The sequence below is a fragment of the Caulobacter sp. D5 genome (assembly GCF_003185805.1).
GTDB lineage: Bacteria > Pseudomonadota > Alphaproteobacteria > Caulobacterales > Caulobacteraceae > Caulobacter.
Map to the genome: position 1 here is coordinate 1 of NZ_QHJY01000101.1, position 47,062 is coordinate 47,062.

At 69.1% G+C, this 47,062-nt stretch carries 51 protein-coding genes, 1 tRNA gene and 1 other RNA gene; 25 read left to right on the forward strand and 28 right to left on the reverse strand.

Features of this window, described 5'->3' with window-relative positions; genetic code table 11:
- The 5 genes from DMC18_RS07470 to DMC18_RS07490 form a co-directional block, all read left to right on the forward strand.
- The coding region (locus tag DMC18_RS07470; protein WP_146218004.1) for a TonB-dependent receptor domain-containing protein at nt 1-675 on the forward strand (675 nt) is incomplete at its 5' end.
- Nucleotides 676-818: 143 nt separating this feature from the next.
- Nucleotides 819-2,342 carry a response regulator gene (locus tag DMC18_RS07475; protein WP_110132814.1) on the forward strand — a complete coding sequence of 508 codons (1,524 nt, stop codon included), beginning with the start codon at nt 819-821 and terminating at the stop codon, nt 2,340-2,342.
- 169 nt (nt 2,343-2,511) lie between these two features.
- On the forward strand, nt 2,512-3,240 hold the full coding sequence (locus DMC18_RS07480; RefSeq protein ID WP_110119503.1) for a LuxR family transcriptional regulator: 729 nt from the start codon (nt 2,512-2,514) through the stop codon (nt 3,238-3,240).
- 264 nt (nt 3,241-3,504) lie between these two features.
- Nucleotides 3,505-4,326, forward strand: a complete 822-nt coding sequence (locus DMC18_RS07485; RefSeq protein ID WP_110119504.1) for an acyl-homoserine-lactone synthase — start codon at nt 3,505-3,507, stop codon at nt 4,324-4,326.
- 111 nt (nt 4,327-4,437) lie between these two features.
- Complete coding sequence (locus tag DMC18_RS07490; protein WP_110119520.1) at nt 4,438-4,869, forward strand: helix-turn-helix domain-containing protein; 432 nt, start codon at nt 4,438-4,440, stop codon at nt 4,867-4,869.
- A gap of 89 nt (nt 4,870-4,958) precedes the next feature.
- Here the strand turns inward: DMC18_RS07490 and DMC18_RS07495 are convergent, their stop codons facing one another.
- The 4 genes from DMC18_RS07495 to DMC18_RS07510 all read right to left on the reverse strand — a co-directional run bounded on the left by DMC18_RS07495 (nt 4,959) and on the right by DMC18_RS07510 (nt 7,835).
- Nucleotides 4,959-5,312 carry a PilZ domain-containing protein gene (locus DMC18_RS07495; protein WP_110119505.1) on the reverse strand — a complete coding sequence of 118 codons (354 nt, stop codon included), beginning with the start codon at nt 5,310-5,312 and terminating at the stop codon, nt 4,959-4,961.
- Between the two features lie 83 nt (nt 5,313-5,395).
- Complete coding sequence (locus DMC18_RS07500; protein WP_199228411.1) at nt 5,396-5,719, reverse strand: hypothetical protein; 324 nt, start codon at nt 5,717-5,719, stop codon at nt 5,396-5,398.
- Nucleotides 5,720-5,759: 40 nt separating this feature from the next.
- Complete coding sequence (locus tag DMC18_RS07505; protein WP_233245227.1) at nt 5,760-7,409, reverse strand: pilus assembly protein TadG-related protein; 1,650 nt, start codon at nt 7,407-7,409, stop codon at nt 5,760-5,762.
- A complete protein-coding gene (locus DMC18_RS07510; RefSeq protein WP_110119506.1) occupies nt 7,410-7,835 on the reverse strand; it encodes a TadE/TadG family type IV pilus assembly protein in 426 nt (141 codons plus the stop codon).
- Nucleotides 7,836-8,110: 275 nt separating this feature from the next.
- Here DMC18_RS07510 and DMC18_RS07515 point away from each other — a divergent pair, with 275 nt between their 5' ends.
- The 3 genes from DMC18_RS07515 (at nt 8,111) to DMC18_RS07525 (ending at nt 12,158) form a co-directional block, all read left to right on the forward strand.
- Nucleotides 8,111-9,013, forward strand: coding sequence for a PAS domain-containing protein (locus DMC18_RS07515; RefSeq protein WP_110119507.1), 903 nt, complete (start codon nt 8,111-8,113; stop codon nt 9,011-9,013).
- A 121-nt stretch (nt 9,014-9,134) separates the two neighbouring features.
- On the forward strand, nt 9,135-9,521 hold the full coding sequence (locus tag DMC18_RS07520) for a helix-turn-helix domain-containing protein (RefSeq protein ID WP_110119508.1): 387 nt from the start codon (nt 9,135-9,137) through the stop codon (nt 9,519-9,521).
- Nucleotides 9,522-9,608: 87 nt separating this feature from the next.
- A complete protein-coding gene (locus tag DMC18_RS07525) occupies nt 9,609-12,158 on the forward strand; it encodes a hypothetical protein (protein ID WP_110119509.1) in 2,550 nt (849 codons plus the stop codon).
- Nucleotides 12,159-12,226: 68 nt separating this feature from the next.
- Here DMC18_RS07525 and DMC18_RS07530 read toward each other — a convergent pair.
- Both DMC18_RS07530 and DMC18_RS07535 read right to left on the reverse strand, forming a co-directional pair.
- Nucleotides 12,227-12,303: transfer RNA gene (locus DMC18_RS07530), tRNA-Met, on the reverse strand.
- Between the two features lie 42 nt (nt 12,304-12,345).
- On the reverse strand, nt 12,346-13,395 hold the full coding sequence (locus tag DMC18_RS07535) for a glycosyltransferase (protein ID WP_110119510.1): 1,050 nt from the start codon (nt 13,393-13,395) through the stop codon (nt 12,346-12,348).
- 166 nt (nt 13,396-13,561) lie between these two features.
- Here DMC18_RS07535 and DMC18_RS07540 point away from each other — a divergent pair, with 166 nt between their 5' ends.
- Together DMC18_RS07540 and DMC18_RS07545 are read left to right on the forward strand one after the other, a co-directional pair.
- The gene (locus DMC18_RS07540) at nt 13,562-14,806 is read left to right on the forward strand and encodes a PQQ-dependent sugar dehydrogenase (RefSeq protein ID WP_110119511.1); all 1,245 of its coding nucleotides are present in this window, start codon (nt 13,562-13,564) and stop codon (nt 14,804-14,806) included.
- A 75-nt stretch (nt 14,807-14,881) separates the two neighbouring features.
- Nucleotides 14,882-16,045: an aspartyl protease family protein gene (locus tag DMC18_RS07545; RefSeq protein ID WP_110119512.1), complete on the forward strand. Its 1,164-nt coding sequence runs from the start codon at nt 14,882-14,884 to the stop codon at nt 16,043-16,045.
- On the opposite strand, the gene DMC18_RS07550 is transcribed toward DMC18_RS07545, so the two are convergent.
- The 4 genes from DMC18_RS07550 to DMC18_RS07565 all read right to left on the reverse strand — a co-directional run bounded on the left by DMC18_RS07550 (nt 16,046) and on the right by DMC18_RS07565 (nt 18,215).
- A complete protein-coding gene (locus DMC18_RS07550) occupies nt 16,046-16,414 on the reverse strand; it encodes a hypothetical protein (RefSeq protein WP_110119513.1) in 369 nt (122 codons plus the stop codon).
- Between the two features lie 117 nt (nt 16,415-16,531).
- A complete protein-coding gene (locus DMC18_RS07555; protein WP_110119514.1) occupies nt 16,532-17,641 on the reverse strand; it encodes an NAD(P)/FAD-dependent oxidoreductase in 1,110 nt (369 codons plus the stop codon).
- Nucleotides 17,638-17,913 carry a type II toxin-antitoxin system RelE/ParE family toxin gene (locus DMC18_RS07560; protein ID WP_199228412.1) on the reverse strand — a complete coding sequence of 92 codons (276 nt, stop codon included), beginning with the start codon at nt 17,911-17,913 and terminating at the stop codon, nt 17,638-17,640. The genes DMC18_RS07555 and DMC18_RS07560 overlap by 4 nt, the downstream gene beginning before the upstream one ends.
- A complete protein-coding gene (locus tag DMC18_RS07565) occupies nt 17,910-18,215 on the reverse strand; it encodes a hypothetical protein (protein WP_110119515.1) in 306 nt (101 codons plus the stop codon). The genes DMC18_RS07560 and DMC18_RS07565 overlap by 4 nt, the downstream gene beginning before the upstream one ends.
- A 115-nt stretch (nt 18,216-18,330) precedes the next feature.
- Between DMC18_RS07565 and DMC18_RS07570 the strand changes: the two genes are divergently transcribed.
- Nucleotides 18,331-19,143 carry an energy transducer TonB gene (locus tag DMC18_RS07570; protein WP_158285877.1) on the forward strand — a complete coding sequence of 271 codons (813 nt, stop codon included), beginning with the start codon at nt 18,331-18,333 and terminating at the stop codon, nt 19,141-19,143.
- Between the two features lie 7 nt (nt 19,144-19,150).
- On the opposite strand, the gene DMC18_RS07575 is transcribed toward DMC18_RS07570, so the two are convergent.
- Nucleotides 19,151-22,591 carry an indolepyruvate ferredoxin oxidoreductase family protein gene (locus DMC18_RS07575; RefSeq protein ID WP_110119517.1) on the reverse strand — a complete coding sequence of 1,147 codons (3,441 nt, stop codon included), beginning with the start codon at nt 22,589-22,591 and terminating at the stop codon, nt 19,151-19,153.
- Between the two features lie 142 nt (nt 22,592-22,733).
- On the opposite strand from DMC18_RS07575, the gene DMC18_RS07580 reads away from it, so the two are divergent.
- The 5 genes from DMC18_RS07580 (at nt 22,734) to DMC18_RS07600 (ending at nt 25,395) form a co-directional block, all read left to right on the forward strand.
- Nucleotides 22,734-23,231: an Lrp/AsnC family transcriptional regulator gene (locus DMC18_RS07580; protein ID WP_058348122.1), complete on the forward strand. Its 498-nt coding sequence runs from the start codon at nt 22,734-22,736 to the stop codon at nt 23,229-23,231.
- A 115-nt stretch (nt 23,232-23,346) separates the two neighbouring features.
- Nucleotides 23,347-23,676 (forward strand): Mpo1-like protein, encoded by a 330-nt coding sequence (locus DMC18_RS07585; protein WP_110119518.1) that lies wholly within the window; start codon nt 23,347-23,349, stop codon nt 23,674-23,676.
- 96 nt (nt 23,677-23,772) lie between these two features.
- Nucleotides 23,773-24,276 (forward strand): polymer-forming cytoskeletal protein, encoded by a 504-nt coding sequence (locus DMC18_RS07590; RefSeq protein WP_110119519.1) that lies wholly within the window; start codon nt 23,773-23,775, stop codon nt 24,274-24,276.
- Between the two features lie 83 nt (nt 24,277-24,359).
- Entirely contained in the window at nt 24,360-24,893 is a 534-nt protein-coding gene (locus DMC18_RS07595) for a DUF3617 family protein (protein WP_233248092.1), read from the forward strand.
- Between the two features lie 184 nt (nt 24,894-25,077).
- Complete coding sequence (locus tag DMC18_RS07600; RefSeq protein WP_370444013.1) at nt 25,078-25,395, forward strand: hypothetical protein; 318 nt, start codon at nt 25,078-25,080, stop codon at nt 25,393-25,395.
- A 72-nt stretch (nt 25,396-25,467) separates the two neighbouring features.
- On the opposite strand, the gene DMC18_RS07605 is transcribed toward DMC18_RS07600, so the two are convergent.
- The 5 genes from DMC18_RS07605 to DMC18_RS07620 form a co-directional block, all read right to left on the reverse strand.
- Nucleotides 25,468-26,037, reverse strand: a complete 570-nt coding sequence (locus DMC18_RS07605; RefSeq protein ID WP_110119524.1) for a DUF3035 domain-containing protein — start codon at nt 26,035-26,037, stop codon at nt 25,468-25,470.
- Nucleotides 26,038-26,165: 128 nt separating this feature from the next.
- On the reverse strand, nt 26,166-26,666 hold the full coding sequence (gene lspA / locus DMC18_RS07610; protein WP_110119525.1) for a signal peptidase II: 501 nt from the start codon (nt 26,664-26,666) through the stop codon (nt 26,166-26,168).
- A 126-nt stretch (nt 26,667-26,792) separates the two neighbouring features.
- Nucleotides 26,793-29,705, reverse strand: a complete 2,913-nt coding sequence (ileS, locus tag DMC18_RS07615) for an isoleucine--tRNA ligase (RefSeq protein ID WP_110132815.1) — start codon at nt 29,703-29,705, stop codon at nt 26,793-26,795.
- Between the two features lie 78 nt (nt 29,706-29,783).
- Nucleotides 29,784-29,828: a hypothetical protein gene (locus DMC18_RS26530; RefSeq protein ID WP_199228414.1), complete on the reverse strand. Its 45-nt coding sequence runs from the start codon at nt 29,826-29,828 to the stop codon at nt 29,784-29,786.
- Nucleotides 29,829-29,935: 107 nt separating this feature from the next.
- Nucleotides 29,936-30,688: a YebC/PmpR family DNA-binding transcriptional regulator gene (locus tag DMC18_RS07620; RefSeq protein ID WP_110119527.1), complete on the reverse strand. Its 753-nt coding sequence runs from the start codon at nt 30,686-30,688 to the stop codon at nt 29,936-29,938.
- 173 nt (nt 30,689-30,861) lie between these two features.
- On the opposite strand from DMC18_RS07620, the gene DMC18_RS26535 reads away from it, so the two are divergent.
- Nucleotides 30,862-31,251: a BA14K family protein gene (locus DMC18_RS26535; RefSeq protein ID WP_199228413.1), complete on the forward strand. Its 390-nt coding sequence runs from the start codon at nt 30,862-30,864 to the stop codon at nt 31,249-31,251.
- A gap of 43 nt (nt 31,252-31,294) precedes the next feature.
- Here the strand turns inward: DMC18_RS26535 and DMC18_RS07630 are convergent, their stop codons facing one another.
- Entirely contained in the window at nt 31,295-31,711 is a 417-nt protein-coding gene (locus tag DMC18_RS07630) for an organic hydroperoxide resistance protein (RefSeq protein ID WP_110119528.1), read from the reverse strand.
- A 143-nt stretch (nt 31,712-31,854) separates the two neighbouring features.
- On the opposite strand from DMC18_RS07630, the gene DMC18_RS07635 reads away from it, so the two are divergent.
- Together DMC18_RS07635 and DMC18_RS07640 are read left to right on the forward strand one after the other, a co-directional pair.
- On the forward strand, nt 31,855-32,526 hold the full coding sequence (locus tag DMC18_RS07635) for a DUF2059 domain-containing protein (protein WP_110132816.1): 672 nt from the start codon (nt 31,855-31,857) through the stop codon (nt 32,524-32,526).
- 5 nt (nt 32,527-32,531) lie between these two features.
- A complete protein-coding gene (locus DMC18_RS07640) occupies nt 32,532-33,164 on the forward strand; it encodes a hypothetical protein (RefSeq protein ID WP_110119531.1) in 633 nt (210 codons plus the stop codon).
- Here DMC18_RS07640 and DMC18_RS07645 read toward each other — a convergent pair.
- From DMC18_RS07645 to DMC18_RS07670, 6 genes are all read right to left on the reverse strand, one after another.
- Complete coding sequence (locus tag DMC18_RS07645; RefSeq protein WP_110119532.1) at nt 33,161-33,982, reverse strand: YmdB family metallophosphoesterase; 822 nt, start codon at nt 33,980-33,982, stop codon at nt 33,161-33,163. The two genes, DMC18_RS07640 and DMC18_RS07645, sit on opposite strands and share 4 nt — an antisense overlap.
- Nucleotides 33,983-33,988: 6 nt before the next feature.
- Nucleotides 33,989-34,603, reverse strand: a complete 615-nt coding sequence (locus DMC18_RS07650; protein ID WP_110119533.1) for a 5-formyltetrahydrofolate cyclo-ligase — start codon at nt 34,601-34,603, stop codon at nt 33,989-33,991.
- 41 nt (nt 34,604-34,644) lie between these two features.
- Nucleotides 34,645-34,807: non-coding RNA, 6S RNA (gene ssrS / locus DMC18_RS07655), on the reverse strand.
- Between the two features lie 46 nt (nt 34,808-34,853).
- Nucleotides 34,854-36,224 (reverse strand): DUF805 domain-containing protein, encoded by a 1,371-nt coding sequence (locus DMC18_RS07660; protein WP_110119534.1) that lies wholly within the window; start codon nt 36,222-36,224, stop codon nt 34,854-34,856.
- A 239-nt stretch (nt 36,225-36,463) separates the two neighbouring features.
- Nucleotides 36,464-36,790, reverse strand: a complete 327-nt coding sequence (locus tag DMC18_RS07665) for a cell division protein ZapA (RefSeq protein WP_110119535.1) — start codon at nt 36,788-36,790, stop codon at nt 36,464-36,466.
- Nucleotides 36,791-36,794: 4 nt separating this feature from the next.
- On the reverse strand, nt 36,795-37,232 hold the full coding sequence (locus tag DMC18_RS07670; RefSeq protein ID WP_110132817.1) for a hypothetical protein: 438 nt from the start codon (nt 37,230-37,232) through the stop codon (nt 36,795-36,797).
- A gap of 217 nt (nt 37,233-37,449) precedes the next feature.
- On the opposite strand from DMC18_RS07670, the gene gap reads away from it, so the two are divergent.
- From gap to fba, 4 genes are all read left to right on the forward strand, one after another.
- Nucleotides 37,450-38,457 carry a type I glyceraldehyde-3-phosphate dehydrogenase gene (gene gap, locus DMC18_RS07675; RefSeq protein WP_110119536.1) on the forward strand — a complete coding sequence of 336 codons (1,008 nt, stop codon included), beginning with the start codon at nt 37,450-37,452 and terminating at the stop codon, nt 38,455-38,457.
- Between the two features lie 67 nt (nt 38,458-38,524).
- Nucleotides 38,525-38,905: a hypothetical protein gene (locus DMC18_RS07680; RefSeq protein WP_110119537.1), complete on the forward strand. Its 381-nt coding sequence runs from the start codon at nt 38,525-38,527 to the stop codon at nt 38,903-38,905.
- 13 nt (nt 38,906-38,918) lie between these two features.
- Nucleotides 38,919-40,109 (forward strand): phosphoglycerate kinase, encoded by a 1,191-nt coding sequence (pgk, locus tag DMC18_RS07685; RefSeq protein WP_110119538.1) that lies wholly within the window; start codon nt 38,919-38,921, stop codon nt 40,107-40,109.
- A 208-nt stretch (nt 40,110-40,317) separates the two neighbouring features.
- Complete coding sequence (fba, locus tag DMC18_RS07690; protein WP_110119539.1) at nt 40,318-41,409, forward strand: class II fructose-bisphosphate aldolase; 1,092 nt, start codon at nt 40,318-40,320, stop codon at nt 41,407-41,409.
- 77 nt (nt 41,410-41,486) lie between these two features.
- Here the strand turns inward: fba and DMC18_RS07695 are convergent, their stop codons facing one another.
- The 3 genes from DMC18_RS07695 to DMC18_RS07705 all read right to left on the reverse strand — a co-directional run bounded on the left by DMC18_RS07695 (nt 41,487) and on the right by DMC18_RS07705 (nt 43,360).
- Nucleotides 41,487-42,155: an NrsF family protein gene (locus tag DMC18_RS07695; RefSeq protein ID WP_158285878.1), complete on the reverse strand. Its 669-nt coding sequence runs from the start codon at nt 42,153-42,155 to the stop codon at nt 41,487-41,489.
- 191 nt (nt 42,156-42,346) lie between these two features.
- Nucleotides 42,347-42,742, reverse strand: coding sequence for a DUF2809 domain-containing protein (locus DMC18_RS07700; protein ID WP_110119540.1), 396 nt, complete (start codon nt 42,740-42,742; stop codon nt 42,347-42,349).
- A 45-nt stretch (nt 42,743-42,787) separates the two neighbouring features.
- A complete protein-coding gene (locus DMC18_RS07705; RefSeq protein ID WP_110132819.1) occupies nt 42,788-43,360 on the reverse strand; it encodes a TspO/MBR family protein in 573 nt (190 codons plus the stop codon).
- 57 nt (nt 43,361-43,417) lie between these two features.
- Here DMC18_RS07705 and DMC18_RS07710 point away from each other — a divergent pair, with 57 nt between their 5' ends.
- Nucleotides 43,418-43,924, forward strand: a complete 507-nt coding sequence (locus tag DMC18_RS07710; protein WP_110119542.1) for a GNAT family N-acetyltransferase — start codon at nt 43,418-43,420, stop codon at nt 43,922-43,924.
- A 109-nt stretch (nt 43,925-44,033) separates the two neighbouring features.
- Here DMC18_RS07710 and DMC18_RS07715 read toward each other — a convergent pair whose 3' ends face one another.
- Together DMC18_RS07715 and DMC18_RS07720 are read right to left on the reverse strand one after the other, a co-directional pair.
- Nucleotides 44,034-45,005, reverse strand: a complete 972-nt coding sequence (locus tag DMC18_RS07715) for a glycosyltransferase family 9 protein (protein WP_110119543.1) — start codon at nt 45,003-45,005, stop codon at nt 44,034-44,036.
- Nucleotides 45,002-46,198 carry a glycosyltransferase family 4 protein gene (locus DMC18_RS07720; RefSeq protein WP_110119544.1) on the reverse strand — a complete coding sequence of 399 codons (1,197 nt, stop codon included), beginning with the start codon at nt 46,196-46,198 and terminating at the stop codon, nt 45,002-45,004. The genes DMC18_RS07715 and DMC18_RS07720 overlap by 4 nt, the downstream gene beginning before the upstream one ends.
- Nucleotides 46,199-46,254: 56 nt before the next feature.
- Between DMC18_RS07720 and DMC18_RS07725 the strand changes: the two genes are divergently transcribed.
- A partial coding sequence (locus DMC18_RS07725) for an alpha/beta fold hydrolase (RefSeq protein ID WP_110132820.1) occupies nt 46,255-47,062 on the forward strand: 808 nt, incomplete at its 3' end.

Below are 47,062 nucleotides of genomic sequence, written 5' to 3' on the forward strand. Positions count from 1 at the left end.
TGCGCGGGCCCCGGCACCGGCGCCAGCAGCTACTACAGCAACCTGACCAACACCCTGCTGCCCCTGGCGACGACCAGCGGCGGCGCGGGCCTGACCTCGGCCCAGGCCACGGCCGTCCAGCCCATACTGGCGGCGGCCGGCGGCCCCTCGGCCGGGGCCAGCACCCTGGTCGGCGCCCTGATGGCGAACGGCTTCACCGCCACCCAGGCCACCGGTCTGGTGACGGTGGCGCTGACCGCCAACACGGTCGCCAACGGCACCGGGCTCTACAACTACGCCACCGGGGCCTCGATCGACGGCCGCGCGGCCGACCTGTCGGGCAACGAACTGCCCAACTCCCCGCACTGGACCCTGTCGCTGGGCGCCCAGTACACCTGGGACCTGCCGTCCGGCTGGTCGGCCACCGTGCGCGGCGACTACTATCGCCAGAGCGAGCAGTACGCCCGCATCTACAACACCGAGTACGACCGGCTGAAGTCGTGGGAGAACGTCAACCTGACGCTCAAGATCGAGAAGCCGGAGCTGGGCCTGTCGTTCGACGCCTACGTCAAGAACCTGCTCAACGACACGCCGATCACCGACGCCTACACCACCGACGACACCTCGGGCCTGTTCACCAACGTCTACACGCTGGAACCCAGGCTGTACGGGATCAGCATCACCAAGACCTGGTGATCCGGCTGAACCAGGTTCGTTGAAAAAACGAGGGCGGCGGGTGCAAATCCGCCGCCCTTCCTGCTTTCAGGCCTGTGACTTAACGACTCTGCAAGGCCAAGTCGTCCAAGCTGTGAACTCAACGTCGTCCAGCCCCCGGCCGCATGGAAACGCTCGCCCGCCTCATCGATCGCCGTGAACCGGTCGATCCTCAGACGTCCTGCCGGACGGTGCTGGAGATCTTCGCGAGCGAACCGCGCCTGGCGGCCCTGGCGGTCACGCAAGGCCGCGAGCCGATCGGCCTGATCTATCGCGACGTCTTCGTCGGCCAGATGCTGGTCGCCGCCGAACATCTCAACGAACGCCCCGTCACCGAGGTCATGGACCCCGAGCCGCGCAGCGTGCTCGTGTCGATGGACCCCGGCGTCTTCGTCGACGCCCTGGCCCAGAGCGCCACCCCCGTCTTCCGCACCGCCTTCGTCGCCACCGACGAGCACGGCGGCTATGTCGGCGTCGGGGGCCTGGCCTCTCTGCTGGCCTCGCACCGTCGCAAGCAGCGCGAAGCCCGCGAGGCCATGGGCCTGGTCGAGCGCATGGCGCACGACATCGGCCTGCACCTGGACGGCGTCCAGGCCTTCACCGACCGGCTGGAGCACCAGCGCCTGGCGCCCGACGCCGCCGCCTGCGTGCGCGCCATCAGCGACACCAGCCGCGACATGAGCGACATCCTCGGCCGCGCCATGGACCTGCACCGCGCCGCCACCGGCGGCCTGGCTTTGTCGCCCGAACCGACCCGCCTGCGCGACCTGGCCGACGCCGTCGAGGCCCGCTGGGCGCCGCGCGCGGCCGAAGGCGGCTCGACCCTGCTGTTCTCCTACGACGGCGAGCCCGAGGCCGCCGCCCTGATCGACCCCTCGCGTCTGCTGCAGGTGTTCGACGCCCTGATCGACGGCGCCCTGGCCCACGGGCGCGGCGTGATCGAGGCCAGCCTGCGCGCGCGCCTCGACGGCGACCGCCTGCGCCTGGAAGGCGACGTGCGCGACAACGCCGCCGCCGTCACCGCCGAGGAACGCCTGGCCCGCGTATTCGACCCGCTCGGCGAAGGCCGGATGGACGACCGCGCCGAGATGGCTCTCGGCGTCGGCATGGCCCTGGCCCACCGCGTGCTGCGCGAGATGGGCGGCCAGGTGCGCGCCGAGCCCAACCGCGGCGCCGGCCTGACCCTGCGCTTCGCCCTCTCCGCCCCGGTCGCCGAGGCGCTGTTCGACGACGCCGAGGAAGTGACCGTCTCGGCCCGCCCCGCCCACATCCTGATCGTCGACGACAACGCCACCAACCGCATGGTCGCCGAGGCGCTGTGCGAGATGTTCGACTGCACCTCCGAGCAGGTGACCGACGGCGTCGAGGCGGTCGAGGCCGCCCGCACCGGCCGGTTCGACCTGATCCTGATGGACATCAAGATGCCGCGCATGGACGGGGTGGCCGCCACCCGCGCCATCCGCGAGCTGTCCGGCCCGGCCGGCGCGGCCCCGATCGTGGCCCTGACCGCCAACGCCGGCCCCGAGGACGTCGCCGTCTATCTGGCCGCCGGCATGCAGGACGTGGTCGAAAAGCCGATCAAGCCCGAGCGCCTGGCCGTGGTGCTGAGCGCCCTGCTGGCCGGCGAAGACGAGCAGGAAGCAGCCTGATCCGCCCTGGCTGATCAAGCTCCCCAAGACTCAACCTCTACGAAACTCAAAGACACCGAAAGTTGTCTCAAGATCTGGCTTGAGTAGAGCCCGCGACAGATCGACGCCGCTACTGGCCTGCGCGCCAAAGTAGCTCTAAGTTGTTGTTCGAGCGGGAGACGAGAGCGTCGTGTTGAATTCGGCCGAACAGCAGGCTTGGGATTTCCTGAGCAAGGCGCCGCACTACGGCGCGCCGGCCGAGGTCGAAGAGCATTTCGGCCGCGCCCTGGCGGCCTTCGGCTACGAGCGCTTCGCCGCCACCCTGGTCAACGCCGAGCGCTACGGCAAGGAGCCCCCGGCCCTGTCGCGCCAGGACTTCGAGGCCTGGGACAGCCGCTACTGGGGCGAACGCTACGTCGTCCACGACCCGTGCGTGAAGCTGCTGCTGAAATCGAGCAAGTCGTTCGCCTGGACCGACGCCAAGCCGCTGGGCGACCAGCGCGCCCACGCCATGTGGGGCGAGGCCTCCGAGTTCGGCATGAACGACGGCTATGTGGTGCGGGTGTTCGGCCCGGCCGGCCACGAGGTGCTGATCCGCATGGCCACCAACGCGCCCGACACCGACCCGGCCGCCCGCGCCGTGGTCGAGAGCCTGGCCACGGTGTTCGGCACCATCATGCTCAAGCACTGGGAACTGCAGGACGACAATCCCGACTACGGGGTGATCTCCGAGCGCCAGGCCCAATGCCTCTATTGGGCCAGCCGCGGCAAGACCGACTGGGAGATCGGCGCGATCCTCGAGCTCTCGCCCCGCACCGTCCACCATCACGTCGAGGCGGCCAAGAAGCGGCTGGGCGTGGTCAAGCGGCAGGAAGCGGTGATGAAGGCTGGCGAACTGGGCCTGCTGAAGGCCGAGTGACTCCACACGCGTAACGTCGATACGCGGAATTTCACAACCTTGAATATGGTTCGGCGATCTGTTAGGTCTTCGACGTAGTCGTTTTGCGCCCGCGCGGAACGCTAATTGTGGTCGTGTGTGCGCCAGCGCACAGACCAATTCCCTTTAAAACCTGGAAATGCCTCACGGACTGAGGCGGCGTGCGCATAGGCCGTTTGGCCTATCGGTGATTGGGCGGATCATACTGCCTAATGCGAGCTGTCCAGAACGGGGGACAGCATCGCCATGATCCACATCGTCACCTGCGAAAATCGCCACCTTTATGGTCCCCAGCTTTGGGCCATGCACGAAGAACGTCGCAAGCAGTGCGTCGAGAAGAACGGCTGGGTCGACCTGGTCGTCCTCGACGGCGGCGAAGTCGACGACTACGACGACGCCCGCGCCATCTATCTGCTGGGCTTCGACGACGACATGCAGCTCGAGGTCGGCCTGCGCCTGCGGCCCACCGACGACCGCTGCATGCTGGCCGACAAGTTTCCGCACCTGATCGCCCCGGGCGAAAGCCCCAAGAAGGGTCAGGACGTGTGGGAGGCCAGCCGCCTTTTCACCACCGAGGCCTATCGCGCCAAGAAGGGTCCAGGCCGCGGCACGCGCGTGTTCGAAGCCTGGGCGGCGGCCATGGAGCTGGCGCTGGTCAACAACGTGACCCGCTTCGTCGGCATGATCGACATGGCGCTGTATCCGGGAATCATGAACTCGCCGATCGACACCCGACTGGTCGGTCTGCCCCGCCCCTACGAGTACGGCGTGGTCGCCGGATCGGAAATTCTCCTGTCGCGAGAATTGCTCCAGCGGGTTCGCGAATCGATCGCCATCGAATCGACCGTGGGCTATCACGTCGACGAACTTGACCTGCGGGCCTTCGGTGATCTGGTCGCCGTGCAGCGCCAGGTGCTGCGGGCGATGACGCCTCAGATTCTTCCGGGTTCGGAGCGTGACGAAACCCTTTCCGCAGAAGCGCTTTTCCGCTTGCATGACGCAAGCGGCCAAGCTCGGCGGATCTGGAGCGATCGCGGTCAGAAATCGGAGTTTCAGCTTAACGCTTAGGCGGAGCATAAGCTCCACCTCAGCGACGTAGCGCCGCACCTGACCTAGCTCGACTTTCGCCAACGCCCCGGTCGTGTCATTTTACACAAACAACCGTTGGAGGCGAAAAAGTTGAGTGAAGAAACCGAAGGCCGGCGACCCAACCCGGTCGATCTGCACGTCGGCGGACGAGTCCGGATGCGTCGTAAACTCCTGGGCGTGAGCCAGGAGCAGCTGGCCGATTCCCTGGGCCTGACCTTCCAGCAGGTCCAAAAGTACGAGCGTGGCGCCAACCGCGTCAGCGCTTCGAAACTGTACGAAATCGCCCGCACCCTGCAGGTGCCGGTGTCCTTCTTCTTCGACGGCCTTGCCGACCCGATGAACGGCGCCGAAGAGGACGAAGTCGGTCACCACGCCGAACGCGTCGTTCAGGAATTCCTGACCACGCCGGAAGGCCTGGAACTGGCCGAGGTGTTCCCGAAGATCAACCGCGGCCGCGTCCGCCGCCAGGTGCTGGACCTCGTCCGCGCCATGGCCGAGGAAGCCGCCCGGGCCGACGCCTGATCCGAGCGATCACCGAGTAAACTGCTTAGAAGAGCCTCGCCTCCCCCCAGGCGAGGCTTTTTCTTGGTCTGTACATCAACGCCTGCATGTCAGCCGGCGTTAGCGCGGCTCTGGGCCGCCAGCCAGATGCGCTTGGCCGTCTGGGCCCCGGCGGGGGCCAGGCCGCGCAGGTCGTGGCTCTTGAGGAAGGTCAGGCCGATCTCGCGGTCCTTGCGCCACGCCACCTTGGCGTCGTGGGCGAAGCCGCCGACCAGGTCGACCAGCTGGGCGCTCGCCGGCGGCGTCGATCCCGACAGCATCTGCACGCGGGCTCCGCCGTCCGACATGTCCTTGATCACGCAGTCCCAGGCGAAGGCGCCGCACAGCACCTTGCCGGACCTGTTCGTGGTCAGGCGCGGCGAGGTACGCCGGTCAGCCCCCGAACGTGAATCGAATATCGACATGCCTCAAGGAACGCACGGCGCGGTTAATCGGCCGTCTGTTCCAAAGGTTTTTCCGATATTTACCTAAAGCTTGAGCATACCGATCAGGCCGCGTCGCGCGTCGCGTCGGGCCGCCAGCCGTTGCTCAGCAGGTCGATGGCCATCAGGTGCGCCAGCTCCAGCACCTGCCCCTCCAGGCTGTCGAGCAGGGCCAGCCGCCGGTCGGGCGACGGGGTGTGGGCGTAGAGCGCGCACAGCACGTGCAGGCGGGCGCGGATGCTGGGCGGCTGGAAGTCCGAATGCAGCAGCGAGGGCCCTGCCAGCTCGGCCGCCGACACCCCGCGCCGGCCGAACGGACCGGTCGGAAGATCCTCCGACGCGTCACCGAGACCTGGCCACTGCTGCGACGGAACCGACTGCCTGGACATGACTGAACTCACGCTTTCCTGCTTGGGGTTGAACTGAAGATCAGGCCACGAGGGCCGGGGCGCCGCAGCGCATGCCGTTGGTGCGGACGTCGGCCTCGCCCAGGCCCACGCCGAGCATGCCGGTCAGGCTGTTGATCACCTGGTCGAGCGGCGCGGCCGCGGCCGCCAGCACCGGCGTCAGGGCCGTCAGCACCGCCGACTTGCCCAGGCCCAGCTGGATGCCCAGCAGATTGACGTCCAGCGTCAGGCCGGTGATCAGCGTGGCTACGGTCGTACCGACCAGGTCGTTGGTCTTCACCGCCTTGACCGTGCGGGCCTTCACCTCGGCGCTGCTGAACACGACGTTGCGGAACGTGCCGCCGCCCAAGTCGACCTTGGACGAGCCGTCCACCGTGAACAGCGGCGCCTGGACGATGCGGCCCTTGGTCGGGGTCAGGGCCTGCTTGAAGTTCGACAGCTTGCTGGTGTCGACCTGGCCGATGGTCAGCGAGCCGACGCTGGGCTTGACCGCCAGGGTCGTGGTGCGGGCCGTGCAGTCCAGAGCGGCCAGCTTGGCCTCGCCCGACGCCAGTTCAACCATCAGCGGCACCTTGATCTGGGCCGCGCCGCCCAGCAGGCTGCCCGACCCCAGCAGCTTGGCCTCGACATAGAGCCGCGTCTGGACGGTGCGGATAACCACCGACTTGTCCTGGGTGACGGTCATGAACGGGGCGTTGTTCATCGGCTCGCCGATGGCCAGCCAGGCGTCGACGTCGGCCAGGCCCGGGATGGCGGTTCCGAGATCCAGCTGAACCTGGCGCGAGCCGTTGCTCAGCATCAGCATGGCGTTGGCCAGCTGCATGGCGTCGATGCCGACCGCCGCGCCCGCCCCGCCGACCACGCGGTCCTGGCGGGCGTAGGGGCCGGCGTCGATCAGCGCGCTGAGCTTGATGCTCTGGTTGGCGTTGGTGGCCGAGGACAGCACCTTGGCCGCCGCCGAGGCGCGGGTCTGGCCGGCCGCCGACAGCACGTCCGACAGCACCGACAGGGCCTTGCTGGTCTTCACGTCTGTGGCGAGCAGGTCGTTGTAGCTGGCCGCCTTGACGCCGAGCTTGGTGTTGAGCGCGTCGAGATAGCCGAACAGCTCGATGTCGGCGCTGGCGAGGGCCTGGTAGTCCATGACCGACAGGCTGACCGAGCTGCCGGTCAGGCCCGTCAGCAGGGCGTTGGCGACGCCGCCGTCGATGCTGGCCAGGCGCGTGCCGATCGAGAAGCTGGCCAGATCGGCGCGGGCGGCCGTGGCCTGCCGGCGGATCGGGATCGAGGGACGTCCAAGCAGGGCCTGGCCGAAGAACAGGTCGGCCTGGCCCTCCAAGGTCACGCGGGCGGCGTCGGGCGTGGTCGCGCCGCTCTGGAAGCGCTGGGCGGCGGCCGTCTTCTGGGCGTCGTAGCGGCCCTTGGCGACCTGCACGGCGACGGCTCCGCCGACGGGATTGACCTCGACCGTCGCGCTGGCGGCGCGATCGGCGCGGTCGAGGTCGGCCGCCGCGGCCAGGGCCGCAAGGTCGGCCACCCCCTGCAGGCGCCGAGACTGCAGATAAACCGAGCCCAGGTCGACGGCCAGGGCGGCCAGGCCGACCCCGCCGGTCAGGGCGGCGGCGGCGATGATCGCCACGCCCCCATCACGGTTGGAAAGGAAACGACGCACCACTCAATACCCTCCCAGACGGACGACCGCCTGACGGGTGATCAGGCTGGACGGCATGGGAGCGATCTTGGCGAAGGCGAAGGCCACGCTGTTGGAGGCGTCATAGGAGACCGAGATCACCGCCCGGTCGCCGCGATCGGTGACCTTGGTGGTCAACCGCGTGGCGTCGAGACCGGCGTAGTCGGTCACGCCCTCGGCGGCCGAGGCCTTGGCCAGCTGGCTCCGTTCAGTGGCGTTGAGGCCGGCCACGGCGGCCCGGGCGGCGTCGTTGGCCACCTGCTGCACCGAGTGGGCCATCCAGAAATAGGAGCCCCAGCCGACCATGCCGATCACCATGGCGATCAGCACCGGGCACACGAGCGCGAATTCCACCAGAGCCGTCCCTTGCTGGTCGGCGCCGAACTTCCGGATCGAACGCGGCTTCCTCATCTACGCCTCCCGTACCCGGCTGGGACGAACACCCTTTGGGTTGTGAAGCGAGATTAGTTCGACCTTGGCTGTCTCCGCGTTCGTACGTGTAATCCGGATTTCGCGAAGTTCGCGGACATGGAACCCGCATCCTCTGCGACGTTCTGCCACCCCCCAGACTGCGTTGCCCCCGTACTCAGCCGCCGGTAACTTTAGCGCGCAACTGACCAACCATTCCGAGAGTTTGCTTCAGTGAATGCGTAGCGTCCGGATTCCACGCAAATCTGGAGGGCGACATGAAGTCGCGCGACATCGCACCCGCAAGGGTGACCGCCGGAGAAATCAGCCGCAATTTCGGCCAATGGCAGGATGTGGCCCTGTCGGGGCCCGTCATTGTCACGCACCATGGCCGTCCACGGGTGGTGATGATCTCGGCCGAGCACTACGCCGCCGCCGGCCTTACCGAAGGTCCGGGCGGTCACGACAATGATTCCGAGCTGCACACGGCCGAGACCGCGCGATCGGCGATCCTGGGCCACATGAACGAGGCCTTCGTGGCCCTCGACCCCGACCTGCGCATCACCGCCGTCAATCCGGTGTTCGAGGACCTGAAGGGCTCGAGCGCCGCCCAGCTGATCGGCGCGGCCTGGAACGAGGTGTTCAACGCGCCGTCCCAGGCCCTGATCGGCGAGCAGTTCCGCCGCGTTCTGCGCACCGGCGAGACCCTGGAGTTCGAGTCGGAGTCCACCGTCCAGGCCGGCCGCTGCTTCGGCGTGCGCGTCTTCCCCTATCCCGGCGGCGTGGCGGCCCTGTTCGTCAACCGCACCGAGGAGCGCGACCTGCGCGGCCGCCTCGACCGCGCTTCGGCCCTGGAGACGGCCCTGGCCGTGCTGCCGGGCCTGGCGACCGCCCGGCTGAACATCCGCGGCGTGCTGGCCAGCATGGACGCCGACTTCCTGACCCTGACCGGGTTTTCGGAAGCCGAACTGCGCGACTGCCGGCTCAGCGACATCGTCCGGCCGGCCGAGCGTCGCGGCCTGACCATGGCCGTCGAGCACGCCCTGCAAGGCGACCCGCCGGCCCGCCTGTCGGTGACGTTGCTGGTCAAGAACGGGGCGGAGCGGACGGTCGAGCTGGGGCTGGCGACCATCCGGCGAGACGGCGTCCCCGACGGCGTGCTGATCGCGATCGCGGCCTGACCGCTATACCGTTAACTTGACCGTACGGAACAATCGCCCGCCAATGCGCTGTAAGCGCTTGTCTTTTTGATGATCACAAGGCAAACCCGAAACGTTGGTTTTCGTATACGGAAGCGGCGTCATGGCGGGCTCGCCCATTCCACATCCAGTCGACACCCATGTCGGCGCGCTGATCCGCGCGCATCGCCGCGCGGCCGGTGTTTCACAAGAAGAGCTGGGCAAGGCGATCGGCCTGACCTTCCAGCAGGTGCAGAAGTATGAGACCGGCGAGAACCGGATCAGCGCTTCCAAGCTGGTCGAGGTGGCCAGGACGCTCAACGTGCCGATCTCGGCCTTGTTCGACGGCCTCGACACGGGTCCCGACGGCGAAAACCTGATCGTGCGCTTCACGGCCCTGCGCGACGCCAGTCCGTTCATGCAGGCGGCCGTCGAGCTCCCCGACGCGATCCGGGCGGAACTGTTCAGGCTGGCCACGGTCTACGCCGCCGAGGACGGGGCGACGTCCTGATCACCGGCCGACGACACAGCCATAGTTTGCCATAATCGCTTGCTCTACCTATAGTAGCCAATCCGACACATCCGGGGGGATGCGGCTATGGGCGAAGCGAACACGGTGAAGGTCCCGGCGCGGAGCGGCGTCGAGATCGGCGAGGTCGCCGCCGGCGAAAGCTGGCGCTTTTCGGCCCACGGCCGGTGGTGGGACTGGTTCGTGCCGTCCGGCCCCGGCGGTTATCGTTTCTTCCTGGCCGACATCCTGGACCTCTATCCTGTGTCGAAGGACAGGCCGTTCTTCGAGCTCACCGCACGGGTGAAGGGCTATCCGACGCTCTATCCGATCGGTCGCGGCGCGACGGTGACCTTCGAGCAGACGGGCGCGGTCGAGCTCTTCGCCAACGACATCGAGGGGGCCGAGTGGAACAACTGGGGAGAAATCGAGGTCTCGTACGAGCCCTGCGACTGCCCCGAGCCCCTCCCCGACCACAGCCAGTACGACGGCCTGCCGGGCAAGTGGACGCTGCTGCGCGACACGCTGGACAAGACCAAGGGCGTCGGCTCGACCGCCATCCTCACCCTGGCCGCCGGCGCGGCGCTGGTCTTCGTCCAGCAGGGTCGGGACCTCGTGCGCACCGTGGCCGAAGGCGACTTCTCCGGCGACACCGCGGTGCGCCAGATCTTCTTCGCCCTGACCCTGCTGTTCCTGGCGGTGCAGACCTGGATCTGGCCCCGCCTGATCATCCTGTCGAACTACGGACGCGATCGCCAGGCCTGGACCCCCAGCTGGCTGCTGCGCTGGACGCCGAGGCTGCTGGGCCTGGCGCCGTTCCTGTTCGTCATCGGGGCGCTGTTCAAGAACCCCGCGCCCAATACCGGACTGATCGCCGCCCTGGTGCTGATCGGCCTGGGCTTCTTCGCGGCGATCATCGCCCAGTACGACGCCCGCAAACGGATCAGGGCGTCGGCGAACGCCAGACGCGAACCCGACCTGCCGCCGCGCGAGCCGCTGCGCATCGGCCGTCTGTGGGTGATCGCCAGCTTCCTGATCAGCCTGACCGCGATGCTGTGGGCGATCTTCTTTCCCGTCGCCTTCGGCTGGACCCTGGGCGCGCCGGCCGTGGCCTTCCTCGGAGTGGGCTGCATCATCCCGGTGCTGGTCGTGCTGATCCAGACCGGCGACGCCGCGCGCGTGCCGACCCTGGCCTTCTTGGTGGTCGCGGCGGCGATCTTCGGGCTGTGGGTCGACAATCACCCGGTCGGCTGGCGGGCGGCCACGACGCCCTACCACGCGATCGCGCAGGACCAGCGGCTGACGCTTGATAAGGCCTACGAGGACTGGGCCAGGCAGGCCCCGGCCGGACCCGACGGCGCGCGCACCCTGGTGCTGGTCGCCTCGGAAGGCGGCGCATCGCGGGCCGGCTACTGGACCGCCGAGGTGCTGGCCTCGCTGCACGAGAAGACCGGGGGCAAGCTGGCCCACAACCTCTTCGCCATCAGCTCGGTCTCCGGCGGCAGCGTCGGTGCGATCGGCTATGCGGCGGTGCTTCAGGACCGCCCGAACCTGCAGCCGAAGGATCTGCGCGGCGCGGTCACCGACTTCGCCGGCCGCGACTTCCTCAGCCCCACCTTCGGCGGGATGCTGTTCCCCGACCTGCTGCAGCGCCTCGTGCCCGTGGCCCTGCTGCCCGACCGGGCCCAGGGCCTGGAACTGGCCTTCGAGGCCGGATGGCGCGAGCACTGCAAGGACGTTCCGGGCTGCGACCATCCGGATCTGCTGAGCCGGGGCTTCAGCCAGTTCGGCCCCACCGACGGCGCCTGGCGGCCGCTGGTCATCATCAACGGCGCGAGCCAGGAGACCGGCCGACGCATCCTAACCAGCCGCCTGCGCTTCAGCCCTTGGGAGATCGACGCCGACGACTTCTACAACGTCGTCGATCGCGACGTTCCGGTCTCGACCGCGATCCACAACGGCGCGCGCTTCCCCTGGATCAGCCCGGCCGGAACCCTGACCCGCAAGGACGGGTCCGGCTCCGGCCATATCGTCGACGGCGGCTATTTCGAAGCCGCGGGGGTCGAGGTCCTGCGGGAGCTGGCGCCGGCCCTGCGGACCATCGCCGAGAAGCGCGGCGACAAGCTGCGGATCGTCTTCGTCTATATCGGCTATCGCGAGCGCACCGACGAGGCCCTGGCCAGCGCCGCCGCGCCCGTGGACGAACCGAGGGCCAACAGCTTCCTCAACGAACTGAGCGCGCCGCTGAAGGCCCTGTTCGGCAGCCGCTCGGCCCATGCCGGCCACCTGCAGCGGGAGCTCAAGCTGGAAGCCTCGGGCGATCCCCGGGACATCAACCCGATCCTCTATTCCTCGACGCCGCTGGCGCACTACGAGCCGATCCTGCTGTGCAAGCAGACGGCCGCGCGGCCCTTCGAACCGCCGATGGACTGGGCGCTGTCGGGCTGCGCCAAGGCCTATATGCGCAAGGCGGCCGGCGGGACGGCGACAGCGGAGGGGCGGCAGAGCGCCTGCCGCAAGATCCTCGACCAGCCGATCCCCTGCCAGGCCTCGCTCGACGCCGCCATCGCCCGCGCGGCGCGTCAGGCGCTGGGCGGGCCGCCGGAGCCGAGGACGCCGGCGGCGGCGGTGCATCCCTGAACGGCGCCAAAAGCACCGCAACCGCTCGGGGAGCGGAACAAGTTCAATAAATTTTCGGAAGAAACCGTTGGTGGCTGGGGGCGGGATCGAACCGCCGACCTGTGGGTTATGAATCCACCGCTCTAACCATCTGAGCTACCCAGCCGCCGAAGCGGAGCGGGCTTATAAGCGCAAACTGACGCCGGCTTCAAGCCCGGTTTGCGATGTCATCCACAACTGCGCCAAGGCGCCGCGCGAGGCTGTCGGGACCATAGTCGGCCAGCACCGCTTCACGGGCCTTTTCCCCCAGCGCCAGCGATCCGGCGGGGTCGGCGACCAGGGCGGCCAGGGCGTCGGCCAGGGCGACCGCGTCGCCCGGCGGCAGCAGGCGGCCGCTGACGCCCTCGACGATCATCTCGTCCGGACCCGGAATGGCGCTGGCCGCGACCGGCAGGCCCACGGCCATGGCTTCCAGCAGCACCAGGGGGAAGCCCTCCTGGTAGGACGGGAAGGCGAAGACGTCGCCCGTGGCCAGGAAGGCCGAGGCGTCGCGCCAGCCGACCAGGCGCACGCGGTCGGCCAGGGCGTGCTGGGCGATCAGGCCTTCCAGCCTGGCGCGCTCGTCGCCCTCGCCGGCGATCTCGACCTCGAAGGAAAGCCCCCGGTCGCGCAGAAGCGCGGCGGCGGCGATCAGCACGTCGAAACCCTTCTTGGGATGCAGGCGGCCGGCGGCGACGATGCGCGGCGGGCGGCCAGGCTCGGCGAAGGGCGTCGCCCGCACGGTCGGGATCTTCACGGCGTTGGGCACGAAGTGGACGTGGGCGGCAGGCACGCCGCGCTCGATCGCCAGGTCGGCGAGGTGTCGGCCCACGCAGATGTAGTCGGTGCGCGTGGTCTCGATGTCGAAGACCGGCTTGTGGACGCAGATCGCCAGCCGGGTCGACTTCGGCGCGGCCTTGGCGAACAGGCGCGCGGGCCGCTGGCCGTGGCTGAGGATGATGGCGGGCTTGACCGCCTTCACGATGCGGCGGGCCGCGCCCAGGGTCAGGGGATCCCAGTCGGTATAGGCGGGCATGGACAGCAGCGGCGGGGTGCGGCCGGCCTGGGCCTGCGCCACCTTGCTTCCCGCCCGCACCACGCCCGCGCACAGGCCGCCGCGGCGGGCCGTCCAGGTCTCGAGGATCGGCTGATAGTCGAGGAACACCTGTTCCAGGCCGCCCAGACCCTTGCCCAGCATGGCGTGCAGGATGGCGGTCAAGGCGGTCTCCGAAACTGGCGGGAAAAGAAACTGTTGGGAAAACAGGGGGCGAGAAGCGCCGGAACCTTCCCCGCGAGACCCACGCTGTCAATGCGCCGGCCGAAAATCAGGCCCGGCCCTCGCCGCCCCCTCGCCTGCCGGGAGAAAAGCCAGTTATGGTCGCCTCATGCGCTCATCCTTGATCTTCGCCGCCTCCGCCCTTCTCGCCATGGCCGCCTGCGGTCCCGGCGAGGCCCAGAACAGCGCCGCCCCGGCCGTCACCGCCGACGGCGGGCCGGTGGAGACGCGCACCGCCAACGCGCCCGACCAGAAACCGGCCTTCGCCGGCCAGACCCGCGCGCCCCTGAAGGCCGCCGGCGCCGCCTATCAGGTGCAGGTCTTGGCCAAGGGCCTGGAGCATCCCTGGGCCATCGCCTTCCTGCCCGACGGCTCGGTCCTGGTGACCGAGCGCGCCGGCCGCCTGCGCATCCTGGCCAAGGACGGAACCCTGTCGCCGGCCGTCGCCGGCCTGCCGGCGGTGGACGCCAACGGCCAGGGCGGCCTGCTGGGCCTGGCGGTCGATCCGCACTACGCACAGAACGGCCTGATCTACTGGAGCTATGCCGAGCCGCGCGACGGCGGCAACGGCACGACCGTGGCCTGCGGCAAGCTGGTTCCGGGCGCAGCGCCCAAGGTCGAGGACGTTCAGGTGATCTGGCGCCAGACCCCGACCCTGGCCTCGGCCCTGCACTTCGGCGGCCGGCTGGTCTTCGCCCGCGACGGAAACCTGTTCGTCACCACCGGCGAGCGCTCGATCATCGAGGGCCGAATGCAGGCCCAGCGCCTGGACGGGACCCTGGGCAAGGTGATCCGCATCAAGCCCGACGGGTCGATCCCCGCCGGCAATCCCTTCGCCGGCCAGGACGGGGCCAAGCCCGAGATCTGGTCGATCGGCCACCGCAACCTGCAGGCCGCCGCGATCAATCCCAAGACCGGCGAGCTGTGGACCGTCGAGCACGGCGCCAAGGGCGGCGACGAGCTGAACATCCCCCGCGCCGGCAAGAACTACGGCTGGCCGACCATCACCTATGGCGAGGAATATTCCGGCAAGCCGATCGGCGACGGGATCACCGCCAAGGAAGGCCTGGAGCAGCCGATCTACTACTGGGATCCGGTGATCGCGCCCTCGGGCATGGCCTTCTACGAGGCCGACCTGTTCCCGGCCTGGAAGGGCAGCCTGCTGGTCGGCTCGCTGAAGGAGCACCACATCGCCCGCCTGACGCTGGATGGCGACAAGGTGGTCGGCGAGGAGCGCATCGCCACCGAGTTCGGCGAGCGCATCCGCGACGTGGTGGTCGGCCCCGACGGCGCCGTCTGGGCGGTGACCGACGAGGAAGACGGCAAGGTGATCAGGATCGCGCCCAAGGGCTGAATTTCACCAAGGCGCGATTGACGCGAGGCGACAACCTGAGACTGTGATCACCAATCCAGTCCCGAGTCCGCATCCATGCTCGACCGTCGCCAGACCCTCGCCCTGCTCGCCGCCCTGTTCGGAGCCGGCGGGGTCGATGCGGCCCTGGCCGCAGACGCCCCGACCACCGCCCCGATCATCGCCCCGATCATCGCCAAGGTGCGGCTGCAGGGACGGCGCGTGGTCATCGACGTCCTGCTCGACGGCAAGGGTCCCTACACCTTCATCATCGACACCGGGGCGGTGATCAGCGGCATGCGGCCCGATCTTCCGGGGCAGCTGGGCCTGCGCAAGCTGCGCGACGTGCGCCTGAACCAGGGCAAGGTCTTCCCGCTCTACGCCGTCGACGACGTGGTGTTCGGCGGCGCGGTCCGGCAGTCGGGCGTCAGCCTGGCGGGCCTGACCGACGTCAAGCTGGACGGCGACGGCCTGCTGGCCGCCGGCATGCTGACCAGCTTCGACAGCGAACTCGACTTCGAGGCCGGCCTGTGGCGGGTCTGGCCCGGCGGCTTGGCCGATCGCAGCGGTTTCACCCGCCTGGAATCGGACCTGCGCGAAAGCAACACCGTCGCCGGCTCGCCGCGCATCGTCGCCGCCGTCGAACTCGACGGCCAGCCGCTGCGGCCGCTGCTCGACACCGGCGCGCCGAACGCGCTGTACATGGAAAACCGGCTCGGGCGTCAGTTGGGCTTGTGGAACGACGAAACGCCCTACGCGCCAATCCGCCCGCGAGGGATCGCCGGGCCGACCAAGAACCTCTCGCGCATCGTTCGCGCCAAGCGGTTGAAGGTGGGGTCGGAAGTCTATGAGAGTCCCCTGGTCGTGGTCCACGCGCCGCAGGAACTGACGTCCGGCTCGCTGATGGGCCTGCCGATCCTGCAGACGCTGAACCTGTCCTTCGACCGGGGCGACAACGCCCTGTGGGTGAAGCGCAACGGGCTGCCGGTGGCGGCGACGACCTACGCCCGCTCGGGCCTCTGGGTCGATCTGGAGGGATCGGAGGTGCGGGTCACCGAGGTCGGCGCGGGAAGCCCCGCCGCCAAGGCCGGCGTGCAGCCCGGCGACATGGTTCGCGGCGCACGTTCCGTGCGCGAGGCGGTGGCCATGACCAGCGGCCCGGCCGGACGCGAGGTGACCTTGCCGCTGACCCGCAAGGGCCAGCCGACCGAGGTCCGCTTCACCCTTTCCGACTACCTGTAGCTAGTCGACCTCGCGGCGCGCCCGCCAGGCCTTGCGAGCCTCGGACGGCTTGCCCTTGACCAGGGCCCCGGCCGCGACACCGGCCAGGAACGAGGCGGTGGGGTGGGCCAGGATGATGTCGGCCACCCGCTCCTCGATCGGGGCCTTGCGGTGCTTGGCCTGGTGATTGGACTGGGCCAGGGCCCAGATCGCCACCACCGCCGCGGCGATTCCGGCGACGATGGCGTGAGCCCAGGCCGTGCCGACGATCGAGGCCAGGAAGGCGAACACCGCCATGGCCCCCGACACCGCCGCGATCGCCGCGGCCATGACCAGTCCCGCGCCCCGCACCAGGCGCGAGGTCAGCCGCTCGATGAAATCGTCCACCATCGCCCTCTCCGTGAAACAGCCTATCGGCTAACGCACGAGCAGGGGTTTGGTGTCAGCCGGCCGACACAAGGGCGCGTGGCAGCCGAAAGTGTGAGCGGTTTCGGCGACCGCCACGCGTCAAGAAAGCAGCTCTGCTACCGTTTCGCCGATGGCGAGGCTGCTGGTCAGGCCCGGGCTCTCGATGCCGAACAGCGCCACGAGGCCCGGCAGGCCGTGGGTGTCGGCGCCGCGCAGTTGGAAGTCGGGCTGGGGCTCGTCCGGACCATGCAGCTTGGGCCGCACCCCGGCGTAGTCGGGGCTGAGGGCGCCGTCGGGCAGGCCCGGCCAGAACTTGCGGATATAGGCGGCGAAGGCGTCGGCCCGGTTCGGATCGACGGAGTAGTCGGGCGCGGGCACGTATTCGAGGTCGGGCCCGAACACCGCCTGGCCGCCCATGTCGTTGCGATAGTGGGTGCCCAGCGCCCCATGGATCGGCGGCGGATAGACGAGGCGCTGGAACGGCGCCTTGCCCATGAGCCGGAAATAGACGCCCTTGCCGTAGTGGGCGGCCGGGATCTGGTCGGCCGGAAAGCCCTCGATGCTCGCCGCCACGGCCTGGGAAGACAGCCCCGGCGCGGTGACCAGCAGGCGCGTGGTCAGGGTGGTCGGCTCGGCGCCGCCGGCCCGTACGGTGAAGCCGCCGCCCTCCAGCGGGGTCGCGCCCTCGAACGGCGTGGAGAGCACCACCGCCCCGCCGGCGGCCTCGATCTCGCCCTGCAGGGCCAGCATGTAGTCATGGCTGGCGAAGACGCCGCTTTCCGGCGACAGCAGCGCCGCGTGGGCGTTGAGGCCCGGCTCCAGCGCCTGGGCCTGGGCGCCGGTGAGCCGTTCCATGCCCTCGACGTCGTTGGCCAGGGCCTGGTCCCAGATGGCGTCGAGGCGGGCGATCTCGTCGTCGCTGGTGGCCACCACCAGCTTGCCGCACTTCTTGTAGGCGACCTTGTGGGCGTCGAGGAAGGCATAGAGCCGCCGCCGCCCCTGCACGCACAGCCGGGCCTTCAGCGAACCGGTCGGATAATAGAGCCCGCCATGGATCACCTCGGAATTGCGCGACGACACGCCCTGGCCGATGTGGCCCTCGGCCTCCAGCACGGCGACGATCAGCCCGCGCTGGCTCAGAGCGTAGCCGCAGGCCAGCCCCACGGCGCCGGCGCCAACCACCACGGCGTCGAAATCGAACTCGGTCATTTGAGGGTCGCTGAATGTTCGATGGAACGGATGATCACCGCGTCGTCCGCCACCTCGTAAAAGATCACATAGGCGCCGTGCGGCAGTCGGCGAAAACGAGGGTGGCTGGCGACCGCCTGAGCCATATAGGGCGCAAAGGCGAGCTGCTCGAAACGCTCCATCAGGCTCTCGATAAAGCGGACGCCGGCGCGAGGGCTGTCCTCTGCGATATAGTCGCGAATTCGCGTCAAGTCGCGCCGAGCGCGCGGCGTCAGGAAATAGGGAAGGCTCACTCGCCGGAGGCCTTGGCCCGCGCCTTCAGATCCGCCAGCATTTCAGACAGGAATTGACGGCCATCGACATGCTCGGCCGGATCGACGGCTTCCATTTCCAGTTCGTCGAGCAAGGCCTCGAGCTTGTCCGAACCACCGACGATGTCGACCGCTCGGCGATAGTTGAGCTCCGCCAGTTCGGCAGCGACGCCCTCTTCCAGCGAAGCGAACTCGCCCCGCTCGACCCGCGCCAGGAGGCCAGCCGCGTCCTCGGCGCTCAAGGTCACCGTCACCTGGTCTGGATGTCGAACCGGCCTGTTCATGGCGGGAAGCCTAGCACGAACCTCCCCGCCCGCCACGGCTCATGGCGTGCCGGGCGCTCGCCCCTGCGTTGCGAGCCGCATGAAACTTCGCCATAAGCGGTGCGGGGGATTTTCCATGACCGTACGCCTTCTCGCCCTGGCCGCCAGCCTCGCCGTCGCCGGGCCAGCTCTTGCCGATCCCGCGCCGCCCGTGCGCGAACTGACCGAGGGCGTCGTCTGGAAGAGCAAGCCGGGCCAGATGGATCTCGATCGTTATTACCCAGAGGAAGCGCGCCGAAAGGCCCTTTCCGGCTGGGCGCTGATGCGCTGCCGGGTGTCGGCCAAGGGCGAGATGGAGGCCTGCCGCGCGCCGGCGTCCTCGCCCGAGGGCGCGCATTTCGACGACATGGCCCTGAAGCTGGCCCCGAAGTTCCGCATGGAGCCGACCACCGCCGACGGCCAGCCGGTGGGCGGGGCGATGATCACCATCCCCATCACGCTCGTCGGCGGTCCGGACGGCGGAAAGCCTCCGCCGGTCAGCTACCAGCCAGGACGCGCGGCCGCCGCCCTGATCCCGGCCAAGACCGGTTCGATCCCCTGCCCCGCCGCCGACGCCCCCGACCAGCAATGCCATTTGCAGGCGATCACCTGGGAAGACAGGCCCGCGCTGACCGTCGCGGCTCCCCTGATCCTGGCCGTGGGTCCCGCCGAGGGCATGGCCAACCTGGAATGCACGGCGCGCGCCGGCCAGCTCGTGGACTGCGAGGCCAGCGGTCCGGCCCTGACGCCGGCAGCGCGCGAGGCGATGCTGGCGCTGGCCCCCGCCTTCAAGCCGCCCAAACGCGCTGCGGGCGGCGCGTCCACCGAAGGCCAGCGGATCTTCACCGTGTTCGACTGGACCACGCTGAGCCGGATCTACGGCGCGGTGTACGGCGGCAAGGCCCGGTAGGAGGGCCTCAGCCCTCCCACTGCCCCCACAGCTTCGCCGCCGTCGCCTTGGCCTTCTCGACCGCCGCTTCCTTGACGTGGCCATAGCCGCGGATCTCGGACGGAACCTCGGCCAGCTTCAGCGCCAAGGCCTTGCGCTCGGGACGCAGGCCGGCGACCAGGCGATCGAGCGTGACCTCGTAGTCGGCGATCAGGCCACGCTCCATCCGGCGCTCCTCGGTCTTGCCGAAGATGTCGAAGGCCCCGCCGCGCAAGCCCTTCATGCGGGCGATCATCGGAAAGGCCAGATCCAGCATCCAGCCGCCGAAGGCGATCTTGCGCGGCTTGCCGTCCTTGCCCTTGGGCGCGATCAGCGGCGGCGACAGCCAGACCTTGGCCTTGCCGCCCTTGAAGGTCCCGGCCAGTTCCTGGGCGAAGCGGCCGTCGGTGTAGAGACGGGCGACCTCGTACTCGTCCTTGTAGGCCATCAGCTTGTAGAGATTGGTCGCCGCCGCGCGGGTCAGCGGCAGGTCCGCCCCTTCGCCGACCATGGCGACCTCGGCGTGGCGCACCTTGGAAATCCGCTCGGCGTAGTGGGCGGCGTAGTGGGCGTCCTGGTAGGCGACCAGATCCTCGACGCGGCGGGCGATCAGGGCGTCCAGCGGCTCGGTCTGGGGCGTGGGGACGTCGGTCGGCTTGTCGCCGGCCGCGGCCGGGTCGAAGGCGATCTGGCGGCCCAGCTCGAAGGCCTGCAGGTTGGCGTCGGCGTCCACCCCGTTCAGCTTGATGGCCCGGTAGAGGGCGCGGCTGGAGAGCGGGATCACCCCGCGCTGCCAGGCGAAGCCGACCATGATCATGTTGGCGTAGATGGCGTCGCCGAAGCGGCTCTCGGCCAGGCGCTGGGCCGGACAGGCGTCGAAGGCCTTGGTCGCGGCCTTGACCCGCCGGGCCATCGCCCCGCCGTCGAAGCGCACGTCGCGGCTGGTGACGAAGTCGGCCGTAGGAGCGAAATCGCTGTTGCCGAAGGCCATGGTGCGGTCCTTGGCGTAGAGCGACAGGGCCTCGGGGCTGGCGGCGACCAGCAGGTCGCAGGCGATCAGCACGTCGGCGCTGGCCGCCGGCACGCGGCCGCCGACGATGGTGTCCTCCAGCTCGCCGATCTTGACGTGGCTGAACACCGCCCCGCCCTTCTGGGCGAGGCCCGTCATGTCGACCACGCTGCCGGCGCGGCCGTCGATGTGGGCGGCCATGGCCAGGATCGAGGCGACGGTGGTCACCCCGGTGCCGCCGACGCCGGTGAAGATGATCCGCCGCACCCCGTGGAAGTCCTCGAACGCCGGCAGCGGCGTGGAATCGACCGACAGCGGCGCGGGCTTGACCTTCTCGCCGGCCTTCTCGGCGCCTTCCAGGGTGATGAAGGACGGGCAGAAGCCCTCCAGGCACGAATAGTCCTGATTGCAGCTGGACTGGTTGATCTTGCGCTTGCGGCCGAAGGCGGTGTCGAGCGGTTCGATCGACACGCAGTTGGACTTCACCGAGCAGTCGCCGCAGCCCTCGCAGACCAGCGGGTTGATGAAGACCTTCTGGGTCGCCTTGGCCATCGTCCCGCGCTTGCGGCGCCGGCGCTTCTCGGTGGCGCAGGTCTGGTCGTAGAGCAGCACCGTGGTTCCGGGCGTGTCGCGCAGCATCTGCTGCACGCTCATCAGTTCGGCGCGCGGGAAGATCTCGACGCCGGGCGCCAGGTCGGTCACCGCCTCGTAGCGCTTGAGGTCATCCACGACGATGACGGTCTTGGAGACGCCTTCGCTGGCCAGTTGGCGGGTGATCTGGGCGGGGGTGAAGCCGCTTTCGGCGCGCTGGCCGCCGGTCATGGCCACCGCGTCGTTGAACAGCAGCTTGTAGGTGATGTGCGCCCCCGCCGCGACGGCGGCCCGGATCGCCAGGGATCCCGAGTGGTTGTAGGTGCCGTCGCCCAGGTTCTGGAAGACGTGCTTCTCGGTGGTGAAGGGCGCCGCGCCCACCCAGGTCAGGCCCTCGCCGCCCATGTGGGTGTTGAGGTCGGTCGAGGGGTCGTTGAAGCCGGCCATGTAGTGACAGCCGATGCCGGCCAGGGCCCGCGAGCCCTCGGGCAGCTTGGTCGAGGTGTTGTGCGGGCAGCCCGAGCAGAAGAACGGCTTGCGGGCTTGGTCGGCGGCCAGGCTGACGGCGGCGACGCCGGCGGCCGAGACGCGGTCGAGATAGGCCCGGGCGCGCTCCATGTGCGGCCCCGGCGGCAAGCGATCGTAGATCGCCAGGGCGATTTCGGCCACCGACAGCGAACCCAGCTCCGACAGCAGCGGATGGCCCTTCTCGTCGGTCTTGCCGATGATGCGGGGCCGGGCTTGCGCGGGAAGATCATACAGCGCTGCGCGCGCTTGGGGCTCGATCAGGGCGCGCTTGTGCTCGATGACCATGAGCGTTTCGAGACCGGCGGCGAAGGCGCGCAGGCCCAGAGGCTCCAGCGGCCAGGGCATGCCGACCTTGTAGACCGAAACGCCCAGATCGGCGGCTTCCTGCAGGCTCACGCCCATGGCCGAGAAGGCCTCCAGCACGTCCTTGTAGGCCTGACCCTGGCAGACGATGCCCAGGCGGGCCTTGCCCACCCGCACGTGCGAGGCGCCCAGCACCACGCGGTCGATCTGGTTGGCGCGGGCGAAGGCCAGGGCGGCGGGGATCTTGTGCAGACGGAGCCGGCGCTCCTTCTCCATCGGCTGGTCCTTCAGCCGGATGCCGAGGCCCCCGGGCGGCATCGGAAAGTCCGGGATCACCGCGTGGTGGCGATCCAGCGACACGTCGATGGTGACGCCGCTGTCCATGGTGTCGGCCAGGGCGATCAGGCCGGTCCACAGGCCGGAGAAGCGCGACATGGCGATGCCGAGAAGCCCGTAGTCGAGCACCTCCTGCACGTCGGCCGGCGACAGCACGGGGATCTCGAAGTCCTGGAAGGCGAACTCCGACTGCGACGGCAGGGTCGAGCTCTTGCAGGCGTGGTCGTCGCCGGCCACGGCCAGCACGCCGCCGGTCGGGAAGGTCCCCGCGAAATTGGCGTGCTTGAAGACGTCGCCGGTGCGGTCGACGCCGGGCGCCTTGCCGTACCAGAGGCCATAGACGCCGTCGTGGGTCGCGCCGGGGAACAGGTTGGCCTGCTGGCTGCCCCAGACGGCGGTGGCGGCCAGGTCCTCGTTGAGGCCTTCCTTGAAGACCACGTCGTGGGCGGTGAGCAGCTTGTTGATGCGCGCGGCCTGCTGGTCGAGACCGCCCAGGGGCGAGCCGCGATAGCCCGACATGAAGCCGGCGGTGTTCAGTCCGGCGAGTCGATCCAGGCGCTTTCGATCGAGCAGCACACGGAGCAGCGCCTGCACGCCAGTGATGAAGGCGCGACCATCTTCGAGCACATATTTGTCGTCGAGCGTGACTTCCGAGTGCCGCATGGCAAAATTTTTCCTCCCGGGTCTTTTCGCCCGTCACGCAATATCTTATAGAAGCGCGGAAATTGTTTGCCCAAGGCGTGCCCGACTCGTGTCGGTTTTGCGCAAGATCGACGCGTCAAACACCCTCTGGGGGGAGGAATTCTTGTCCGAACAACTCGACGCCGTGGATGCCAAGATCCTGGATCTCATCCAACACGACGCCGGACTGTCCGTCGCCGAGATCGCCGAGCGAGTCGGGCTGTCTTCCAGCCCGTGCTGGCGACGCATCAAGCGACTGGAAGACGCGGGCGTCATCCAGCGCCGCGTGACGATTCTCGACCGTGAAAAGCTGGGCCTCGGCTTCGAGGTCTACTGCACGGTCAAGCTGTCGCTGCCGACCAAGGAGAACCTCGAGACCTTCGAGCACGCCGTGGCCAAGTGGGCGGAAGTCGTCCAGTGCGCCACCGTGACCGGCGCGGCGGACTACGAGATGCGCATCGTCACCCGCGACATGCACGCCTTCGACGAATTCCTGCGCGACAAGATCCTGTCGCTGGGCCTGGTGTCGAACATCGAAAGCCGCATCGTCATCCGCGGCGTCAAGAACTCCACGGCCGTGCCGCTCGGCCTGGTCAGCCCCTACGTTAGCCCGCTGGGCTGAGGCTCCCGTTCGGGGGCGGCCTGGGCCGCCCTCGACGAGACCCCTTGCATCCGACGCCGGATGCGTCCTCCATTGGGCACAAGGTCGGGCTACATCGACCGGGAGGACACGCCCCATGGGCCAGCACGTCGAGCCTGCGGCCGGCGCAGAGCGCTACAGGCGCTTCGCCGACTTCTATCCCTTCTATCTCTCCGAACATCAGAGCCGCACCAGCCGCCGCCTGCACGTGGTCGGCACGGGCCTGGTCATCATCAGCCTGGTGATGGGCTTCACGGTCAGCCCGTGGTTCTTCGCGGCCGCGCCGGTCGTCGGCTACGGCTTCGCCTGGGTGGGCCACTTCGTGTTCGAGAAGAATCGCCCCGCCACCTTCACCTATCCGCTGTTCAGCCTGATGGGCGATTTCCGGCTGTTCTTCGAGACGGTGGCGGGTCGCCGGCCCTGGTAGCACCAGGAATTCGCGCGTTCGCACGCGGTTTTCAGATTGGCGCCGCACTTGCTGCTTAGGTTGGCAAGCGACCCATTTCGAGAAAGCCGCCGCCAGATGTTCCAGAAGAAGAAAGACGCTCCCGCCCCGCTGGCCCTGGAGCCCCTGGCGACCACGCCCGCAGCCCAGCAGCCGCAGGCCGCCGCGCCGGCTCCGCCGCCCCGTCCCAAGCCCGCCTCGTTGATCGCCCAGGGCCTGACCATCCGCGGCGATGTCTCGGGCGACGGCGAACTGCACCTGGACTGCCTGGTGATCGGCGACATCAAGGTCGGCAAGCTGGTCCTGGGCCCCAACGGCCAGGTGGAAGGCTCGATCGCCGCCCAGGCCATCGAGATCCACGGCAAGGTCAAGGGCACGGTCGCCGCCCGCGCCGTGCGCCTCTACGGCACCGCCAAGGTCGAGGGCGACATCGCCCACGAGCAACTGGCCATGGAGACCGGCGCCGACTTCCAGGGCCGCAGCGTCAAGTTCACCCGCCCGGCGCCGCAGCCGGCTCCTGCCCCTGCCCCGGCTGCCCCGGTCGCGACCACGCCGGCCGCCTACGCGCCCGCGGTCGGCTGAGCGCTGGAAACTGGTCGCGCGATCCGGGTATTGTTCTGGCGGGGCGCTCCAGCGGCGCCCGCCAGTTCGAGTGAGGCCCGCCCATGACGACGCCGACCATCCGCCTCGCCCTGATGCTGGCCGCCCTCGCGGCGGCGGCCGGCTGTTCGCGCAATGACGACAAGGCAGCCGCCCCGGCGGCCGGCGGATCGGCGCCCACGGCGGAATCGGAAGCCGCTCCCGCCGCCGGCGGCCCGCCCCGGCTGATGCGCCCCGGTCTCTGGAAAACCACCGCCCACACGCCCGGCGGCGCCGAGCGCACTACCACCCAATGCGTGGGCGAAGGCCAGGACCCGGCCCTGACCGCGGCCCAGGATACGCCCTGCGGCAAGCCCGAGGTCACCCCGGTCATCGACGGCTTCACGATCGAGCTGGCCTGCACCAAGGACAAGATCGCCTACAGCCTGGCCGGTGTGGTCAAGGGCGACTTCCAGACCCGCACCACCAGCAATCTCGAAATGACCGTCCAGGCCTATGGCGTGAAGAAGGTCATGAAGCTGCAGAGCGAGAGCGTCTATGTCGGCCCCTGCGACGCGGCCGCCGCGGGGTCGGATCAGGACGAGGCGCAGCCCAAGTAGAGACAGCCGGTTTCCACTAGAGAAAATGCCCCGCCTCTAAGCAAAAACCATACCCAAAACAGGCGATGTGGCCCCAACGCCACAAGCGCCGAGCTTCGCGCGTAGCCTCTATTTTTTACAGGAACAGCAAGGCTTGTAGGTTCATTGTCATCGCATGGGGGTTCCGTGAGTTCGAGGAGCCGAGATGACGATCAGCGGTCCGCACCTGACCGTAGTGCCGGAAGAAACCGACGGCGCCGAAGTCTATAATCTGACCCGTGGGCCGGAGACGACGGCCCAGCGTCTGCAGCGTCTGCAACAAGAAGCCCGCCTGCTGGCCCGCGAGGAAGTCGAGGCCCTCGAGCGGGACCTGATCGCCCTGGGCGAACGCGCCCTGCAGATCGCCGAAGGCGGCGAAGCCTATGCCGTAGGGCTGCGGGAGATGGCCTCGCGGCTGTCGTCCGACCTGCCCCAGAAGGCCCAGTCCCTGCGCGCCATCCTGGAACGCACCGCGCGCGGCTGACGCCCAACGAAAACGGCCCGGAAGCAAAGCCTCCGGGCCGTCTAATTCTTTCGAGGCGAACCAGCCCCGGGCTTAGAGGCCCGGCAGCTTGATCTTGCCTTGCTTCTCGCGGCTGATGACGATCGCGCCGCCGCCCGTGAGGGCCTTCAGGCGGGCTTCCTCGGCGGCCGCGTCGACGGGAACCGGAGCGGTCGCGCCGGCTTCGGCGGCCGTCACGGCGCCGGCCGTCTTGTCGTCCTTCTTCCAGAACATCACCTTGCTGGCGAAGCTTTCGTCCTTGTGGGCCAGGTCGCCGTTCTCGTCGTCGACGACGAAGCGGATCAGCGGGTCGGCCTTGTCGACGCCGGCCTTGGCGACCAGCAGCTTCTCACCATCCGAACGGTTGGCGGCCAGGCTCTGGCCCAGCAGCGCCTGACGGGCGGCGCTTTCCGGCTGCAGTTCCTGCGGACGCGGCTCGCCGGGGGCCGGCGGGCGCAGGCTGTAGTCCGGCGGAACCACGAGCGGAGCCTTGGTCACGACGCGGAACTCGTCGGGGACCACCTTGCTCATGCCCAGGGCCTTCGAGGCCGACTGGCAGCCCGCCAGACCGGTCGCGGCGGCCACGGCCAGCACGCTCAGGGTCGCAACCCGATTGAACTTCATGAAACCCATGCTCCAGCGGCCGCCCCCGGGGCCTAAAAATCGGACGCCCTCGATACGACATCCGAGGGCGGGCGCCAATGTCCTTCGGATTTGTGGCCTTGCTTGGGCGCTGAGCCCCCGTTTGGCCCCTATTCGGTCTGGTGCGACAGCTTCTTTTCTTCACCGATGAAACTGTCCAGCAACAGGAGCGCGACCCCCACCGAGATGCCCGAGTCGGCGACGTTGAACACCCAGGGGAAGTAGAGTCGCGAGACGTCGATGAAGTCGACGACGTAGCCGTAGATCACCCGGTCGATCAGGTTGTTGCCGATCGCCCCGCCGATGATCATGCCCAGGCCCACGGCCGTCAGCGGCCGCAGGACCTTGCGGGCCCAGAAGCCCAGGCCGATCACCACCGCCGTCGAGAACACGGTCAGCAGCCAGCGGCCCCATTCGGCGTGGTCGCGCAGCAGGCCAAAGCTCATGCCGTAGTTGTGGACCATGGTCAGTTGGACCGGACCCAGCAACGAGGCGCTGGCGCCCTGGGCGTGGCCCAGCAGGCCCAGCACCCAGAGCTTGGAGATCTGGTCGAGCACCACCGTGGCGACGGCGACGGCGTAGGCGGTCCAGCCCAGGCGGGTGATCTTCAAGGTTCGCTCCCGATAAGCCCTCCCCCTCGATGGGGGAGGGTTGGGTGGGAGTGACCGCGGCCTCAGAAGCTGAACCGCCGTATCACCCCCATCCCCGGCCCTTCCCCCATCGAGGGGGAAGGGAGATTAGTTTTGACGCGCCGCGTCCCAGAAGGCCACGGCGTCGGCGTCGCGAAGGCTAAGCTCCGGATAGCGGGGGTCGGTTCCCACTTCCGGCAGGATGCGCCACGAACGGGCGCACTTGTTCCCCTCGGCCTTCACCGGATCCACCGACACGCCCTTGACCTCGTCGGCCTGGAACGCGCCGCCCTCGCCGGCGACCAGCGTCGCGGCGCTGGTGCGGAACACCTCGGCGGCGTCCAGCCCGTCGAAGGCGGCCAGCAGGTCGGCGTCGGCGATGTGGACGACCGGAGCCGCCTCCAGCGCCGAACCGATGCGCTTTTCGCGGCGCTCGACTTCCAGGGCGCCGGTGACGACGCCGGTGACGGTCTCGACCTTGGCCCAGCGGGCCGCCTCGGCCTGGTTTTCCCACGCCGCCGGGGTCTCAGGGACCACGCGCAGGGCCACGGGGCCGGCTTCGGGGAAGCGGGTGACCCAGGCCTCTTCCATCGTGAAGCTGGCCAGCGGGGCCAGCCAGATGGTCAGGCGGTCGAAGACGTAGTCCAGCACGGTGCGATAGGCCCGGCGGCGCAGGGCGCTCGGGGCGTCGCAGTAGAGGCTGTCCTTGCGGATATCGAAGAAGATCGCCGACAGGTCGCTCTGGCAGAACTCGACCAGCGGCCGGATCACGTCGGAGAAGCGATAGCTCTCGTAGGCGGCCTTCACCTGGCCATCCAGCTCCCACAGGCGGTGCAGGATGAACTTCTCCAGCGGCGGGAACTCGTTGTAGTCGGTGACCCGCTCGTCCTCGTCGAAGCCGGCCAGGGCGCCCAGCAGATAGCGCATGGTGTTGCGCAGCTTGCGATAAGCGTCGGTGGTGGTGGCCAGGATCGTCTTGCCGATCCGCTGGTCTTCCGAATAGTCGACCATCGCGGCCCAGAGACGCAGGATCTCGGCGCCGGACTCCTTGGTGATGCTCTGCGGCTCCACCGTGTTGCCCTTGGACTTGCTCATCTTCTCGCCGTTCTCGTCCATGGTGAAGCCATGGGTCAGGACGGCCTTGTAGGGCGCGCGGCCGCGCGAACCGCAGCCTTCGAGAAGCGAGGACTGGAACCAGCCGCGGTGCTGGTCGGAGCCTTCGAGATAGAGGTCTGCCGGCCAGGCGCTGTCGTCGCGGCCTTCGATGGTGAAGGCGTGGGTGCAGCCGCTGTCGAACCAGACGTCCAGGATGTCGCCGACCTTCTCGTACTGGGCCGGGTCGTGATTGCCGAGGAAGTCGGCGTCGGGACGGGTGAACCAGGCGTCGGCGCCGCCCTCCTTCACCGCCGCCAGGATGCGGGCGTTGACGTCGGCGTCGACCAGCGGGTGGCCGGTGTGCTTGTCGACGAACATCGCCAGCGGCGTGCCCCAGTTGCGCTGGCGGCTGATCAACCAGTCGGGACGGGTCTCGACCATGGCCCCGATGCGGTTGCGGCCGGCGTCGGGGTGGAAGGCGGTGTCGGCGATGGCCTGGACGGCCGTCTCGCGCAGGGTCTTGCCGCCCAGGGCCTCGACCTCGTGGTCCATGCGGATGAACCACTGCGGGGTGTTGCGGAAGATCACCGGGGCCTTGGAGCGCCAGCTGTGCGGATAGCTGTGCTCGACGCGGCCGCGGGCCAGAAGGTTTCCGGCCTCGATCAGCTTGTCCATCACCGCGCCGTTGGCGGGGCCGAACTTGCCAATCTTCTTGCCCTCGGTCTCCAGCACCTTCAGGCCGGCGAACAGGGCGCCCGACGGGTAGTAGGCGCCGTCCGGATCGACGGTGTCGGGGATCTCGCGATGACCGTGGGCCAGCCAGACCTGATAGTCGTCGGCGCCGTGGCCCGGCGCGGTGTGCACGAAGCCCGTACCGGCCTCGTCGGTGACGTGGTCGCCGGCCAGCAGCGGCACGGCGAAGCCGTAGTGGCTGTCCAGATCGGCCAGCGGGTGGGCCAGGACCATGCCCTCGCAGTCGACGCTCTCGACCTTCTCGAAGGCGGCGACCTTGGCGGCCTTGAAGACCTCGCCGGCCAGCTTCTCGGCCACGATCAGGCGATCGCCGACCTGGGACCAGGGGGCGAATTCGAGACCCTCCTCCAGCGCCTTCACCTCGAAGACGGCGTAGGGGATGTCGGGGTTGTAGGAGACCGCGCGGTTGGCGGGGATGGTCCAGGGCGTGGTCGTCCAGATCACCAGCTTCGCGCCTTGCGCGGCCTCAGAGCCCTCGACGACCGGGAACTTCACCCAGATCGTCGGCGAGACGTGGTCGTGATACTCGATCTCGGCCTCGGCCAGGGCCGTGCGCTCGACCGGGCTCCACATCACCGGCTTCGAGCCGCGATAGAGCTGGCCGCTCGAGGCGAAGCGGTGGAATTCCTCGACGATCTTGGCTTCGCTGGTGAAGTCCATGGTGGCGTAGCGGTTCCACCAGTCGCCCAGCACGCCCAGACGCTGGAACTCGACCTTCTGGGCCTCGATCCAGCCGGCGGCGTAGGCGCGGCATTCGCGGCGGAACTCCTCGGCCGGGACCTCGTCCTTGCGGCGGCCCTTGGCGCGGAACTGTTCCTCGATCTTCCACTCGATCGGCAGGCCGTGGCAGTCCCAGCCCGGCACGTAGTCGACGTCGTAGCCCAGGGCGAAGCGCGAGCGGACGACGAAGTCCTTGAGGATCTTGTTCAGCGCGTGGCCGATGTGGATCGCGCCGTTGGCGTAGGGCGGACCGTCGTGCAGCACGAACAGCGGCGCGCCGTCGGCCTGGCGCCTGGCGCGCACCGCGCCGTAGAGGCCCTTGTCGGAGAGGGCCGCCCAGCCCTCCAGGATCTCGGGCTCCTTCTTGGGCAGGCCGGCGCGCATCGGGAACGGCGTGTCGGGAAGGAAAACGGTTTCGCGGTAGTCGCGGGCGGGCGCGGCGTCGTCGGCCATGGGAAGGCTATCCAGCTCTGGAATGTCGGAAGAAGGCGGGTGGAACCCGGCGCGCGCTGGAGGTCTCGTCCGGCGGCGTCACGCCGGGCGGATAATTCGCGCGATCTTCCGAACGGAACTCATGGTGCGACGGGATAGCAGAGCGGCCGCCGCCCGCAAAGGGGAGCCTGACACGGAAACGGCCGCTCCAGTCGCCTGGAACGGCCGTCTCGTCGTCCGATCGAAGAAGATCAGCCCAGCTTGGCCAGATCTTCTTCGCTGATGTCGGCGCTGGAATAGACGTTCTGGACGTCGTCGTCCTCGTCCAGGCCGTCGAGCAGCTTCATCAGGGTGGCGACGGTGTCGCCGGTGACCTCGTTCAGCAGCTTGGGCTTCCAGACGATCTTGGTCGAGGAGGCTTCGCCGAACTTGGCTTCCAGGGCGGCCGAAACCTCGTTGAGGTCTTCGAAGGCGGTGTAGACGGTGTGGCCGCCGTCTTCGCCCATGTCGCTCTCGACGTCCTGAGCGCCGGCCTCGATGGCGGCTTCCATCATGTCGTCTTCGCTGGCCTTGGACGCCGGATACTCGATCTGGCCCAGGCGGTCGAAGTTGAAGGTCACCGAGCCGGTGGCCCCCAGATTGCCGCCGTGCTTGGAGAACAGCGAGCGGACGTTGCTGGCCGCGCGGTTCTTGTTGTCGGTCAGCACCTCGACGATGACGCCGACACCGCCCGGGCCCATGCCCTCGTAGCGGATCTCGGCGTAGTCCGCCGCGTCGCCCATCTGCGACTTCTTGATGGCGCGCTCGATGACGTCCTTGGGCAGGCTTTCGGCCTTGGCGTTGTTCACGGCCAGGCGCAGGCGCGGGTTCATGGCCGGGTCGGGCAGACCGGTCTTGGCCGCCACGGTGATTTCACGCGACAGCTTGGAGAACAGCTTGGAGCGCGCGGCGTCGGCGCGGCCCTTGCGGTGCATGATGTTCTTGAATTTCGAGTGGCCGGCCATTCGGAGGCTCTTCTCTAGATGTGTGACATGAATGGGTTGGCGGCGCTTCTACCGCCTCAAGCCGCGTCTTGTCACCCCGGGGATGGAACTGACGGGCGCGCTCGACGGTTGAGATCGCGCCGAGTTCCTTGATCGGGGGCGCGTCGGGCGCCGGCTCGGCCGGAGTATGCTTCATGCGCAAACTGATGCTCGCCGCCATCGGCGCGGCCCTGCTGGCGGCCGCGCCCGCCGCCATCGCCCAGTCGCCTCAATCGTCGCCCCAGTCGCACCCGCCCGGCCACGGCGGCCAGGGTCCGGGCAATGGTCCCGGGCATGGAAACGGCCCGGGGCCTGGTCCGAGCAAGCCGACGCCCTCGCCCGGCCCCAATCGTCCGGGCGGTCCGGACTACGGCCACTGGGACAACCACTGGGGCGTGCGCCCGCCGGCCCCGCCGTCGCACTGGAAAAAGCACAACGGCTGGTACCGCCACGTGCGCGCCTGCCAGCAGCGCTATCGCAGCTACAATCCGCGCACCGACACCTACCGCGTGCGGCCGGGCGTCTATCGCCGGTGCGTGCTGTAGCCTGAGAAGGGCGCGGAGCCCGCCGGCTCCGCGCCTCTTGGCTTCACGCCACCTTCAGTTCCACCACGACGTTGCCGCGGGTCGCCTTGGAATACGGGCACACCTGGTGGGCCTTGTGCAGCAGGTCCTCGGCGACCGCGCGATCGACCTCGGGCGCGTTCAGCGTCAGGCGCACGCCGATGTGGAAGCTGACGTCGTCCTTGATCAAATCGACCTCGCTGTCGAGGCTGTGCTCGCCCAGGGCGACGCTCTGGCCGCGCGCGACGAGGCCCAGCGCGCCGAGGAAGCAGGCCGCGTAGCCGGCCGCGAACAGCTGCTCGGGATTGGTGCCTTCGCCGTTGCCGCCCAGCGACTTGGGATAGCCCAGCTGCACGTCCAGGTGGCCGTCGTCGGTCTTGGCGGTTCCCTGGCGCCCGCCCACGGCGTGGGCCTTGGCGGTGTAGACGGTGGTGTCGGTCATGAGGGCTCCTCTGGCTGGCCTCGGATCGAGCTTGAGCCCCGGATCATGACAGATGCAAGCGGGAGTGGATTGTCGGAAGCCGCCGCGTGGACAGGGCGAGCGCTGCAATGATAAGGCGAGCCCGCATTCATCTGGGGCGAAGAATGAACACCTTCACGCGCATCCTCGGCGCCGCGTCTGTGGCCGCCGCGGCGCTCGCCGGACCATCCGGCGTCCAGGCCCAGCCGGCGGCCGCGCCGGCCAGCCCCGCCAAACCGGTCGCCGTCACGCCCGAGCAGATCGCGCAGGGCCGCCGCCTGCTGCGGGCCATGAACCTCGAGGCGGGCGTCACCCGGACGCTGGACATGCTGATCGGCCAGACCCGCGAGCAGACCATCAGCCAGGTCAAGGACCTGCCGGTCGAGAAGCAGCGCCCCGTGATGGACGCCTTCGCCAGCGCCGTCGAAGCGCCCCGCACCCGCCTGACGCAAGGCGTCCTCGACGACCTGGCGGCCTACTACGCCACCCAGCTTTCGACGGCCGAGATCAACGACCTCAGCACCTTCTACGAAACCCCGCTGGGCCAGAAGGCGGTGCTGACGCCCGACGCGATGACGCCGCAGGAGAACGAGCAACTGGGCGCCTACGCCCTGGAGCACCCGCAGTTCATGCGCGTCCTCCAGCTGGCGCCGGGCACCATGGAGACGACCCGGACGTCGCTGCAGCGCCGCGGCCCGGTCTTCCGCGCCGCCTTCACCAGGAGCTACTGCGCCAACCTGGGCAAGATCGGCATGACCAACACGTCATGCCCCAAGCCCGCAGCCAAGAAGAAGTAGAGCCGATGCGGACAGCGACTCACCTTGGCGGCGCCGTGCTGGCGATGATTCTGTCGACCGCCAGCGCCCTGGCGGACACGCCGCGACCGGGCCAACCGGCCTCGCCCCAGCAGGAGCGGCTGGACGCCGCTCGCCGGCTCGCCGAGGCTCGTCGTAAAACCTCGCCAGGCTCCTCCGACTGGCTGGCGGAAGAGCTCATAAACACCTACGAGCAGACTTGGATCACGGACAAGACCGCGCCAGCGGACCAGCACGCCCGCCAGAAGCAGATCCTGGCCACGCTCACGGCCCAACCGCGCCAGCAGCTGCGCGAGACCGCCCAATCCACGCGCATCAAGGCCTATCTCGAGGCCGGCGACGCTGAACAGTTGGACCAGATCAGGATCTTCTTCGCCTCGCCGCTTGGTCTAAAGCTGGACAACCACGAGCGGCTTACCGCCGAGGAGAGCCAAGCGATCAACACTCAGCTGAAGCCGCTCGAGGCCCCCTTGATGCTGGTCATGATGGCGGAGATGCAGGTCTCAAACGCGGCGCTCTCGGCGCAGAAAACCATTCGCCCGGCGCTCGGCAAGGCCTTCTGCGCGCAGGTGGCGGCCGAGAACCTCAGCAACACCACCTGCGCCGAAGGCAAGTTCTAGACCGCCGGCACCGACTGTTTCAGCCGGCCGCCGACGCGGATCGGCTCGACCCGCACCGCCAGGCCCGTGCGGTCGTCGGTCTCGACGAACACGCCGCAGACCGTGGCCGGGCCGCTGGCGGGCTGGTAGCGGCCGCCGCTGATCTTGGTGGTGAAGCGCCGCAAGGGCTCTTCCTTCTGGTTGCCGATGACGCTGTCGTAGTCGGCGCAGGCGCCGGCGTCGGTCTGGTAGGCCGTGCCGCCCGGCAGGATCTGGCAGTCGGCGGTCGGCACGTGGGTGTGGGTGCCCACCACCAGGCTGGCGCGGCTGTCGCAATAGTGGCCCATGGCCATCTTCTCGGACGTCGCCTCGCAGTGCATGTCGACGATCACGGCGTCGGCGACCTGGCCCAGCGGCGCCTTGTCGAGCTCGCGGTCGGCGGCGGCGAACGGGTCGTCCATGGCGTCCATGTGCACCCGGCCCAGCAGGTTGACGACGAACACCGTCTTCCCCGAATCCGTCTGGAACAGGTGGCTGCCCCGGCCCGGAGCGTCGGACAGGATCGGGTAGTTGGCCGGACGGATCAGGCGCGGTTCGCGCACGATGTAGGTCAGGGCCTCGCGCTGGTCCCAGCTGTGATTGCCCAGGGTCAGGCAGTCGGCCCCGGCGTCGAACAGCTCACGAGCGGTGTTCTCGGTGATGCCGAAGCCGGCGGCGGCGTTCTCGGCGTTGATGATGACGAACTCGAGGCCCAGTTGGCGACGGAGGCCCGGCAGGTGGTCGGCCAGGCCGTCGCGGCCCGACTTGCCGACGACGTCGCCGAAGAAAGCAAAACGCATGATCGATCAGTCCTTTCGGACCTCGATATACTCGTTTTCGGTCAGAATGGCGTCCAATCGTTGATCGTGCCGTTCGTCGGGCAGATTGCGGGTCTCCTGGCCGTGATAGGCCAGGCCCAGGACGAAGACGTCCTTGCGCTGGCGCAGGGCTTCCAGGGCCCGGTCGTAATAGCCGCCCCCCTGCCCCAGGCGGCGGCCCTCGCGGTCGTAGCCGAGCAGCGGCGCGACCACGAGGTCGGGCTGGACGACCGGGTTTTCGGCGACAGGCGCGACCAGGCCGATGGCGTCGCGGGCCAGGGGCTCGCCCGGCGTCCAGGCGCGAAACACCATGTGGCCGCCCTTGCCGTGCGGATCGGCGCCCTCGACGCTGGGCAGGGCCAGGCTCCAGCCCTGCTCGGCGAGCCAGTCGGCCAGGGCGCGGGCGGAAACCTCGGAGCCCAGGCCATGATAGACGGCGGCGACCTTGCCTTGCGGCTGCGGAAAGCGCGCCGACAGCGCCTCACGGCCGGCGTCGACCAGCATCCAGTCGGCCTCGGGGTGCTCGAGAGCCAGCTGCTTGCGGCGATTGCGCACGAAGACGCGCAGGGCGGACTTGGCGGCGGCGGGGTCGGCGATGGTCATGGCCGACTTCTAACGCGGGAATGGCGGGAGAGGGAAAGGGTGGCGGCGCCGCGAAGAACCGTGAAGACGTTTCAATCCACTCGAACCTGTTAGTTACAGGTGGGCCCCGTGTTCCCGCAGCCACGGCCACGGGAGGGAACAGGTCCCGATAGAGAGATTAAGGTCCCTGGGAATAGAAATCTTCGACGAGAGCCGCAGCACGACCCGCCACGGAACAAGATAGGGGTTCGGGGGCTCCGGCGATAGGCCCCTATTCCGAAATCGATGTCGCAGGCGTCACGGCGCCGGCTTCGGCCTGTCGGCGGAAGTGGTTCAGCACCCGCTGTTTATTGGCGTGCACGGCCCATTGCGCCATTGGCGTCCAGTAGACAGCCGGCGCTAGGTCCAGGTCGTGGTGGGTGGCCAGGGTCAGGCGGCTGCGCCCGCCCGGCAGCGGCGTGATGGAAAAGCGCGCGTCCCGGGTGCGGAAGTAGCCGTTCATGTGCGGCGCGTTCACATGGTCGTACGGGCTGAGTTCCTTCAGCGAGGGCGGGTCGCTGAGGACAATGAAGTCCAGCCGCTTCTCCGGCTCCCAGGCGGTGACGCGTTCGTAGGCCACGCCGGTCGAGAAGACGCCGCGACGGATCGCGCCGACGCCCTCGCCCTGGATCTCGCCTCGCATCGGATAGGCCAACCCCCAGCGGAAGGGGGCGGCCGGCGCGCCCGGGATCGGCCCCATGTGGACCACGGAATCCCAGACGGCGGCCGGCGGCGCGGCGACCTCGATCGACTCCACGCTCTCGAAATCGGCGCGCGGCGGCGCCAGGGCCTCGCCCGCCAGCAGCAGCGGCAGGACCGCGACGCTGGCGAGGGTCGTTCCCCGTCCCCGCCGCCCCAGCCCCGCAAGGGCCCGGCCGATCATCGCCCCGGCCAGGGCCATCGCCACGATCAGCGGCGTGGCCATCACCAGGCAGATCACGCCTTCGAACGCGAAGCCGACCAGCGCCAGGCCGCCCATCAGGAAAGCGAACAGGGCCAGGCTGAACGTCCACCCCAGCGTCACCCGCTCGGGACGATTGGCGATGTAGCCGATGACGAGAGCGATCAGGAACGGCGAGCCCACGAACAGGGCGTATCCGTAGACGCCCAGGACCGGGGCCGAAAAAGCGACCACCAGCACGATCAGGCCCACGCCCGCCAGCAGGCCGAAGGCCGCCGTGCGAACGGCCAGGCGGTCGGCGACCGGGACCTCGCCCTGGTGTTGCGGCCGGCCGGGCGCCACGGTCAGCCAGGCGATCACCAGCACCTGCAGCAGGGGCGTGAGGGTCAGCAGCGCGATCCAGGCCGATCCCCGAACGTCGCGGGCGCGCCGGAACGCCAGCATGACCAGCAGGATGTCCGCAACCAGCGTCACGACCAGGCCGAGGGGCAACGCCGCGGCGCCCAGGCTTTGCCGCTGCATCGCCGCGTCCATCACCAGGGCGCGGCCGGGATTGATCCAGATCCACCAGGGCGGAACGCCCGGCTCGCGCGCCCACCACACGATGGCCAGCAGGACCAGATGCTGGGCCAGCAACACGGCGAGCGAGGCGAGCAGGTAGCGCGCCCGCGCGCCGGCGCCCCCGAAGGCGGATGAAGTCATTCCCTGCTTCCCTCCATTACGCGAAGGCCAAGTCGGACAGCCGCCAACGCACAAGATAAATAGCTAATTGCTTAAATACTTATCGTCAAGCGATGCGTCCGCGGGACGGCCGCAGGGCGATCGCGAGCAAGGATTGGGATTTGCGAGGATGCCCGCCGCGCCGGAGTCACGAGCGTGGCGAGGCCGGCGAGACGCGCGGGGCCCTCCCCGCCTCGTCGGCGGAGCGAAGGGCGAGCGCCCTACCCCGCCGCCAGCTTCTCGATCCGCTCGGCGGCGGCGTCGATGGCCTTGATGGCGCGGATTTCGACGCGGGTCTGTTCGTTCTGCAGGCGGGCCAGTTCCGACTGGTTGTGGGCCAGGCGCAGCTTCAGGTCCGAAAGCTCGTCGGCCAGCAGCAGGGCGCCCATCAGGAACAGGCGCGTCTCGCCCAGTTGCCCGACCTCCTGGCTGACCTGGCGGACCTGGCGGTCGAACAGGCGCGCGATCTCGAGGAGGTGGGCCTCCTGGCCGTCTTCGCAGCCGACGGTGTAGGGCCGGCCGTTCACGTGGATGGTCAATTGCGCCATGGGCTCAGGCCTTCGCGGGCGGGTCGGGGTCGAAGGGCGGATCGTCCTCGTCGAACGGCGGCTCCAGATCGTCCTCGAGGTCGTCGGGAGCCCCCTCCTCGTCGTCGTGGACGCCTTCGCCGATCAGGCTTTCGTCGCCCAGGGCGGCGCGGATCTCGGCGATGGCGCGGCCCAGGGCCTCGCTGGCCTGCTCGCCGGCCTCTTCCAGGGCGCGCTCACGGACGCGGGCGGCTTCCAGGTCGGCGGCCAGCTGGGCGGCCTGCTCGACCACCGCGGCGTCGGCCGGCGCCGGCGGCGCCTCGAACAGATCGCCCGAGGTCGGCTGGGCGGCAAGACGCGCATGCTCGGCCCGCTCGGCGGCGATTTTCTGCTCCAGGTTCGCGACGGCGCGTTCGAGCCGGCGCGCGGCCAGGTCGAGGGCGCTTCCTTCGCCCGGGGTCATCGGCAAGTTCCCATCATGCGGCGCAACATATAGATCGCCGCCGACTTCGCCAGCGGGCGTGACCACAATTGGGCGATGTTACCGGCGTCACAACAATAGCTAATCTGTTGTGAGCGTTCCTGGGCTTGACTTCGGCTCTCGCGACCGCGAAACCGCCTGCAAAATCAAGGAACGCCGCTCGCTTCCGAGCGGGTCCGATCGTGAGGAGAAAGACCACATGGCCCTTCGCGTCGCCATCAACGGCTTCGGCCGCATCGGCCGCCTCGTGCTGCGCTCCATCGCCGAGCACGGCCGCCGCGACATCGAGGTGGTGGCGATCAACGATCTGGGCCCGGTCGAGACCAACGCCCACCTGCTGCGCTACGACAGCGTGCACGGCCGCTTCCCGGGCGTCGTCACCTCGGGCGAGGACTGGATCGACGTCGGCGCCGGCAAGATCAAGGTCACCGCGATCCGTAACCCCGACGAGCTGCCGCACGGCGACCTCGGCGTCGACATCGCCTTCGAGTGCACCGGCATCTTCACCGCCCGCGACAAGGCCGCCCTGCACCTGAAGGCCGGCGCCAAGCGCGTGCTGGTCTCGGCTCCCGCCGACGGCGCCGACAAGACCATCGTCTACAAGGTCAACCACGAGACCCTGACCGCCGACGACATCGTCGTCTCGAACGGCTCGTGCACCACCAACGCCCTGGCCCCGGTGGCCAAGGTCCTGCACGACTTGGTCGGCATCGAGCGTGGCTACATGACCACGATTCACAGCTACACCGGCGACCAGCCGACGCTGGACACCATGCACAAGGACCTCTACCGCGCCCGCGCCGCGGCCCTGAGCATGATCCCGACCTCGACCGGCGCCGCCAAGGCCCTGGGCCTGGTGCTGCCGGAACTGAAGGGCAAGCTGGACGGCTCGTCGATCCGCGTCCCGACCCCGAACGTCTCGGTCATCGACCTGAAGGTCGTCACCGGCCGCGACACCTCGATCGCCGAGATCAACGCCGCGCTGCAAGCCGCCGCCGACGGCCCGATGAAGGGCGTCCTGGCCGTGACCACCGACGCGCTGGTCTCGTCGGACCTCAACCACATCGCCGCCAGCTCGACGGCCGCCCTGCCCCAGACTCAGGTCATCGAAGGCAAGCTGGCCCGCGTGCTCAGCTGGTACGACAACGAGTGGGGCTTCGCGACCCGCATGAGCGACACTGCTCTGGAAATGGCGAAGTTCCTCTAAGCAGCCGACCCGACCCCCGCCCTTCCAAGGGCGGGGGTTTTCACTGACGCGACAGCCACGGGGATAGATGTCGACCGCTTCCGTCCAGCCGCCGCTTCGGGCGCCGCTGCGCTTGCGTCTCTGGACGTGGGTCGTGTCGGCAATCCTGAGCTATTCGGCGTTGGGCGTACCGTTCGGCGCTGCTCTCTCGGCCTGCTACTGGTTCGGCCGCAAGGCTCCCGGAGTTGCGGAACTTCCGCCCTGGCGCCTGCTGGGCGTTGGTCCGCCGATCGATGCTTCTCCCATGATGGGCGTCGCGTTCGTCGGATGGCTGGTCGCTTGGGTTCTGCATGTCCACGCCTCGCGGCGGCGGCGGATGAGCATCCTCCACGCCATCGCCCCCCTCGTCATGTTCGCATTCGGCTGCGCCGCGGCTTTCCGCACCGCGACCGCTTGCCTCCCCCTCTGAACGGAACCCTCCCATGACCTTCCGCACCCTCGACACCGCCGATCTCGCCGGCAAGCGCGCCCTGGTCCGGGTGGACTTCAACGTGCCCGTCGACGGCGGCCGGATCACCGACGACACCCGCCTGCGCGCGGCGCTGCCGACGATCAGCTACCTCTCCAAGCAAGGCGCCAAGGTCGTGCTGCTGGCCCACTTCGACCGCCCCAAGGGCAAGGTCGTGCCGGAGATGAGCCTGGGCTTCGTCGCCGAGCCGCTGTCCAAGCTGCTGGAGCAGCCGGTGGCCTTCGCCAGCGACGCCATCGGTCCCGAGGCCGCCAAGGTCGTCGACGCGCTGGAGAACGGCGGCGTCGCCCTGCTGGAGAACGTCCGCTTCCACGCCGGCGAAGAGAAGAACGATCCGGAGTTCGCCAAGGCCCTGGCCGCCAACGGCGACGTCTATGTCAACGACGCCTTCAGCGCCGCTCACCGCGCCCACGCCTCGACAGAAGGCCTGGCCAAGCTGCTGCCGGCCTATCCGGGCCTGGCCATGCAGCGCGAGCTCGAAGCGCTCGACGCCGCGCTGGGCAACCCGAAGAAGCCGGTGATCGGCATCGTCGGCGGCTCCAAGGTCTCGACCAAGCTCGACCTGCTCAACAACCTGGTCGCCAAGCTGGACCGCCTGGCCATCGGCGGCGGCATGGCCAACACCTTCCTCTTCGCCCAAGGCCACGATGTCGGCGGCTCGCTCTGCGAAAAGGACCTGGCCGACACCGCCCGCGAGATCATCGCCAAGGCCGAGAAGGCCGGCTGCGAACTGCTTTTGCCGGTCGACGTGGTGGTGGCCAAGAAGGTCGCCCCGGGCGTCGAGACCGCCGTGCGCGGCCTTGGCGAGGTGCAGTCCGACGACCTGATCCTCGACGCCGGCCCCGAGAGCGCCAAGAAGCTTCTGGCGGCCATGGATCAAAGCGTCACCTTGATCTGGAACGGCCCGCTGGGCGTTTTCGAGGTGCAACCGTTCGATGAAGCGACCGTTTCGGCGGCGAAACACGCGGCGGAACTGGCTAAATCGGGTAAGATCGTGGCGGTTGCAGGCGGCGGTGATACTGTCGCAGCGCTCAACCACGCGGGCGTGTCGGCCGACTTCACCTTCGTTTCGACGGCGGGCGGCGCGTTCCTGGAATGGATGGAGGGCAAGACGCTTCCGGGCGTCGCGGCCCTGGAGGCCTAAAGGGAGGACCTTCTCCGGCCAGCCGAACGGCGCCGGACCTCAGCAAAGTCGGAACGCCCCGCCCCGAGCCTTTCGGGTCCGGGGCTTCCGCTCTCGGATCACCGGACGAGGAACCGGCTTCGGGAACCCTGGGCAAAGAGCGCAAAAGCGCCGCGCCCCAAAAACAAGAACCAACCCAACGACTTCAAGCTTGCAGGAGAAAGACCACGTGGCGAGGATCACGCTTAGGCAGTTGCTGGACCATGCGGCGGAGCATGAGTACGGCCTGCCCGCCTTCAACATCAACAACATGGAACAGGGCCTGGCCATCATGGAGGCCGCCGACGCGGTCGACAGCCCGGTCATCATCCAGGCGTCGCGCGGGGCGCGCAACTACGCCAACGACATCATCCTGACCCGCCTGATCGACGGGCTGGTCGAGCTCTATCCCCACATCCCGGTGTGCATGCACCAGGATCACGGCAACGGCCCGGCGACCTGCGCCACGGCGATCCAGTACGGTTTCACCTCGGTGATGATGGACGGCTCGCTGATGGAGGACGCCAAGACCCCGGCCTCCTACGAGTACAACGTCGATGTCACCCGCAAGGTGGTCCAGATGGCCCACAGCTGCGGCGTCTCGGTCGAGGGCGAACTGGGCGTTCTGGGCTCGCTGGAAACCGGCATGGGCGAGGCCGAGGACGGCCACGGCTTCGAGGGCAAGCTGTCGCACGACGAGCTGCTGACCGATCCGGACCAGGCGGTCGACTTCGTGCAGGCCACCGGCGTCGACGCCCTGGCCATCGCGATGGGCACCAGCCACGGCGCCTACAAGTTCACGCGCAAGCCGGACGGCGACGTCCTGGCCATGAACGTGATCGAGGAGATCCACCGCCGCCTGCCCAACACCCACCTGGTGATGCACGGCTCGTCCAGCGTTCCGCAGGACCTGCAGGACATCATCAACCAGTACGGCGGCGAGATGCCCCAGACCTGGGGCGTGCCGGTCGAAGAGATCCAGCGCGGCATCAAGCACGGCGTGCGCAAGATCAACGTCGACACCGACAACCGGATGGCCATCACCGGCGCCATCCGCAAGCTGCTGATCGAGAAGCCGCACGAGTTCGACCCGCGCGCCTATCTGAAGCCGGCCAAGGAAGCCATGCGCAAGGTCTGCCAGGCCCGCTTCGTCGAGTTCGGCTCGGCCGGCCACGCCAGCAAGATCAAGGCGATCTCGACCGCGGTCATGGCCAAGCGCTACGCCGCCGGCGAGCTGGACGCCAAGTTCGGCGCTCCGGCCGGCAAGGCCGCCGCCGAGTAAGGCTCGCCGCCTTCAGGCAGCTACAGGGGCCCTTCCGGTTCGCCGGGAGGGCCTTTGCTTTGGTGGGTCTCTCGGACCTAGGCGGCCAGGCGGTTGATCGCCGCCCCGGCCGCGCCGCACAGCAGCACGCCGCCGGTGTACCACAGGCCCACGAAGACGAAGGTCGAGTGCGGGCAGTGCAGGCCGTAGAGGCTGGCGGCCACGCCGCCGGCGAAGATCCCCGCGGCGAAGCCGGCCAGGACCGGCCGCTCGCAGTCGGTCGCCCGCAGCGCCGTCAGGCTGAGCAGCAGGGTCGGCAGGGCCATGACGACGATGTTGAAGAAGCAGGCCGTCACCGAGGCGGGCCGGAACAGGCGCGCCAGGCTGTCCGGATCCAGTCGCAGGACTTCGGACACGCCGCCGACCAGGAACACCAGGGCCGCAGCCGCGGCCACCAGCACGGCGGTCGGCGCCGGCGGACCGCGGCGCAACAGGCGCGCCAGGCCGTCGAAGCCCGCCGCGCCCAGCGAGGCGGTGAAGACCATCTTCAGCCAGAAGAACGGATGCCCCGGCGCGGTGTCGATGTCGGGTCGCAGGTCGAGCCAGAAGAACACCAGCAGCAGGGCCGCCAGCCCGCCGGCGACGCCGATCTCGACCAGCCGCCAGGCCGGGCGCGCGTCTCGCGGGCCGCGACCGGTCGAGCGTCGCGATACGCGACGGGCCAGGGCCGAGAAGCCCTCATGATAGGTCGCGTCGTCGAAAGCCAACCGGCCGTTCCCCCGCAGCGATTATCGTCGCCGTCGTCCCCTGACGGCGCGCTTTTGAGATGCGATCTCATAAGCCGGGGCGAATGCGTAAAGACTGGGCAGCGGAAGTCAATACCGGCGTTCTTCGACTCCTGTGGAGCGGTTGTGGACGCTCTCGATTCGCGCATGGCGACGCTTTCGGCGCCTGCCGTTCAGGCCGCCCGCTTCGCTCCGATCACGGATCGTCCCATTCCCATACGATCAACGAGGAACGCCAGGGCGCCGCCCAGGCCGTAGCAGACCAGATCGCTCGGATCGAACACCCCGCCAAACACCACGCGGGCCAGGGCGTTGTCCTGAAGTCCGACCAGGGCCAGGACGTGCGCGGCCTGGCCAAGCTCGATGGCCACGCCAAGACCGAAGGCCCAGGCCGAAGCGCCCGCCGCGTTCAGCGGCGTAACGCCGCGCAGGCCGAAATGGACCATGGCCACGGCCAGCACGTCGCCCAGATAGGGCCGCACGAAACGGTCGCGCCACCACAGTGCGATGGCGACCTCGACCGCGAACAGGCCGATGGCGACAGCCAGATGACCCAACCGAATCCGCATGCCCCTCCCCGCTTTTGAAGCGAGGAGGAAGCCGCGTCGGGGCGATCAGTGCAAGGTGGGACGAACCGGCGAACGCCGCCACAGCTGGGCGGTCAGGGCGTTGGCCACGCCCAGCCAGCCGAGATCGGGCGACGAGGCGCCGCCGACCTTGCGGGCCTCGACGGCGTAGGCGGCCGAGGCGCCCAGCGAAGCCGTCGCCACGGCCAGCTGGCCGCCGCCCCGTTTCGTGCCGAACGCCAGCCACAGGGCGTTGAAGCCCTGAGTCAGGCTCCACAGGGTCAGCGCGCGGGTGCGGGCGGGGCTGGACGGCGCGTTCCAGGTGCGCAGGCCCGACAGGGTCATGGCGATGAACAGCGGCGGCAGCAGCAGGCTGGTCAGAGGCTTGGGCTGGTGGGCGACGGGCTCGTGCATCTCGGCGTAGCCGACCGCGTATTCCTCGGCGTCGATCACCCGCTCGTGGCGGCGGCCCATCAGCGTCGCGGCCAGCAGCGCCCCGCCGGCCAGGGCCAGGCCTATGGCCAGTTGCGCGCCGGCGCTGTTTCCGCTGGTGTCCGGCTGGAACGCTTCGCGGCCGGCCAGGGTGCGATGGGCGTACGGCTTGCCGGTGGTGATGCGCATGACGGACTCCTCGATAACTTGGAACCGTAAACCGCTCAGCTTTCGGCTTGGTTCCAGATGACCCGCGCCCCCACGATTCCCATCCTGCTACGTCCCGCCCGCGCCGTCGAGATCGAGACGATCCGTGCGCTGGAGCGGGCTTCGGCCCAGCGCTTCGTCGGCCTGATGGACGCCATCGCCGCCGACGAGCCGACGCCCGCGGCGGTGCTGGTGCGGCGCGTGGCCGAGGACGGCCTGCTGGTCGCCGAGGCGGACGGCGTCATCGCCGGCTTCGTGATGTTCCGGCCGCTGGAGGACGGCCTCTATGTGGAGCAGCTGGACGTCCTGCCCGCCTTCGCCGGCCGGCGGATCGGCGCGGCCCTGCTGGACGCCGTCGCCGAGCGAACTGAGGGAAGCCTCGTCCTGTCGACCTTCCGCGACGTGCCCTGGAACGCGCCCTACTATGCGCGGCTGGGGTTCGTGGAGGTTCGCGAGCTGACGCCGGGCATGGCGGCGATCCGCGCCGAGCACCTGGCGCGGGGGCTGGACGAGACCGCTCGGGTGTTCATGGCGCGGCCGGCCTGACGGGAAGAAACCTCGTCCTTCGACAAGCTCAGGATGAGGTTTCTACTGCGACGCCTGCACTTGATCCTCACCCTGAGCCTGTCGAAGGGCGAGGATCACCGCACGAGCGCTACCGCGGCAGCAGCGAGATCGCCGTGCTGGCCACGGTGCTGACCGGCAGGGCCTTGAGGTCGGGCGAGCGGATCACCGCCACATGGCCGCGCGGGCCGCACAGGGCCGGGTCCGAGGCGTCGGAGAACAGGGCGATGGTCGGGGCTCCGGCCGCCGCCAGCAGGTGGGTCGGGCCGGTGTCGTTGCCGACCACCAGCGCCGCCTTGGCGCCGAGCACCGCCAGTTGGGCGAAGTCGGTGCGGCCGGTGAGGTCACGGGCCTGGCCGGCCGCCTTCTGGATCTGGCGGGCCATGGCGCTTTCCTGCGGACCGCCGATGATGACGATGTCCAGGCCCTTGGACTTCAGCAGCGCCGCCAGCTGGGCGTAGCTCTCGACCGGCCAGCGCTTCTCGGGCCGGTGGGCCGAACCGCCGGGCACCAGCAGCACATAGGGCTTGGGCGCCACGGCGCCGGCCACCGGCCGGGCGTCCTTGTGCTTGCGCAGGATCCACGACAGGTCCGGCGGCGGGGCGCTGCCCGGCTCGATCGGCGCGTCGGGCCAGATGCCGGCCTGGCGCAGCTGGTCGGCGTGCCGCTCCAGGGTGTGCATGTGATAGCGGGCGCGGCCGCGCTGGGGCAGGCTGGCGCCCTTGGCGATGCCCGACCATTGCGGCGGGAACGGGCGCAGGGCCTGGAAGTACCAGCCGGTGCGGCTGTTGGTCTGCAGGTCGTAGACGCGGTCGTACTTGGCCTTGCGGATGCGGCCCAGCATCTTGAAGAGGTCGCCGGCGTCGGACGGACGGCCGTCCACCTCGACGGCGTTGAAATAGGGCGACAGGCGCGCCAGGGCTTCGAACGGCGGGGTGGTCAGCAGGGTGATCTTGGCGCGCGGGTGGGCCTCGCGGATCTTCTTCATCGCCGCCAGGGCCAGGACGAAATCGCCCAGCGCGCCCAGCTTGATGACCAGGACCTTCTTGATCTCCTTGCTCAACCCTTCGACTCCGAAACTCTCGCACCGGCCCTATGGGCCGCGATCACGCGCGCATAGACCTTAAGGGTCGCCTCGACCATGGCGTCCACAGAATACAACCGGCGGGCTCGGGTGCGGGCGGCCTGGCCCATGGCCTGACGTCCCGCCGCGCCCGCCTCGCAGGCGTCGTTCAGGGCCTGGGCCCAGGCCTCGACGTCGCCGGGCTTGGCCAGCCAGCCGGTCTCGCCGGGGACCACCGTCTCGCGCGTCGCGCCATGGTCGGCGGCGATCACCGGACGGCCCATGACCTGGGGCTCGACCGCCGTGCGGCCGAAGGCCTCCGGCTCCAGCGACGGAGCGATGGCCAGGTCGGCCAGCAGATAGGCGGCCGGCATGTCGTCGCAGTGGCCCACCAGCTTGACGCTGTCTTCCAGGCCGGCCTGGGCGATCATGTGCTCCAGCTCGGCGCGATAGCCCTTGCGGCCCTGGTCGTCGCCGGCCAGCAGCAGCAGGATCCGGGAGTCGCCCAGGGCCTTCAGCCGGGCCAGCGCCTGGATCGCCAGCCCCTGCCCCTTCCAGCGGGTCAGCCGGCCGGCCAGCAGCACCTTCAGGCGTCGCTCGTCGGGCGCCACGCCCCAGGCCTGGCGCAGGGCCTCGACCCGGTCGGCCGAGACGAAGCCGGGCTCGAAGCGCGACAGGTCCACCCCGCGCGGAATGGCCACCACCCTGTCGGGATCGACGCCGTGCTCGGCGATGACGTGGGCGCGGGTGTATTCGGAATTGGCGATCACCAGGTCGCCCTTGGTCATCACCGCGTTGTACCAGCGCTTGAGGCTGGACTTGGCGTTGTAGACGCCGTGATAGGTGGCCACGAACGGCGCCTTGGTCGCCTGCGCCGCCCACAGGGCCGAGAAGGCCGGGGCGCGCGAGCGGGCGTGGACCAGGGTCACCTTCTCGCGGCGGATCAGGTCGATCAGGCGGGCGGCGTTGCCCAGCATCACCAGCGGGTTCTTCGACTGGGCCGGCATCTGGGCCAGGCGACCGCCGTCAGCCTCCAGCCGCGCGGCCATGCGGCCGCCTCGGGTGGCGACCAGGGCCTTGCCGCCCAGGGCGACCACGCCATGGGCCACGTCGATCGTGGTCTGCTCGGCGCCGCCGGTCTCCAGTTCCGGAGTCACCTGCAGCAGGGTGAAATCATCGGGAAGGATGGACACGCCGCGCTCTGAAGAGGTTAGGAGAAGCTAGTTAGCGAAACGAACAAGGCCGCGCCATGACCGAAGTCCGCGATTTCCATCCGCGCGAGGAAAATCAGCGTCTCGCGTACCGCCAGGTGGACGGCGAAGGCCCCATGGTGGTCTGGCTGGGCGGTTTTCACTCCGACATGACCGGAACCAAGGCCCAGGTCCTGGCCGAACAGGCCCTGGCGACGGGCGGCGCCTACCTGCGCTTCGACTATTTCGGCCACGGCGAATCATCGGGCGACTTCAAGGACGGCACGATCAGCCGCTGGCGCGCCGACGCCCTGGCGGTGATCGACGCGTTGACCGATGGGCCGCTGGTGCTGGTGGGCTCGTCGATGGGCGGCTGGCTGGCCTGCCTGGCCGCCATCGCCCGGCCCGAGCGGGTGAAAGCCCTGGTGCTGGTCGCCCCCGCCCCCGACTTCACCGAAAAGCTGATGGGGCCCGAACTGTCGGACGAAGCCAGGGCGGCGATCGAGCGCGACGGCTTCTGGGTTCGTCCCTCCGAATACGACGACGACGGCTACGCCATCACCCGCGAGCTGCTGGAGGACGGCGCCCGCTGGTCGATCCTGCCCGGTCCCGTGCCGATCGACGTTCCGGTGCGCGTGCTGCAGGGCGGCCAGGACGACGCCGTGCCCTGGACCCACGCCCTGGAACTGGCCAACGGCCTGACCAGCCAGGACGTCGTCTTCTCGCTGATCAAGGACGGCGACCACCGCCTGTCGCGCCCGCAGGACCTGGAGCGCCTGACCGCCGCCGTCGCCGAGGCCCGCGTGTTGGCCACGCCGGTAGACGACGACCCGATCGCCCGGCGCCTGGCCCGCGCCGCCCGCGCGC

Bases quoted from the DNA above. Each gene is read 5' to 3' on its own strand.
- DMC18_RS07475 (WP_110132814.1), top strand. From the start codon at position 819: ATGGAAACGCTCGCCCGCCTCATCGATCGCCGTGAACCGGTCGATCCT.
- DMC18_RS07485 (WP_110119504.1), top strand. From the start codon at position 3,505: ATGATCCACATCGTCACCTGCGAAAATCGCCACCTTTATGGTCCCCAG.
- DMC18_RS07495 (WP_110119505.1), bottom strand. From the start codon at position 5,312: ATGTCGATATTCGATTCACGTTCGGGGGCTGACCGGCGTACCTCGCCG.
- DMC18_RS07500 (WP_199228411.1), bottom strand. From the start codon at position 5,719: ATGTCCAGGCAGTCGGTTCCGTCGCAGCAGTGGCCAGGTCTCGGTGAC.
- DMC18_RS07510 (WP_110119506.1), bottom strand. From the start codon at position 7,835: ATGAGGAAGCCGCGTTCGATCCGGAAGTTCGGCGCCGACCAGCAAGGG.
- DMC18_RS07515 (WP_110119507.1), top strand. From the start codon at position 8,111: ATGAAGTCGCGCGACATCGCACCCGCAAGGGTGACCGCCGGAGAAATC.
- DMC18_RS07520 (WP_110119508.1), top strand. From the start codon at position 9,135: ATGGCGGGCTCGCCCATTCCACATCCAGTCGACACCCATGTCGGCGCG.
- DMC18_RS07525 (WP_110119509.1), top strand. From the start codon at position 9,609: ATGGGCGAAGCGAACACGGTGAAGGTCCCGGCGCGGAGCGGCGTCGAG.
- DMC18_RS07540 (WP_110119511.1), top strand. From the start codon at position 13,562: ATGCGCTCATCCTTGATCTTCGCCGCCTCCGCCCTTCTCGCCATGGCC.
- DMC18_RS07545 (WP_110119512.1), top strand. From the start codon at position 14,882: ATGCTCGACCGTCGCCAGACCCTCGCCCTGCTCGCCGCCCTGTTCGGA.
- DMC18_RS07550 (WP_110119513.1), bottom strand. From the start codon at position 16,414: ATGGTGGACGATTTCATCGAGCGGCTGACCTCGCGCCTGGTGCGGGGC.
- DMC18_RS07555 (WP_110119514.1), bottom strand. From the start codon at position 17,641: ATGACCGAGTTCGATTTCGACGCCGTGGTGGTTGGCGCCGGCGCCGTG.
- DMC18_RS07565 (WP_110119515.1), bottom strand. From the start codon at position 18,215: ATGAACAGGCCGGTTCGACATCCAGACCAGGTGACGGTGACCTTGAGC.
- DMC18_RS07570 (WP_158285877.1), top strand. From the start codon at position 18,331: ATGACCGTACGCCTTCTCGCCCTGGCCGCCAGCCTCGCCGTCGCCGGG.
- DMC18_RS07575 (WP_110119517.1), bottom strand. From the start codon at position 22,591: ATGCGGCACTCGGAAGTCACGCTCGACGACAAATATGTGCTCGAAGAT.
- DMC18_RS07585 (WP_110119518.1), top strand. From the start codon at position 23,347: ATGGGCCAGCACGTCGAGCCTGCGGCCGGCGCAGAGCGCTACAGGCGC.
- DMC18_RS07590 (WP_110119519.1), top strand. From the start codon at position 23,773: ATGTTCCAGAAGAAGAAAGACGCTCCCGCCCCGCTGGCCCTGGAGCCC.
- DMC18_RS07595 (WP_233248092.1), top strand. From the start codon at position 24,360: ATGACGACGCCGACCATCCGCCTCGCCCTGATGCTGGCCGCCCTCGCG.
- DMC18_RS07600 (WP_370444013.1), top strand. From the start codon at position 25,078: ATGACGATCAGCGGTCCGCACCTGACCGTAGTGCCGGAAGAAACCGAC.
- DMC18_RS07605 (WP_110119524.1), bottom strand. From the start codon at position 26,037: ATGAAGTTCAATCGGGTTGCGACCCTGAGCGTGCTGGCCGTGGCCGCC.
- ileS (WP_110132815.1), bottom strand. From the start codon at position 29,705: ATGGCCGACGACGCCGCGCCCGCCCGCGACTACCGCGAAACCGTTTTC.
- DMC18_RS07620 (WP_110119527.1), bottom strand. From the start codon at position 30,688: ATGGCCGGCCACTCGAAATTCAAGAACATCATGCACCGCAAGGGCCGC.
- DMC18_RS26535 (WP_199228413.1), top strand. From the start codon at position 30,862: ATGCGCAAACTGATGCTCGCCGCCATCGGCGCGGCCCTGCTGGCGGCC.
- DMC18_RS07630 (WP_110119528.1), bottom strand. From the start codon at position 31,711: ATGACCGACACCACCGTCTACACCGCCAAGGCCCACGCCGTGGGCGGG.
- DMC18_RS07635 (WP_110132816.1), top strand. From the start codon at position 31,855: ATGAACACCTTCACGCGCATCCTCGGCGCCGCGTCTGTGGCCGCCGCG.
- DMC18_RS07640 (WP_110119531.1), top strand. From the start codon at position 32,532: ATGCGGACAGCGACTCACCTTGGCGGCGCCGTGCTGGCGATGATTCTG.
- DMC18_RS07645 (WP_110119532.1), bottom strand. From the start codon at position 33,982: ATGCGTTTTGCTTTCTTCGGCGACGTCGTCGGCAAGTCGGGCCGCGAC.
- DMC18_RS07650 (WP_110119533.1), bottom strand. From the start codon at position 34,603: ATGACCATCGCCGACCCCGCCGCCGCCAAGTCCGCCCTGCGCGTCTTC.
- DMC18_RS07660 (WP_110119534.1), bottom strand. From the start codon at position 36,224: ATGACTTCATCCGCCTTCGGGGGCGCCGGCGCGCGGGCGCGCTACCTG.
- DMC18_RS07665 (WP_110119535.1), bottom strand. From the start codon at position 36,790: ATGGCGCAATTGACCATCCACGTGAACGGCCGGCCCTACACCGTCGGC.
- DMC18_RS07670 (WP_110132817.1), bottom strand. From the start codon at position 37,232: ATGACCCCGGGCGAAGGAAGCGCCCTCGACCTGGCCGCGCGCCGGCTC.
- gap (WP_110119536.1), top strand. From the start codon at position 37,450: ATGGCCCTTCGCGTCGCCATCAACGGCTTCGGCCGCATCGGCCGCCTC.
- DMC18_RS07680 (WP_110119537.1), top strand. From the start codon at position 38,525: ATGTCGACCGCTTCCGTCCAGCCGCCGCTTCGGGCGCCGCTGCGCTTG.
- pgk (WP_110119538.1), top strand. From the start codon at position 38,919: ATGACCTTCCGCACCCTCGACACCGCCGATCTCGCCGGCAAGCGCGCC.
- DMC18_RS07700 (WP_110119540.1), bottom strand. From the start codon at position 42,742: ATGCGGATTCGGTTGGGTCATCTGGCTGTCGCCATCGGCCTGTTCGCG.
- DMC18_RS07705 (WP_110132819.1), bottom strand. From the start codon at position 43,360: ATGCGCATCACCACCGGCAAGCCGTACGCCCATCGCACCCTGGCCGGC.
- DMC18_RS07710 (WP_110119542.1), top strand. From the start codon at position 43,418: ATGACCCGCGCCCCCACGATTCCCATCCTGCTACGTCCCGCCCGCGCC.